Genomic DNA, 57671 nt, shown 5'->3' with positions numbered 1-57671 from the left:
GGCCTTCTGCCCGTCGGAGGTCACGCTGCACGTCGGTGACGTCGCGGACGTCGAGGCGACGCGTCGCCTGCTGCTCGACCTCTCCCCCGACGAGGTCTACAACCTGGCCGCGATCAGCTCGGTCGCCCAGTCGTGGGACGAGCCCGACCTGACCGCACGGGTCAACGGCCTCGCCGCGGTCGCGCTGATGGAGTCGGCGCGCCAGGCAGGCGACCGGGTGCGGTTCGTGCAGGCCTCGAGCGCGGAGATCTTCGGCGAGGTGGCGTCCTCACCCCAGTCCGAGGAGACCCCTGTCCGGCCGGTCAACCCCTACGGCGCCGCGAAGGCCTACGCCCACCTGGCCGCAGGCGTCGCGCGAGCGCGTGGACAGCGCGTCTCCAGCATGGTGCTCTACAACCACGAGTCGCCGCGTCGCCCGGAACGGTTCGTGACCCGCAAGATCACCTCGACGGTGGCAGCGATCGCGCGTGGCCAGGCCGATCACCTGGCGCTGGGCAACCTCGACGCGCGCCGTGACTGGGGCTGGGCGCCCGACTACGTCGACGCGCTGATGCGCGCCGCCCGCTCGGACGAGCCCGGCGACTTCGTGGTCGCCACGGGCCAGGCTCACTCGGTGCGCGACTTCGTGGCGGCGGCGTTCTCCGCGGCCGGGATCACCGACTGGGAGCCGCTGGTGCGGGTGGACGAGCGATTCGTGCGGCCGGCCGACCCGACCGAGCTGGTCGGCGACTCCTCGCGAGCCCGCGGGGTTCTCGGCTGGACCCCGACGGTCGACTTCAGCGAGGTCGTCGCCCGGATGGTCCGTGCGGACCTTCAGGCCTCCTGACGGCCGTAGTCGTCCTCGAGCCGGGTGATGTCGTCCTCGCCGGTGTAGGCACCGTGCTGCACCTCGACGATGACGAGCTCCTGGGAGTGCTCGTTGCTGATGCGGTGAGGCTGGCCCAGGTCGACGTCGACGGAGTGGCCGGGACCGCACACGACGGTCTCACCGTCGATGGTGCAGGTGGCGATGCCGAAGATGACGACCCAGTGCTCGGAGCGGTGCTCGTGGGTCTGGTACGACAACCGCTGGCCGGGCTTCACGTGGATGCGCTTGACCTTGTAGCCGGCGCCTTCGTCGATGATGTGCCAGGAGCCCCAGGGGCGCTCCTCGGACTTCTCGATCATTCTTCTCCTACCGTCGGAATCTCGGACGAACTTACCCTGCCGGGGTCTCCCACACGCGCGCCCAGTCGACCTCCATGGTCTGGGGCAGCTCCTCGGAGTGCTCGAGCTCGTAGTCGGAGGAGAGCAGCGACAGGATCAGGAACTCCGGCTGCGCAGAGGTCTTGCCCTTGAGCCGGTGGGTGACCTGCCCGTCGATGCGGAAGACGTACTCCTTGGGCGTCCACTCGACGGAGAACACGTGGAACTGCTCGGACCAGTCGTCGCCGTAGTCCTCGGCGTCCTCGATCCAGCCGCCCTGGGTGTTCTTCTTGCCCGATGGGTCGGACCAGTAGGTGAAGCTGGTGAGACCACCTTGGGGGTGGTCGTCGCCGAAGTACTCGATGACGTCGATCTCGGCGCCGGCCTCGGGTTGGGTCGGGCCTACCCCGCCGCCGGGGCTCTGGATCCAGAAGGAGCCGTGCTGCCCGCGGTCCTCGTGGAACTTCACACGCGCCGCGGCGTAGCCGTAGGTGAAGGAGTAGGAGTGCTCGGTGCCCACGTGGCCGTTGAGGCGGTAGTCGTACTGCTCGCCCTTGACGGTGCACTGCTCCTTGTCGGGGTCGTCGAGCACGCTGAGCTTCAGCACGCCGTCGCTCACCTCGGCCGCCGCGGGGTCAGCCTTGGAGCACTGGCGGACGCCGATGTAGCCCTGGTCGCGGGTCCCCCACGTCGGCTTCTCCCCGGAGAGGCTGTCCTCGTCGAAGTCGTCGACGAACGACTCCGCGGGGGCGTCCTGGGTCGTGACGGCGTCGCCGATGTCGCCGTCCTCGCCCTCGGTGACGACGTGCAGCTCGCCGTCGGCGGTCGTGGTCAGGGTGGCGCGGCCCCGCTTGTCGAGCTCGGCCTCGTCGACGGTCTCCCACTCGTCGTCCTGGAGCGCCAGCAGCCGCACCGCGGCCCCTGCCTCGGCGTCCTTGACCTTCGCCTCGACCACCCAGGCAGCCTCGTCAGCGGCGAGGGTCTCGTCGCTGGGCTCCGCGGCCAGCTGCGGAAGCACCCGCGCGGTGACACCCTCGGAGTCGTACGACGGCGCGCTCGCCGGCTCGCTGTCGGGCTCGGCGCCCGAGCAGCCTGCGAGCGTGAGTGCTCCGAGCAGGGCGGCGACCAGAAGTGGGCTCGACTTGTGACGTGGGCGCATTCGCAGAAGTCTGGCTGATGACGCGAGTCCCGGCGAATCCATCCCGAATTCGACGCGCGGTGCCGCGTGGCTACGATGAGGGTTGCTGTCCCGACGAGAGGCACCTCCAAACGCCATGACCCAAACGCACTCCGACTACCAGCTGAGTCAGCTCGACCAGCTCGAGGCAGAGTCGATCCACATCTTCCGTGAGGTCGCCTCCGAGTTCGAGAAGCCGGTTCTGATGTTCTCCGGCGGCAAGGACTCCATCGTCATGCTCCGGCTCGCGGAGAAGGCCTTCTTCCCCGCGAAGGTGCCCTTCCCGCTGCTGCAGGTCGACACCGGCCTCGACTTCCCCGAGGTGCTCGAGACGCGCGACTCGTGGGTCGACCGCCTGGGCGTCCGCATCGTCGTGGCGAGCGTCGAGGACGCCATCAAGGCCGGTCACGTGGTTGACGACGGCAAGACCAGCCGCAACCGCCAGCAGATCGGCGCACTCCTCAACGCGATCGAGGAGAACGGCTTCACCGCTGCCTTCGGCGGCGGCCGCCGCGACGAGGAGAAAGCCCGCGCCAAGGAGCGCGTCTACTCCCACCGCGACGAGTTCGGCCAGTGGGACCCCAAGATGCAGCGGCCCGAGCTGTGGAGCCTCTACAACGGGCGCATCCACCCTGGCGAGCACATGCGCATCTTCCCGCTCTCCAACTGGACCGAGCTCGACATCTGGCACTACATCCACCGCGAGCAGATCGAGATCCCCTCGATCTACTTCGCCCATGAGCGCGAGGTCGTCGAGCGCGACGGCATGCTGCTCTCGGTCGGCAACGAGATCAAGCCCCAGGGCAACGAGCAGGCGGTGACCAAGATGGTCCGCTTCCGCACCGTGGGTGACCGCACCCAGACCGGCTGCGTCGAGTCCGAGGCCACTGACACAGCCTCCATCATCGACGAGATCGCCATCGCCCGCGTCACCGAGCGCGGCGCCACCCGTGGAGACGACCGTTTCTCCGAGGCCGCCATGGAAGACCGCAAGAAGGAGGGCTACTTCTGATGGCCGCCCCAGACACCCAGACCGAAGCCCACGACCCCAACGAGATGGACCTGCTGCGCTTCGCGACCGCAGGTTCGGTCGACGACGGGAAGTCCACCCTCATTGGGCGGCTGCTGCTCGACTCCAAGTCGATCTTCGAGGACCAGCTCGAGGCCGTCGAGTCGACCAGCCAGTCCAAGGGCTACGACTACACCGACCTGGCGCTGCTGACCGACGGACTCCGCTCGGAGCGCGAGCAGGGCATCACCATCGACGTGGCCTACCGCTACTTCGCGACGCCCAACCGCAAGTTCATCATCGCCGACACCCCCGGCCACATCCAGTACACCCGCAACATGGTCACCGGCGCCTCCACCGCCGACCTGGGTCTCGTGCTGGTCGACGCCCGTCAGGGCCTCACGGAGCAGTCGCGCCGCCACGCCGTTCTCCTTTCGCTGCTGCGCGTCCCGCACCTCGTGCTCGCGGTCAACAAGATGGACCTCGTCGACTGGTCGGAGGAGGTCTACGAGAAGATCCACAAGGAGTTCACGACCTTCGCGACCAAGCTCAACATCCCTGACCTCGAGGTCATCCCGATCTCGGCTCTCCAGGGCGACAACGTCGTGAACCGCTCCGAGAACACCCCGTGGTACTCCGGCCCGACGCTGATGCACCACCTCGAGCACGTGCACGTCGCCTCTGACCGCGACCTGGTCGACACGCGTTTCCCCGTGCAATACGTCATCCGCCCCAAGTCCGACCAGTTCCATGACTACCGTGGCTACGCCGGCCAGGTCGCCGGCGGCGTGCTCAAGAAGGGTGACGACGTCGTCGTCCTTCCCTCGGGCATGCCCTCGAAGATCGCGAAGGTCGAGCTCTTCGACACCGAGGTCGCCGAGGCCTTCCCGCCGATGTCGGTGACGGTCCACCTCGAGGACGACGTCGACGTCTCGCGCGGCGACATGATCGCCCGCCCCAAGAACGCGCCCAAGCCCTCGCAGGACATCGACGCGATGATCTGCTGGATGACCACCGAGCCGCTGCGTCCGCGCCAGAAGCTCGCCATCAAGCACACCACCCGCACGGGCCGTGCAATGGTCAAGGACATCCAGTACCGCCTCGACATCAACACGCTGCACCGCGACCAGGAGACCAACGAGCTCGGTCTCAACGAGATCGGCCGCGTCCAGCTCCGCACCACCGTGCCGCTGCTGTGCGACCCCTACGCCAAGAACCGGACGACGGGGTCGTTCATCCTGATCGACGAGGCCACCGGGGTAACCGTCGGTGCAGGAATGATCAACAGCGGCAACTGACTGATCCATCACGCATGGCAGTGACATATTCTTGAGCGTCGTGGGGATACGGTGGCTGAAGGGTGCCGACTCATAAGCTCAGGTACCGCCCGGGGGCGTCGGCAATCGGTAAGGCACTGACCTTATGACGAGGACGCGCTACCGGGACGACCACATCCGGTGGCGCATCATGCGCACGAAGCCAAGACGGGACCATGAAGCCTCCGATCAAGCTCTACTACTGGTCTCCATTGCGCAGCCCCAATGACCTCCAGTGGTTAGTACGCAGCGAATGGCGTGCGTGGCGTCAGATGAGTCGCCATGGCTCACACGCCATCCGGAACTTTGGTGACGAGCTGTCGACAAGAGTGGTGGAGGTGGCCACTGGTCGCGGAACACGGTGGGCGGCCCCCAAACGCGCAGAGGTATTCGCTATTGGTTCCATCTTGGAGCACCATCACGCAGGGCATAGCCCTAGCGTCATCTGGGGGTCCGGGCTTCGTTACAACTCGCGTCCTGTGGGCCACGCACCCACTCTTCTCGCCGTCCGAGGCGCGCTGACGCGCGAGGTCTACGGGGAATCTGCTGATCTGCCCTTGGGGGACCCGGGACTGCTCGCACGCGCGTTGTACAAGAGCAGGTCGCCACGCAGCAAAGTGATCCTCCTGCCCCACTTCTCCGCGTTCGGCACTGTTTCTGGGCGGCAATCGATCCAGGCAGGGGCAGCCAAGGGCATGCACGTCCTGCCGCCGACTCTCGCCGTGGATGACGTCTGCCAAGCCATAGCGGACGCCAGGCTCGTGATCACCAGCTCGCTCCACGGCCTGATCGTCGGTCATGCCACGCGAACCCCCACGATCCTGTGCACGTTCGGCCATACCCAGGAACCCGACTTCAAGTATTTCGACTACATGAGTCCGTATCGTCGCTCACCGACGCTTGTTCCCTTCTCACACTTACTCGAACACGGTGTACGGAACTGGGAGGAAGCGGCAGCGGAGGAGGTCGAAGCGGTGTCGGACGAGATTGACGACCTGATCGAGGGATTGCTCGCTGCAGCTGGGCCACTTCGTTGAGGGGTGCGAGCATCCGAGGTGTGCGGGAGCAATTGGCCCGAGCGAGCATGCCAGTCATTCAGCTGGGGTCGGGGCTGGCTGGCTTCGTCGCCTGGTCGGTGGCATCCCAATTCACTGACTCGGACAGTTTCGGCCGCGCGTCGGCGGTGCTTGCATGGGCGATGGCCTCGTACCTTCCATTGACGCTGGGGCTGCCGTTCGTGCTCGGCAGCTTCGCCCGACTGGTGGAAGGCCAAAGACTCGATGCTCGGGCCCTGTGGACGATACGTCTTACCGTTTGCACAGCCGGTGTCGTTGCGCTAATCGGGCTGGTTGTGGCCTTGGCTGGCGTGGCATTCACAGCAGTGGGCAGTCGCTATTCTTTTCTGTCCGGGATCCTCGTCCTGACCGCGCTGGCATGCTCGTCCGTCACACTCCAGCAGCAGGCGCGGATCCACTCAAGGCCGCAATGGATGCTTTGCACTGTCACGCTCAATGTCGGCCTACCGCTGGCCTGGATTGCAGGCGACCTGGCGACGACTACCGACCCTCGGCGCGATCTCTTCGTCAGCATTCTGCTGACGGCGGCGTGTTGGGGCCAATGCGCCCTGCTCATCCGTTCTGAAGCAGGTGCCATGAGGCCGGCCCTGCCCATTCACGCCCTCCGGTCAGCGCTCGCCTTGGCACTCCCAATGGTTCCGCACCTCCTGTTTTTCGGTGCACTGATGCAGGGGGCCCGCTTAGCACTGACCTTGCAGGGAGCCGGCTCCAGCGACGTTGCCGCGGCCGCTTCGCAGATGCTGCTCGTGGGCGTCGGCCTTGCCGTGGTCGGGGGCGTGCACGGCCTCCTTTCCGTCGACCTCCTCCGTACTGCCGTCCACACCTTTCCTGATCGCTTCGATGGATTCGCCCTTCGTTATGGAGTCCTCGGACTGGCCGCATCATGCGGAGTTCTCCTGGCTCTTCTCACGGGAGCCAGCGCCGTGCTAGACGATATGCCGGACCTGACGGCGCTGGACGTCGCTGCAATGACCGCCATCCCAGCAGGTATGAGCTCGTACTACCTGCTGAGCACTTTGGTTGTTCGCGGCGAACGCACCAAGATGCTTGCGATCGTGTCCGGCACGGTAACGCTCGCCTTCTTCAGCGCGAGCTTGGTACAAGGTTGGTCATCGATACACGCCTTTCGGGCATTCGCGTGCGTCGTGTTGATCCTGCAGATCCTCGTGCTTCCGGTTGCCGCCCTGTCATCGCAGTTGCCCCAGAGCCAACTTCTCCGCGGCTTGATGGTGACGTGGCTCGGTTTGCTTCCCACGCTGGTGGCCCTTGCCGTCGGCTAGTCAGCTACGGACTGAGCCGCCGACCGACGTGGAACTTGCCGTCGCGGCGGAAACCGGGGGCACAACGGACAGATCGCCGAACTCTTCGTCATCATTCTGCCCCCTCGCCAAGGTGTATGCGAAGCCAGTAACCAGCATCCATGGCACCAGAGGCCGAGCCATCATGCCCCACCCTGTCCAGGTGATCAGCAGCAAGCCCGGTGCGGATGCGACGAGCACTCGGCCGTAGGCACCAGCGACACCCTGGCGACGCCTCGCCGCCCAGCCACGCACCCAGGCTTGGACGAAGGGCAAGAAGAAGATGGCCGCGCCGAGCACGCCCAACTCCACTGCAGCAAACAGGTACACGTTGTGCACGACCCATCCGATTGCCGCCATCTGGTCGGTCGGCCCCACGGCTGTGACATAGGTGTTCGCGCCGGTGCCTTGCCACGGTGGCGCGTCACTCAAGAAGTCAACGGCTGTTTGGAAGAAGCGAGCCCGAAACTCGCCGTTCTCGCCGGTGGCGAACCGCCTCACCCAAATGTTCCACGTCGAGAAGACGCCTGCTAGGACGAGTACAAAGAGCTGAAGGCGGTTGCTCCACCTGCGTCGTCCGGGGTCAAGTAATACAAACAGGAGCACCGTCGCAACACAGGCGACAGCGTTTGCCCGCCCGCCACTGAGACCCAAAGGAATGATAGCGAGGAGAACGATCCACAAGGCTACGCGACGCAAGCCTCGCTGGTCCGTAGCGAGCCACGGCAGGACTATTAAGAGGACCAAGAACATCATCTTGCCTATTGAACTGGGATGACCGAGCGTGGCGCCAGCGCGCCCTTCCAAGCTGTCGTCCTCCAGGATCACTGACGCAGCGGTGGGAAAAACTTCGACTCCCTGAGTTTGTGCGATGGCAACCGCCGCTTGGAGTGCGACGATGACGAGGAGCCATGTCAGCAGAATGCGCGGGCCACGGGGGTGGACCTGCATCTGTTTCGCCACATACGTCCCGGCCACCCAGGCAAGGCACGCAATGCCTAGGTGCAGCACTCCCGCGCGGACCTCACCCGTGTGAGGCCACACAAGCACCGACCACACAGCCATGAAGACCAGAAAGGGCATCACCGTCGCCCAATCAGGGCTGGGACCGCGTAGCAGGAGGGCCATCAGCAGCACGAGGAGGACGACCACCGTGTAAGTGGCAATTTGTGGCTCTGCGCCAGTGATGCCAACTCGGTAGCGGTCGATCACCGTGGAGCCGAACAAGGTCACGGGCAGGACGAAGACACTGAAGAACAACCCCCCGCAAGCCACTTGCAGGCGGCCAACGCCCGTGAGCATCACGCCGACCGTGAACGCGCTCAGCACGGACATCAGCTCCAGAGACACTGCAGGATCCTTTCGGCGCTGAGAGATGGCGCTCGTCGCCCAGTTGAACCCGCGCAAGAACGCGGCATCCGGAGGTCGCTAATGCACTTGGGCGGTCAGACTCAAGCGTAGCCCCGGATTCATCCCGCCTGTGAACAATGGTCGCAGCCGCACGCGATGGCGCAGCGTAGTGCAGCGCACCGTCCGCTGTAGTGCTACGGGAAGACCTGACTCATGGGTGGCAACCGTGCTGAAACCGTCGGCGTCGACACCCTCAAGCCCGGGGCCTTCCCAACCTCTCCCCTCCCTGCAGTTGGCCGCCAACTCTATGACTGAGTAGGGGACCCACGTCGCGGCAAGGTACTGGAAGTTGGCACCGGCCTGCTCCACCGCGTACTCGAAGCGAGCGCCGAGAGACCACCATTGAGGATCACCCACGACCCCCTCGATCCGCATGGTCCAAGACACCTCGTCGCCGTAGGCACCGAACTCCAGTCGGTTCGACGGTTGCACAAGATCGATTACCGTGCCCGCGGCGTCGACCACGCCTTGGCCCGGTGTCACCAGCAGATGTGTCTTCCCAGTCATGCAAGCACGTCCCCCTGCGTCAGGATCAGGTTGTCTGCGGTGAGCACGTTGCGCATGTACTGGGGATGTCGAGAGGATCGCCCGAGAGTGACACCCGCGTTCAGACCCCCCGCAAACGAAGCCTGTGCCGAGCCTGCCTGTGGTGCGTGGGACGGATCGACCCGCAAGCCACGCAGGTCGAACACCTTGTGGTTGCACTGTGCCTCAACGTAGCTACCCCGTCCCCCGTTGCCCGAAAGATCCACCGTCAGTCGGAGGTAGTTCCAGTTCCACTTGGCCTCATTCTCCCCAGCCACGGAGTGCAGGGAGTCCGGCAACACGACCGGGTCCCATCCATCATTGGGTATGAGTGCGAGCTCGGGTGAGCCGGACGGGTGACCTGTGTCGACAACGTAGAAGTGATAGAAGGCACGACTCGTTGAGTCCCATGCCTGGACGTCCAAGTCGAGGCCCCAAGCGGAGTAGGCCATACCTCCCGATCCCTCAACGTCGGCATCGCCGGCATGCGCGAACCAACCCGAGAACGAAAGAAGACCACTTTCTCGCACCATGCTCATGTTGCGATAGGTGCTTGTCGTGTTACTCAGCAAGCCCGGTTGGTACGGAACCGCGCCAGTGGACAATTGCAGAGAATGTGTCCCGCTATGTATGGGGTAACGCGTCAGCCCTACGGTGGGGGTTTGACTGTAGGAACCCTGATGGTCGCGCCAACCATCGAAGCTCGGGCCTGAGAAATCGCTGTGGAAGAGGATAGAACCTCGATGTAGCAGGAGGCCACTTTCACTAGACAGAACGTCAGGGGCGACCGCGAAGGGAAGTGAGATGGTGTAGGGCGTTTCCAACAACTTTCCGCGAAAGGAGAGCCTGACCTCGTCACCCCGCATGCTGCCCTTCACAAAGGTATTGCCCATGGCCTTCTCCGTGAGATGAGCGGCCAGACCGAGAGGACCGTTCTTTACCGCCGATGCGGGCACGTCGCGGGCGAATACAAGGAGCTGCTTGTTTCGGGTAAACCCCGCCCAATTGCTTCTCTCAATGAATGGTCTCATCTTCTGGCCCGGCTCGAGATCATCAATCATCAGCCTCAGCCGCTTGCCCTTGCCCCTTCCGGTGCCCTTGCGGATGTCAGCCACTCGCACAACAACTCCACCAGGCCCTAGCACGAGGTCTCCTATGCGGATATGTCGTACCCGGTACATCCGGGGGCCAGCACTCGATCTCTCGAGAGCCATGCCCAGCGCGCCAGCGACGGCTCCTGAGCCGATGATGGAACGCCCGAGGAGTCGACGGGTAACGGCACTCACATACATCAACTCCTATGGCGAGACGAGGCGCGGACGGCGGGCGCCACTCACTGGACCTGCATACCGGCGAGCAGGCCCGCCACTTCCGCCGAGAAGGCCTCTTGCGAGAAGCGGGTTGACAGGGCCTGCCGTGGCGTGGGGACCGGCCACTGTTCGTCGAAAAGGCGATCGATCGGAACGATGGCAGATCGGAACTCGGGTGCGAAACCGGCGCGGACGTGTTCGGTGCCGAAGACGGGTAGTCCGTACGCCAGCGCCTCGACAGCCTTCACCTTGATTCCGCTCCCGTGCTCGATGGGAACCACCACGGCGTCGATGTCATCGTAGAAATCACGCACGTCATCCACCGGGCCGAGCACTTCCAGCCCGTGCCCCCAGCTGCGAACCTTGTCCGAGCCGAAGCCAGCTACGACCAGGTCTACGTCCTGAGCCTCGAGACGGCGTCCGAACCGCTTGAGAAAGGCCCTGAGTGAGAGTTCGTTCGGTGGGTAGTCAAGGTTGGCAATGAACCCCAAACGACGACGTGGATGGTCGGGCCTGGGAGCACATGGAGCGGAATCCAGCGCGGCCACGGGAGTGGGAATCCACCTGCTCCCGAGCGAGGCATGGAGACCCATGTCGGCGAGGTCCGCGTAGCCCGCAAAGGCATTCCACCGGCTGGAACAGGCCCATCGACGCTCACGACGCGCCCAAAGCCTCGACTGCGCGCGCCCCCCGATGACAGACAACCGCCCCTCGTCACCCATGTTGCGGGCCGCGTCTGACCACAAGTCCATCCAGTCCAGGACCAGCTTCGAGCTCGGCACTCTGCTCAAGGCGTCGTCGAACACTGCAGGCACCGTGGCCACGATCAGGTCTGCGTCCAATGCCTCATCGGGCAGGGATCGTTTGAGGGGCATCGGGAGGAACGCGCGCTTGATGGACGACAGGCTCGCGCCCTTCTTCACACCCCCCCCGATGGTCCAGAGACCGACCACACGCGTGGCGTAGCCGAGCTCACCCAATGCCTGCTCCCATGCAGTGATCCGTAGGCCGCCGCCGTCGGGACGCATGTCTTCACCCGAGTACCAGTAGACGATCGACGCGGAACGCATCAGCCACGCGCCTCCGACGTCTCAATGTTGCGTACGACTCTGGCAGGTGATCCCGCCACCACGGTGTGGGGGGCGACGTCCGCGGTCACGACCGAGCCGGCGGCGACGACGACTCCTTCGCCGATCGTTACCCCGGCAACCACGATCGCTCCTGCACCGAGCCACGAGCCACGTCCGATCAGAACCGGCCCCGGCTGCTCGCCCTGCTCAATGACGGGGAGCTCCGGGTTCTCGAAGTTGTGGTTCTCGGAGAAGATCTGGACCCCTGGCCCCAGAAGCACATCTTCCTCGATCGTCACGCCCCCACCGCCATGAATGAAGTTCCGGGCCCCCACGGCTGCTCGACGACCGATGGTGATCCCCGCGCCCAGGCGCCGCACGCCGCCGGAGGCACGCAAGATCGCGCCCGTGTCAAGAGTCACGCGATCACCGAGGTGGATGCCCTCGTGCGATACGGCCATGATCTGCACGCCCTGGCCGATCGACACTGCTTCGCCGACGCTCAGGAACCTCTTGCCCTGCAAACTCACTCCGGGCGCGATGTATGCGTTCACGTATCCCCGACGCAGCGCGTTTGCGCGCCACGCGAGCTTGCGGGCCACGAAGGCGAGCAGAGCGCTGCTAGGGAGCGTCTCGTCGAATCCCCCGAGTCCGCGGTTTCGCGAGTACATGGTCTCGATGATGGCCCTCATCGGCGGGGGGTCCTTGACTCCGTGATTGCCTGTCGGATGCGCCGGACCACGCTCGACCACGGGTCCGGGTCCGAGCTCGACGTGGGATCGACGGCCACGATCCTGCCCATCGCCTCACGCATGCTCTCCGGACTCCGGGGATCGAAGTAGACGGCAGCCATTCCCAACTCACGAAACACCGGGATGTCACTGGCTGCGACGGGGAGGCCGAAGTGGCGGGCCTCGACAAGGGGCAGGCCGAAGCCCTCCTCCATGGACGGGAACAGCAGCGCGGCGGCGTTCTCGTAAAGCCAGCGCAGATTGGCGTCCGATGCGCTTGCCAGCACGACCACACCTGTGTGCGCACGAATCTCATCTGTACGGCCGTCCACCGCGCCGACGAGGACTAGATCGTGTGTCTCAGACGTGGATGACGCGGCGTAGGCCTCGACAAGGCGTCTCAGGTTCTTGCGTGCGTTGAAGCGGCCCACAGCCAGCATGAACGGGCGTCCCGGCCTGGGCAGCCCTGGGTCCTTGGCCACGGAAGTCGCGAGAGCCACCGGAACGGAGAGGCCCACGGTGCGGATCCGGTCTGCCGTCTCTGGCCAGAGGCGGCCGATCCGGCGCGCCTCTGAGTGAGACGAGGTGAGGACGATGTCGGCCGCGCGCACGCTCGGGCGGATCAGGGACAGGTAGAGCCTTTCGGGTCTGGTGAACCATTCGGGGTGCTCGACGAATATGGCGTCCTGGACAAACACGGCGCTCACGCCACGCGAGCGGCGCTGACTCGCGAAATTCTGCGTGAGAGTCGCGTCGAATGGGCCCCCTGACCTACCACTGGCCATGGCCCCCACGCCGTGGAACTTCGCCGCCCAGCGTGGCACGGGGGCTAGCTCCACGCCAGGAGGCAGGGGCAGGACTGCTTCGAGCTCGCCTCGGGTCGCATCCGGATGGACGGACATCACCAAGTCGTCATCAGGGAACTCGCTCGCCCACGCCGTGACCAAGGACTGGACGACGTTACGACCCGAAGGTGGGCCGTCGATCCACCAGTACGCGTCGATCAGGATGCGCACGCGGTACTACCCCAGTACTGCTCGACGAGCTGAACGGTCGACTCGATGTTGGTCCGACTGGACGCTCCGAAGACGATCGATTCCAAGTTGGGGAGACCCGCCACCCACTCGATCGCCTCCTCGGGACGAATGGCACCCGACGCGTAGACCGACATGGCGATCGCGCGGAACTTGCGGTTCTGCATGGCATCGACGTAGGCGTCGACACCGCCGGACATCCGGAAACCAATCTTGTTGATGTTGGCGCAGACGATCGGGTTATCGATCCCCACTTCGTCGAGTGCGTCGAGGAGCCTCGGAAGGTTCATCGTGATGAATCCGGGCTCGGCGCCGTACTTGGTCCGAACGTGGTCGGAGAAGATGCGGAACGCCTCGTTGAAGCCCAAACCGAGAAGCAGATCCACCACGACGTTCTGCAGGAATATGACTGGCGTTCGGAGGCCCTCGAACATCCTCATCTCGGCGTCGATGAGGAGCGTCGTCACGCCCTCGATGTCCTTCTTCGCGAGCGACTTCCCACCCCGCAGCGCCGCATCGAAGAGCCCGCCGTCCGGCAGGAACTGGCGGACCGCGCTCACCATGCCGACCTCCGCCATAGCGTTGGCGTACTTGTGGGCGTAGGGCATGCACGGGAAGAAGACCTGGTCGGCGTACCGCTCAGGCTGCTGCCGCATTCGACTGGTCACCTCGGCAATGCGGTCGTGGGTCGTGCACATGAAGGTGGTGACACCGGCGTCGTAGGCGGAGTCCAGGACCGACATCACGTTGTCGATGGACTGGAAGCGCATCGCCTGGGCGCGCGCCTTCTCCTCAGACATGTGGTTGACACCGAAGAACTGGTTGTCTCCAAAGAGCAGGCGATCCATGTCAGCCCCTTCCAACGTTGCGAACCGAGCGACGCGCACGCAGGCGATTCCGCAGCCGCGACAGGAAGCCAGGAAACGCATCCGTTTGCCCAACCCGCGGGGTTAGGATCCCCACCTCTTCCGGCACGCCGCCCTTGCTCCGCGCGATAGCGGCGAGGACCTCGTCGGTGCCTGCGGCGTCGACGAAGTCGCCGACTCCCCGCACCTCGCCACTCTCGATCCGCTTGACCCAGGCATTGAGCTGAGCGGAGTACTCCTCGCCGCGGACATAGAAGTCCACCTCCTCAGTCAGCTCGGTGGTGTAGCGCACATTCCATCCCGGGCCATAACCCGGAGGTGCTTTCGAGGCGTCGCGTAAATAGACTTGGCACTCCTGCCGGTCGACGTTGATCCGCCCGTTGGTACCCCAGATGGTCACCTTGGTAGTCATCTTCCGCTGGGACTCATCCGACCAGCTGACCGAGAGCTGCCCGCTCGGCCCATTAGCCCACGTGAGGCTGGTGAAGACCTCGTCCTCGGTTTCGGCGGAAAAGACATGGCCGAGCACGGTCCCACTGATGTGGTCGGGCTGCCCGAAGTACCAAGTGAGCAGATCGAGCGGGTGCGCCGCGTAGTCGTAAAGAGCCCCACCACCCTCGTCCTTCTTGCTGCGCCATGTGCCGCCCTTGGGCTTGAGCACGACCGGGCCATAGGCCTCCGCGAGCGCGTGAGACACCTTGCCGATTGCCCCCGACTCCAGGAGCCGCTTGACCTCGCCGAAGGCCCCGACGAATCGATTGTGGTAGCCAACCTGGGTGACGAGCCCGCGCTGGACGGCGAACTCCGCCAGCGCCCTCGAGTCGACCGGGTCCAAGCAAAACGGCTTCTCGCAGAACACGTGCAGCCCGCGCTCGAGACAAGTGCGCACCATGGGCGCGTGGAGCCGCGATGGAGTAGAGATCACCACCGCCTCCACAGCGGTTGAGTCGAGCATCTTCTCGAAGTCGGTGAACGTCGCGGCACCGGTGTACTTGTGGAGGACGTCGAGGACGTAGCCGCTCGAGTCACAAACCCCCGTGACCTTGACGGAGTCATGGGCATTGATGATCGAGTAATGGGACATCCCCATCTTCCCGAGTCCGATGATCCCTACGTTGACCACGTCATACCTTCCTGGTGCCACGACGGCGATTTATTGTGTGCAGGAGCAGGGTTTCGTACTCACCCGCGACCTTCTCCCAGGTGAATTCATCCTCGAAGCGATCCCGAGCGGTCAAGCCTAGTTCCGTCTGTAGTCCTGGCTCCGTGAGCAGCCGCTCGGTGGCGTCCGACACGTCCTGGACGCTGCGGAAGTACAAGGCCGACCCATCAGCGACCCACCGGTTGTACTTGTTGTCGTGTGCGATCACCGGATTGCCCGCGGCCAATGCTTCGACGAGCGAAGGATTGGTCCCACCGACGGTGTGTCCGTGGAGGTAGCCGCGCGCGTGATACCTCAGCGACTGGACGACGTTGGGGTCGTAGATGGCCCCGAGGAACATCACCTCGTCGCTGGCAGCCTCGACGACTGCCCGATGATACTCGTCGTTCGCAGCGTCGTAGGCACCGAGGATGGCCAGCTTCACGCCGCGCGGCCGCGCAGAGAACCCCTGCACGAGTTCGAGGATGGAGTTCTCGGGAATGGGGCGCGCGATGATAGTGAGGTACTCCCCCGACTCTAGGCCCAGTTCATTCACCGGCCCTGTGGGCGCGTCCAGCAACGGGTAGGCGCCATATGTGATGGTCGTGATCTTGCGCGCGGGCGCACGTGTCCGGAGATACGTGTTGAGCTCAGGGTGATCTGCGATCAGTTGATTTCCCACCCAGCATCCGATGCGCTCATTGACGTACAGGATCGCTTGGCGGAGTCTCCCCCACCGGCTTCGGGACCACTCGATTCCATCCATATTGATCACATTTGGCACGCGTCGAAGCCGTTGCCAGACGTTGAAGATCGCGGTGTTGTAACCGAACGTCAGGCAGAGGTCGCGGTGCTTGACTGCGTGACGGATCGAGAGAAAGTCGAAGCGGGCCGTACCTAGCCAACCCTTGTCGGGGACAGAGATGTTGACGCGTTCGATCCCACGCCACAGATCCTCGTAGATTGGTCCTTCGTGGTCTGTCTGGCAGTAGACCACCACTCGCCACCCTCGCTTGACGAGGAAGAGAGCCACGTTCTCGGCGGCGGTCTCGAATCCGCCGTAGTTGGCTGGCACGCCGTGTGTGCCGAGGATGCGGACTGTCGGCCGTTCGTCCTTGGTGAGGTGTGAAGACAAGAGAGCTTCCTAGTTGAGCGCGGGCAGTACAGGCTTCGGCGCGGGTCGTCGGCGCGAAGCATTCGCGACCAATCAGTAGGCCCCCTGGCCCCTCGCGACGGCACGGATTGTGCGCAACATGATCATGAGGTCTCCCGTGATGGACCAGTTGTCCACGTAGGCCAGGTCCAGGCGCTCGGCCTCTTCGAAGGACAGGTCGCTGCGCCCCGAGACCTGCCAGAGCCCGGTCATTCCGGGGCGGACGTACATGCGACGACGCATCCGGTCAGAGTACTTGGCCACTTCGGACGCCAGCGGCGGCCGGGGTCCGACGAGACTCATGCTGCCGCGCACGACGTCGAAGAGCTGGGGCAGTTCGTCGAGCGAGTAGCGGCGAATGAACCGTCCCACTGGGGTCACCCGAGGGTCCTGGCGGATCTTGAAGAGGACAACCGTCTCGTTGTGCTCGCGGAGCGCCTCGAGCTGCGCATCAGCGTCCGTCACCATCGATCGGAACTTCGTCATCCGGAAGGGCTGCTCGTGGCGGCCGATGCGCTCCTGGCGGTAGAAGACCGGCCCGCGGCTGGTCAGCTTGATGGCCACGGCGGTCACCAACAGGACCGGTGAGAGCAGCACCAGCAGGAGCAAGGCAGTGATGGTGTCGAAGAGCCTCTTGCCGACGCGCCCCGCGCCGGCGTACTGCGGCTCCTCGACGTGCAGCATCGGCATACCCGACACGTCGCGCAGGTGCAGCCTGGACGAGGAGACGTCGAGGACGTTCGGCGAGAGGAACAGGTCGATGCCGGTTCCCTCGAGTTCCCAGGTCAGGTGACGCAGCGACTCGTGGCCCAAGTGCTCGGTGTCCGTGACGACGACCGCGCGGGCGCCCGATGTCTCCAGCGCCTCGGCGAGGTCGACGTTCGACGACATGATCGGCACGTTGCGCAACCCGCCCTCGAGCATGGCGTTCAGCGGCATCTCCTCGTCCGGCACCCAGACCCCACGGACCTCGTAGCCGGCAGACGGATGCTTGGCGAACCATCCCGCCAGCTGGGCAGCCGAGCGCTCCCCGCCGACTACGAGGACCTGCGACAGCGCCCGGCCCTGGGCGCGCGCCCTGTGCAGTCGGACGCGGGCGACCTTGCGCTCGGCCAGCAGGCCCAGCAGTCCCAGCGGGAAAGCAGTGGCGAGGTAGACGCGGGACGCGTCAACCTTGAACAGGAGGGAGAAGATGGCGAGAGTCGCGAAGGCGCGGAAGGTCGCCACGATGACCCGGCGGTATTCCTCCGCGCCGTGCCCGATGATCTTCGGGCTCCTCGCCTGGTGCACGTGCAGGCTGAGCCACCACAGCACTGCGAGTCCGGCTCCGAGGACTGGGTAGCTGAAGTTGAGGCCTCCGACGCGAGCCTCGCCCAACCCGAAGCGGAAGACCTGCGCCGCGGCCAGTGCGACGAGCAGGACGCAGAAGTCGCCGATGACGAGCGTTCGGACATACTTTGCGCGCCAGTGGCCCACCAGCGCCTCGTCGGGAAGCAGGGCCACATCCGAGTCAGGGCGTTCTTCGGTCGCTGGGTCCACGGCACGCTTGATGCTGCGGTGCGTGCGTGCCTCCGACATATGTCCCTGCCCCCGTTGATGTTCGAATCGTCCGGGCTGTGGTGACGTCCCGCCGCCAACCCAACGCTCACGACCGTAAACGCATTCCTCGCGCTGTTCGGCCGGTTCCACGAAATTTGGAGTAGGACTCTCACCACAGGCTAGTTGCACGAGCGATCTGACTGAAGGCTTAACCGGATACCTCTTGACCGCATACCCTGAGGGGTGAAAGGGAGGCGCCGTGAGAGTGCGACGGGGGGATCTGCGGCAGGTCCACGTCAGGGAGGGCCGTGCGACGATCCTGCGGGATCATCGGTCCATCGTCCTGTCCGACGTCGCGACCACGATCCTGATGGCCTCTTCGCCCACGTCGCTCACGTCGCTCGACGAGATCACCGAGTCCGTCGTGACGAAGCTCGGTCACCCCGAGCCACCGCTCGAGGCCGAGGAGCTCGTCCGCGGCCTGGTCCTCGAGCTCGCCGACCACGACCTGCTGCTCATCGAGGACGACGGCGACGACCCCACCGCGAGGTTCGCCGAGAGTGACGACGCACTGCGAGACGCGCTGCGCCATGTCGTCTCCGAGGACATGCAGGGCTGGGTCCCGCCGGCCCAGGTGACTGGTGCCGACCTGCTCGCGGCCGCCCAGCGCCACCGAGTCACCTCGGTCCTGGCCACCAAGCGCTCCCACCTCGCGCTCCCGTCGGCCAGTGAAGAGAAGCTCGAGACGACCTACCGCCAGGAGTCCGCCGCGATCCGTCTCCTCGAGAAGGAGCTCATCGAGGCCGTCGACACGCTCCCCCGGGCAGGCATCCGCGTGCTCGCCCTCGAGGGACTGGCCCTGGCGGTCCAGGCACACGGCCACGTCACCGCCCGCGGCACCGATGACCACGACCTCCTCGTCGCGCCGGGAGACCTCGAGGGGGCCCTGGAGGTGCTGACCGCACTCGGCTGGCAGCCTGGCCTGGGATTCCCAGCGCCCGACCGCACCGGCCAGTGGAACTCCTTCGTCCGTGACTACTCCGAGATGCCACTCACCCGACGCGGCAGCGTGATCGACCTCCGCTGGCGAATCGCCCGACGCGGCAGGGCCAGTGTCGGATTCGACGAGCTGTGGGAGCGCCGCAGCTCGGTCATGGTCGGGCTTGTCGAGGTCCCGACCCTGTCGTCGTACGACGCCCTGGTCCACGCCTTGGACCGCGCGACCAGCAACCATCCGAGCAGGATGCGCGACCTCCTCGACGTCTGGCTGCTCGCCGCCAGGGCGAGCACGTGGCAGGAGGCCGATCCCCTCCTGAGCACGGCGCACCTGTCGGTGGTCGGTGAGGCGGTGCGCGCCTTCGGCATGCCCAAGGACGCCTCCGCCGCGGTCCACGAGGCAGCACGGCTTGCCGGCATTCAGGTGACAACCGGCGAGTAACTTCGGCAAATCTTGGCAAGGACGCGGTTCCTCGGCAACAATCGATCGCGTGGACCCTCGTCACGCCGAGCTTCTGGCCGACACCGACCCCGCTGATCTGGGGCGTCGCGTGCGAACGATCCGCAGCGCCCAAGGCCTGACCCTTGCGGCTGCGGCGGGCTCGGGCATGTCGGTCGCACACCTGTCCCGCATCGAGACCGGCCAGCGCCGAGCCACGACCAAGGCGCTCCACCACCTCGCCTCGACGCTCGACGTGCCCGTCGAGCAGCTGCTCGGCGATGTGACGCCGCGCGAGGCCGACGAGATCAGGCTGATGCTCGACTACGCCGAGCTGTCCCTCGAGTCGGGCCAGTTCCAGGACGCGGCGACCCATGTCGAGTCAGCGCTCGAGCGCCTCGAGTCGGTCCAGCTGGACCTGCTCCACGAGCGCGCCCGCTTCCTCAGCGCCCGGGTGGCAGAGACCCTCGGCGACGCCGACACCGCCATCCTCGGGCTCGAGCGGATGGTCGACGACCCCAAGGTCACCGGCCTCATGCGCATCAGGGGCGGCATCGCCCTGAGCCGGATCTACCGAGAGAGCGGCGACCTCGGCCGAGCGATCGACTCCGGCGAGCGGATCCTCAACCAGCTCTCCGACTGGGGCCTCGACGCCTGCGACGAGGCGGTCCAGCTCAGCGTCACCATCGCGGCCGCCTACGCCGAGCGAGGGGATGCCGGTCACGCCGTCCGCGTCTGTCGCGCTGCCATCGAGCGCGCCGAGACCCTCGGATCCCCCACGGCCCGGGCCTCCGCCTACTGGAACACCAGTGCCCTGCAGGCCGACCGCGGAGACATCAGCGCTGCAGTGCAGCTCGCCGAGCGTGCCCTGGCCCTGCTCGGCGAGGGGCGCGACGCCCGCAACCTGGCGCGCCTGCGCACCGAGCTCGGCAGGCTCCAGCTCGCGCTCGACCCGCCGGCCGTGGAGGACGCACGCCACAACCTGGAACAGGCCGCCGAGGAGCTCGCCTGGAGCAGTGCATCACCGGTCGATCGCAGCTACACGCAGATCGGCCTCGCGCGGGCGTTCCTGCTGTCCGGCGACCTGGCCGGGTGCCGTGAGCTGGTCGAGGGCGTGCTCGCACTCTCCGACGGCGGAGCCCCGCTCGCCGAGGCCGAGGCGTTGGCCCTGCAGGGTCAGCTCAACGTCGCCGAGGGCGCCATGGCCGAGGCCGCAGAGTCCTACCAGCAGGCAGTCCTGCGTCTCTCCGCCGCTGGGGTCGACCAAGGCGCCGCACAGCTGTGGTTCGACCTGGCAGGCCTGCTCGACGGTGTCGGGCTCAGCGATGCCGCGCGCGACGCCTACCGCCGCGCGGCCGCGTCCACCGGGCTGAGGGCGCGGATGCGCGCCCCCAGCCGGGTTCTTGTCTGACCCGAGCCTCAGACAGTCCGGGGGATCAGCAGCACCAGACGTGACGCGTCTGCTGCGGCGCGGCGTCGGCCGAGCCGGCCACGCCGATCGTGCCGAGAACGGCGACGGCAATCGTGGCAACGACCTTCTTGGTGATGCTGCTGGTCATGGTGATCTCCCTGCGGATTGGCCAACTGAGAACGGACTGGCGCAACGCCCCGAGGGCTGCGTGGGGGCAATCTTGCCAATTCCAAGACGATCTTGCCAGTCCTGTGTCAAACTTTGACAACTTCGGTTGACAACCCCACAGATCGCCAACCAGAGTGTTCAACAGTCCCGCGAGTGCCCCCGCCCGCGAGACATCTGCGACTGCCCCCCGCGTCGCACGTGATAGCCCCCCGCCGCCCCCGCGGGGGGCTTTTCACGTCCCGGCCGGTTCGCCCCCGGAGGGGCCCTCCTTCGACCTAGGCTCGGGCCATGACGGCGCGCGAGGTGACATGCCTGCGCGTGGCGGCCCTCGGGGTCGTCGTACCCCTCGAGGTCCACGGCGCCGACCTGGGCCGGGCCGTCGCCGCCGCCTGGCGTGACGCCCTGACCGACTTGGCGCCCTCGACGGAGACGGTCTCAGCGGCCCTGGGGCGTGACGTCGGCGCCCGTGTCACCGGCGACAACGTCGAGGAGGTCCTCCACCACCTCTCCCCCGCCGTCACCACGGTCGCGATCGGTGCCCGTGCGGGCGCGCTCGTGATGCTGCACGCCGCCGCCCTCGCCGACCCGGAGTCGGGGCGTACGGCGGTGCTCGTCGCCCCCTCGGGCACGGGGAAGACCACCGCCTCCCGAGCCCTGGGCGGCCGGTTCGCCTATCTCTCCGACGAGACCGCGGCGATCGAGTCGGACGGACGGGTGCTGCCCTATCGCAAGCCACTGTCGATCATCGAGGGCAGCCACCTCAAGGCGCAGGTGGCGCCCTCGGACCTGGGGCTGGTGACGACCGAGCGCGACTGCCGGCTGGCGACGCTCGTCCTGCTCGACCGGGCGCCCGAACACGCCGGCCCACCGGCCGTCGAGCAGCTCGACACCGTCGACGCCGTCGCCGAGATCGCACGGCAGGCGTCGTACCTGCCCAGTCTGGACCGACCGCTCCACCGGCTCGCCGACCTGATCCACCTCGCGGGGGGAGTTCGGCGGGTGACCTATGCCGAGGCGACCGACCTCGAGGACGTGCTGGCCGACCTGCTGGCGCTGGAGCCACGGGACCTCGTCTCGTGAGGGTCTCCCGAGGCGTGATCGCCGACCTCTACGTCGAGGACGGGCGTGGCGTGGTGATGGTGGGCGAGAGCGTGCTCGTGCTCACCGAGGTCGCCACAGCGATCGTGGAAGCCGTGCCCGACGCGTCGACCCTCACCGTCGCCGAGGTCGCCGCCAGTGTCGTGGAGGTCTTCGGCGAGCCAGACGCCCCGCACACCGCGGAGGGGCTCACGCTCCAGCACGTGCACGACCTCGTGGCGCACGGGGTGCTGGAGATTGTGGAGGGGTCTCGTGACGGGACTGCGTCCCTCCTCGACCAGCGGACTCGGCGCGATGCTGTGGAGGCGGTGCGGTCGGCGCTGCGGCACGTGCTGTCCGGCGGCACGGACCGGTGGTCCTTGCCCCCGTCGGTCGAGTCCGACGCCTTCGTCAAGGCCGCTCACCAGCACCACGTGGTCGCGTTCCTCGCCCTGCACCTCGACCGTCTCACCCTTCCCCCACGCGCCCGGTCCGTGCTGCTGGCGGACGCCGCACACCTCCAGGCCGGGGCGCGCATTCTGGCCACGGACCTGGCTCGGGCCCTGGAGGTGCTGGACGCGGCTGGAGTCCGCGCGCTCGCCTTCAAGGGCGTGGCGCTGGCCGTCCAGGCTCACGGCGACCTCACTGCCCGAGGTGCCGGCGACCTCGACCTGCTCGTCGCCCCGGCCGACCTGGAGCGCGCCCACGCGGCACTCACCAGGGCCGGGTGGTCACCAGCTCCCGAGTATCCCGTTCCCGGCCCCTCCTGGGCGTGGCGGCACTTCGTCCGCACCCACAACGAGCTGACCCTGGAGAGCGCGACCAGCTCGATCGACCTGCACTGGCACCTCGCACCGACTCGCAGCACGTTCCCACCGTTCGACGACCTGTGGCTGCGCCGAGACCTCGTGGAGGTCGCCGGGCGTGCGGTGCCGACCCTGTCGCCGTACGACGCCCTGGCGCACTCGGCCGGTCACGCCGCGCGCGACCGTTGGCGGTGGCTGCGCAGCCTCGTCGACGTGCACCTGCTCGCATCGCGCTCGGATGTCTGGTCGGAGGCCAACCGCCCACTGCGCAGTGATCAGCTGCTCACCCTGGGTGTGGCCGTCCGAATGCTCGGAGATCTGCCCGGGGCCCCCGCCGTCGTGGTCAGGGCCGTGTCCGAGTCGTCGGACGTCTGGAAGCAGGCGCTCGCCGACCAGCTGAGCACGGAGGTCGATCACCGCGCGCTGGCCACTCCCGGGCAGCAGTTCACACGCAACCTGCGCACGTTGGCCCGCACCCGGGGCACGCCCACAGAGGCAGCGCGCCTGCTGAGCAGGAGCGCACTGCCTCCGTGGCTGACGTCCCAGGAGACATCACCCCATGCCCTGGTCGCCGCGCCCAAGGTGCTGGCGCGACGACTCGCTGAGCTCGAGCAGAAGGCCCGCGCCCGGCTCAGGTGATCGGAGCCTCGCAGCCGCCGAGGTTCACCACATGTGCTCCGGTGCCGGTGACGAAGCTCGCGACGACCGACGCGTCCCTGCCGTTGGACGACCGCTGGAAGACGGCAGTCAGGGCGAGTCGGTCGCCTGCCTGCAGTGGAGCGCTGAAGACGCGCGTCGAGTTGCCGTTGCCGGTCCACTCGCCCTGGGGACACGACACCGTCAGCCCTGTCACGGCGCTGACGCCGCTGAAGGTGACGGAGAGGCCCTGTATCGGCGCTCCGACAGTGACGTCCAGCGACCAGGTGACGAGCTGCTGGTTGCGGTCGCCGCTGCTGCGCATTGCGGCCCCGGGGACGGCAGTCACCGTCGGCTCGGGCCCTGTGTGAGACGTCGCCGCGACGTTCGGTGAGGCCACGGCGATCGTGATGGCTGGTGCCGTCCACGCTGCTCCCCGGAGCGCGGTGCGACGAGTCATGCGTCTGCTTTCGGGCAGACGCGGTTGTACGTAGAGCTTCTCGCTCATCCTTGCCCCCAAGGTGGTCTGTTGTCCCCGAGACCACTTTCCCAATGCCCGGCAGGAGCTGCCAGGTGGGCCATTGTGCACCGGCATCGTCAAGCAATGTGGACAACATCCCCTTTTCTTTACCGTGGCGCGCTCACGGAAGGGCGCAAAGCGGTCTAGATCACCCCCGCCGGCCGGGGTCAGAACCTCGATTCCCCTCCGCCGGGTCGCGACGTCGGGTTTGATCTTCCCTGGGGCGGCAGTCGGTTCACACACAGCGAGGGGTCACGTGGAGCTCACCTTCTACACGCGTGTCCTGCGCAACCACTGGATCGCGATCACCGCCATGGTGCTCGTCGCCGCCGCTGCCGCCTTCGGGTGGAGCAGCGCGCAGCCCAAGGTCTATGCAGCCAACGCGTCCGGTTTCGTCACCTCCGGCGGGGGCGGCGACGTCGGCCTGGAGAACCTCGACGACATGCTGTCGAAGTCGCGCGCGGCGTCGTACGTCGAGCTGGCCAAGGACCGCGCCACCGCCTCGCTGGTCATCGACGAGCTCGGTCTCGACACCACCGCATCCACGCTGGTCGGCAACATCGAGGTCGCCCAGAAGCCGGAGACCGTGATCATCGCCATCACCGCTCGGGCCGGGACACCGCAGGCCGCCCAGGACCTGGCCGACGCCTGGATCGCGGCGCTCGCCACCCGCGTCAGCTCGGTCGAGGCCGAGGGGTCAGGCAAGTCGGCCCAGCGCGGCGGGATGCGCATCGAGGTCTCCGAGGCTGCCGAGCTCCCCACGTCGCCGGTCGCGCCGCAGGTCGAGCGCAACGTGCTCCTCGGCGCAGTCCTCGGCGCGCTCCTCGGGATGGGCTACGCCGTCGCCCGGAGCCTGCTCGACCGCCGGATCCGGTCCGTCGAGGACGTCGAGCGGCACAAGCGGGCGCCCGTCGCGGGCACGGTGCTCGACGTCGGCTCCCACACCGGGCTCTTCGTCACCACTCCCAACGGAGCGGGCCAGGCGTCGCTCGCCGCCGAGGGCATGCGCAGGCTGCGCACCAACCTGTCCTACATGGACGTCGACAACCCGCCGCGGGCGCTGGTGATCACCAGCCCCAAGCAGGGCGACGGCAAGTCGACCATCGCCGCCAACCTGGCCGCGACGATCGCCCAGTCCGGCCAGCCGGTCACCCTGGTCGACGCCGACCTCCGTCGCCCTCGGGTGGCGGGCCTGCTCGGCCTCGACGACGCGGTCGGTCTCACCGACGTGCTCACCGGCCGCCTGGACCTCGCCGACGCGCTGCAACCTCACCCGGACCTGCCCGGCTTCCGCATCCTCACCTCCGGCCCCCGCCCGCCCAACCCGACCGAGATCCTCGACTCCAACGCCATGCGCCGGGTCATCGAGGAGCTCCGCTCGGAGGGCATGGTCATCATCGACGCGCCACCCCTACTCCCGGTGACCGACGCCGCCGTGCTCGCGCTCGAGACCGACGGCGCGCTCGTCACCGTCTCCGCCGGACGCACCCTCGACACCGACCTCACCGGCGCCCTCGGCCACCTCGATGCCGTGCATGCACGCGCGCTCGGCGTCGTGCTCAACAAGGTCTCCAAGCGCACCGTCGGAGCCGGCAACTACGCCTACTACGGCTACGACGCCTATCGCGAGACCCGTAAACCGAAGTCTGAACGAGTGAAGACAGTGCAGTCCGCTGACCTCTAGCATGCCCGGCATGCCATCTAGCCACCGCGTACGTCGGACTCGACGACGCCTGTGGCCTGCCCTGCTCCTGCTGGCTGGGGTGGCCGTGGTGGTTGCCTTGGGGGTCCTCGCACTGCCCTTCCGCCATGCACCCGCCCACGCGGAGGCCGCGAAGGCCGACCTCCAGGTGGCGAAGGAGGCGTTGACCTCCGGCAAGGACAAGAAGGCCGAGGAGGCCATCGCCGCCGCCCGTGTCGACGCCGACGCACTGCAGTCGAGCGTCCAAGGGTTCGGCGGTGACGTGTGGAGCATGTTGCCGGTCCTCGGCGGCCCCGTCAGCGACGTACGACACCTCGGCAACGCCCTCGACGACCTCACCGCCGCAGCCGAGGCAGGTGCGCAGGCATGGCCCGAGGTGGCCGGTCCCAAGGCCGAGCTCATGCAGGGCGGCAGCGTCGACGTGCCCACGCTCGAGAAGGTGTCCGAGCACGCGTCGGAGGCGATGGACCGGCTGGCCTCGGCCCAGGCCGAGCTCGACCTGGTCGCCGACGATCGCCTCGTCATCGGCGACCGCCTCGGAGCCGCCCGCGACGAGGCGCGCGAGCAGGTCACCCCGCTGGCCGAGAGGGCCGAGCGGTTCGGGCCGCTGCTCGACGTGCTGCCCGACGTGGTCGGCGCCAACGGCAAGCGCACCTACGTCCTGGCGATCCTCAACCCCGCCGAGCTCCTCTACTCCGGCGGGACGCCGCAGACCTTCACCCAGATGACCTACGACAACGGCAAGCTGCAGTGGGAGGACACCATCGGTCCCCCCACCGCCCCCTGGCTGACAAAGGAGGTCGAGTGGCCCGCCACGTCGGGCAACCCGTTCCACCGGGATCCCAGCAAAGCCATCAGCGCGACCACCTCACCGGACTGGCCGGTCGCCGGCGAGGAACTGCTCTCCGCGTGGAAGGCAAACACCGGCCAGGACATCGACGGCGTCATCGCGCTCGACGTGGTGGCCTTTGCCGACCTGCTCGAGCTGACAGGGCCGGTGGAGCTGATCCATGCCGGCCAGGTCACATCAGAGACCGTCGTGGAGACCATCAGCGGGAGGTACGACGACCAGCTCGTCGAGATCCAGCGCCACTGGACCAACTTCAGCCTGGCCAAGAACTTCGGAATCTTCCTGCTAGGCGCTGATTCCCAAGCCCTCGGGCAGACCCTCGGGAATTCGGCGGAGGGCAGGCACTTCGCCATGTACTTCGACGACGCCGAGGAGCAGGAGGCCTTCGACGCCCTGGACGTGACCGGCCGCCTGGGCGACCCGGATCGTGACTACCTCGGCGTGTTCTCCCAGAACACCCAGGGCACCCGAGCCGATTACTGGCAGCGGCGGGCGGTCAGCTCGGACGTGAAGCTGCGCGACGACGGCAGCGCCCGCGTGTCTCTCGAGGTGGAGATTCACAACGACTCACCTCCCTACCTCCAGCCCGGGAACGACCCCGGCAACGGTGTCTACACGCGATGGAACCACCTCAACCTCCTCACGCTGCTCCCCGACGGCGCCCGTCTCCGGGGCGGCACGATCGACGGTTCACCGCTCCAGGGGCAGGAGGGCAGCTACGACGGCCGCACCTTCCACGAGGAGCCGATCGAGTTCGCCCCGCAGGCGACGCACACCCTCACCCTCGAGTACGACGTCCCTGCCGCCGCGACCCGCGGTGCCGACGGAGAGCTCCGATACGGCCTGTCTCTCGACCCCCAGGGGATGGTCGTGCCCCAAGCATTGTCGGTGCGCCTGCGCTTCCCGAAGGGTTACGTGGTCACGTCCGTGCCTCCAGGCTGGAACACAGCCGGTCCCAGCGGGGCGTCGTACACCTCGGCCTGGCTGCAGACCTCCGAGTCGTTCGAGGTCATCGCGCGTTGACCGTCAGCTCAGCGAACTGGCAGCAGGGGCGGTCAGTAGCGGTAGGACAGGGCCGCGAAGTAGGCGTTGACCTGCTCGACCCACAGGACCGACCCGTCGTGCTCCCCGGTCGGGTCATGGAGCGGATGGATGCCGTCTGCCATGACCCAAGCCCGCCCCCCAGCCGGCTTGGCGGCGAAGGTCTCGTAGACCGGTATGTAGCCGTAACCCACCGTGAGCGCCGAAGCACGTAGCGCCGCGAGGCGGGCAGCGTGCGCAGTGACGTTCGCTGCTGGCCAGGACCCGTCGGAGAACGACGGGTTCTGACTGGAGACGACGACCTCGACGTCCGGGTAGAGGGCGCGCACGTCGGCGACGAAGGCGTGGATCTCGGCGAGGTAGGGCTCGGCGGTCTGAGATCTGTAGTTGTGACCCGTGCTCACGATCAATAGGTCGAGGTGCTCGGGGAACAGGGCTCGCACCCGGCCTCGGTGATAGGACAGGGCCGAGCCCGGCATGGACCCGTTGTAGACCTTCAGCGAAGACACACCGTCTCCTGCCTGGAGCAAGGTGGTCGAGGGGTAGTTCTGCGTGGCGTCGCTCCAGAGGGCGTACTCGACCCGCCGCTCCGGATAGCGAGAGGCGAAGGTGGAGGCCATCCTCGCCACCCACTCGTTGTTGTCGTTCCCCGTGGAATCGCCTGCCACGCCGATGACGACGTCGGCGAGACCGTAGTCGAGGTTGGTCGACAGGCCCGACCCCTGAGGCAGCGCCCCAGGCCCCACAGGTCCAGGTGGACCGGTTGGACCGGCTGGACCGGGAGAGCCCAGTGGCCCGGCAGGCCCCACGGCACCTGCTGGCCCAGCGGGTCCCGGAGGCCCTGCTGGTCCGACCGACCCAGCAGGACCGCTTGGCCCAGCGGTTCCATCGAGACCCGAGGGCCCCGGTCGTCCGGTGGGCCCTGCCTCACCCGCGCCCCCCGGACGGCCCGGCGGACCGTGCTCACCTGCAGGTCCCGGTTTTCCACGCCGCCCGATCCGAAGAGCATCTGTCCCTTCAGGGCAGCGACCGCTCCGGTTGGCAGACACCACCGTGCCTCGCTCACCTACGCACACCCGGACCGAGCCCGTCTCGTTGCGCCCGTCCGAACTCCCCGCTACCAACTGTGTGCCACCAGCCACGAGCCCCGTCGACAAAGCAGCAAGTGCGGCGACAGTCAGCAGCGTGACACCTCCCCCGCGACTCATGAAGCAGAGCATGGCTCACATCAGCACGGGCGCATGCTGGGTTCCGCGCTGTGAACATCAAGTTGAACGTTCGTCTCACTGACTGTCTGCACGCGTGACGCTCTGCTTCTCACTGACTAGGGTCCTGGGACGAGCGTGGGAGGCGAGGCATACATGCGGTGCACAAGACGCACACGACTTGGCACTCCGCGATGGATGAGTGCGACAGCGATCAGCCTGATGGCCCTGACATGGGTCGTCCCGCTCATGGCGGAGGCGGACGACGCCGGGAAGACCACAGAACTGCCGAAGCACGCAGTCGGAGCGCCGACGAAGGGCACATTGTCGCTCTCTCCAACGGTGGGGACACCCGGAACTCGTGTGACGCTCCAGGGCTGGATCCCTCCGCGGCGCAAGCACCAAGTGCACCTTCAGCTGAAGACGGGGGCGCAATGGCAGACGCTCAAGAAGTCGCGGACCAGTCGACGAGGTAAGTTCCGATTCCGGACCCGTCTGAGCGAGGGCATCTCCGCCACCTATCGAGTCCGCTCGCGCACTGCCGCCATGGGATCCAACCCGAGGAGCCGGCCGTTCGTCACGCCCTCGCGCACGGTCAGGATTCTCACAACTGCACCTCCGCCCACGCTCACGGCGACTCCCACACCGACGACGTCCCCCACGCCCCCACCGACGACGTCCCCCACGCCCACGGCGACTTCCACGCCTACGGCGACCCCGACGGCGACGCCCACTGAGCCCACCGATCCTCCCGCGACCTGGACGATGCTCACTGCCGGGCGTGAGCACACCTGCGGGGTCACCGTTGACGGCACCGGCGCTTGCTGGGGCAGCAACGCTTCCGGCAGGTTGGGCGACGGAACCACGAGCGCACGGACCGTCCCGACCGAGCTCCCCGGGACGTGGCTCACCCTCACTGCGGGGTTCGCTCACACCTGCGGCATCCGGACAGATCGCTCCGCGGCCTGCTGGGGTTACAACAGCACCGGTCAGGTCGGGGATTCGACGACCCTGAACAAGCTGGTTCCCACCGACTTGCCCGGACTGTGGAACTCGATGTCCGCCGGACCCGCTCACACGTGCGGAGTACGCGTCGACGGAACTGCTGCATGCTGGGGCTCCAACTCCGCAGGCCAGCTGGGCGACGGCACGACGAGCCCCCGGGTCACACCCACTGACCTGGAGGGTTCTTGGAGGTCGTTGACCACCGGTGCCGGATACACATGCGGGGTTCGTACAAGCGGGGCCGCAGCCTGTTGGGGAAGCAACAGTCACGGACAGCTCGGTGACGGCACCAGGACCGCCCAACTCAAGCCCACCGCTCTTCCGGGGACCTGGGTGAGCGTGACGGCCAGCGCCTCCGGTCTTCCGCAGACATGCGGAGTCCACAGCGACGGCACAGCCGAGTGTTGGGGTTCCAACGAGAACGGCCAGTTGGGTGACGGAACGACAACGGACCGACTCGTCCCGCAGCCCGTTCCCGGATCGTGGGCCACGATCAGCGTCGGCGGGTCTGACTCACGCAGCCACACGTGCGGAGTGCATTCCGACGGTCGAGCTTCTTGTTGGGGTGCCGGCACCTCGGGAGAACTTGGCAACGGCTCACAGGCTTCGCATCAGTCGCCAAGCGAAATTGAAGGGGCTTGGGTCAGCGTCACAGCGGGCGGGAGCCACTCATGCGGCGTGACGTCTGAAGGCAGAGCCATGTGTTGGGGTCGCAATGTCGATGGACAACTCGGCGACGGCCGTCCAACAGTCCAGGCCACCCCCGTCGACCTACCGAAGTCATGGACCACGATCATGGCCGGCGCAGAGCACACCTGCGGGCTGCACACTGATGCGACTGCCTCCTGTTGGGGTAGCGGTGTGGGAGGCCAGTTGGGAAGCGGGACATGGGCCGGTTACTCCGTACCCACACCTCTACCCCCGACACTGGACGGCGACTGGACCGGTTTCGCCATGGGCACAAGGCACACCTGCGCAATAAAGAGCGACTCAAGCGCCGGTTGCTGGGGCGACAATGCCTCCGGTCAGCTCGGCGACGGGACCAGGATCAGTCGAGAAACCCCCACGACTTTGGCCGGGACATGGTCGGCGCTCTCGGCCGGCAGGTACCACTCATGTGGCATCAAGGTCGGTGGAACTGGGGCGTGCTGGGGCTTCAACGCATCCGGTCAGCTGGGTGATGGCACCCTGCAGGACAAGTTGACCCCCACCATCATCCAGGGTTCCTGGGCCAACCTGAGCGTGGGGCGCTCGCACACCTGTGGTGTACGAACCGACGGAACCGCATGGTGTTGGGGCGACAACTCGTTCGGCCAACTGGGCGACGACACCCATACGGACCGTCGAACCCCCAGCGCGCTGCCGGGATCTTGGAGGGAGGTGACGGCGGGTTCGCTCCATACGTGCGGGATTCGAGCGAACGGTGCCGCCGCATGCTGGGGGCTCAACAATGACGGCCAGCTGGGTGACGGGACGATCTCGAACAAGAGTGCACCCACTCCGCTGCCCGGAACCTGGACGACTCTGGCAGCGGGGTGGAACCACACCTGCGGAATCGAGACCGATGGGCTGGCTGCATGCTGGGGCGGCAATGCGGACGGCCAGCTTGGCGACGGCACCGTCACAGACCGACGCTTGCCCACAACGCTCTCCGGGGCATGGCGCGTCATCACAACCGGTGAGCGGCACACCTGCGGACTGAAGACAGATGGCACCGCTGCTTGTTGGGGGCGACGCAACATGACCGGTAGGAATCCATGGTTGCCCGAAATGGTCCTTGATCCCGTAGACCCTCAACCAATCTCTTGACCACCCGCACAGTGCTCTCTGACGTGAGATCATCCGTCGAACGTGTGCGGGGACGACGGACAGCGCGGAAATGGAGTGGAGCCGGGTGTTGAGCTTGGGCATGACTTCGCTTCAGCTCGTGGCTGGTGTCACCGCGATGCTGCTTGCGCCTTGGCTCATCATTAAGGCTGTCGGTGCCTTCCGCGGCCATCAGTACCTACCTATTGCAGTTGTCCTGGCCACGGTGGTCCCAGCACTGCTCGTGGTGGCCGCGCGCGAGGGCATGTTCGCCGAGGAGGGCGTACCCACGCTCGTCGGGTATTCAACTGTCGCGGCTTTGCTCTTCGTGGGTCTCCATCAGCTCGCCGAACGACACAGAGGGACCGCCTTGGGCTTCGCTCTGCTGGGCTTCGGACTGATCGAGGTCTGGGCGGCTCTGACCAATGCCCAACTGGGTGACGGCAGCAAGGCCATCGGTCAGATTGCGATCATCTTGATCGGACCAGCGCTCATGGCGAGCTTCTACTCCGCCGATCTGAGCCGCAGGAACAAGGCGGGGCTGGTCGCCTACACCGGAGCGCTTGTCTGCGGCATCTCGCTCGCCGCATGGTTCTTCAATCCCGAGCCCTACATGGTTGGGACTTCCGCGCGGGCCGGAGGGGGACTGTTACAGGAGCGATTCGTCGGTGTCGCGAACAACCCCAACACCTTCGGCATGATCGCGGCCGTGACGCTCATCGCGGCGACCCTTCGACGCGGCTGGTCGATGTGGGTCGTAGCCCTGGTGGCACTCCCCGCTCTCCTCCTCACAGGCCAGCGGGCCGGAATGATGAGTGCGCTGGTGCTCGCAGCGGGACTTGGTGTCACAAGAACGCGTCACACGGCAGGGCGTGTCCTGATCGCGTTCGCTTTCTTGGCGCTGATGGTTCCACTCTTCCAATCGGTCTACACCTCAGACGAGGTTGATTCCGACCAGAGCTTCGCTGACCGGCAAGACGCCTGGGCGTTCGTGCTCGGCCATGTGTCTGAGCTCTGGTTGAGCGGTTGGGGGCCTGCTGGACTGCTCGAGCGCACACGCTTGGACGGCATCGGCACTGGTCTTCATCACGCGCACAACGAGGCCATGACTGCACTGGCCGTTGGCGGGCTCCCGATGTTGTTCCTCCTGGTCCTTGTCCTGGTCCTCGGCGCCAGAGCCGCAGTTGCCAACCGGGCGCCAGCCGACCGGAACATCGTGGGGCTTCTCGCAGTCGTACCGTTCCTGATCTTCGAGTCGCCACTACACACCGGGATGAATCCGATGAACGTCCCACAAGTCGCCAGCATCTACTTGGTGGCCGCCGCTCTGACGTCAGTCGCCATAGGCACGGGAGACCCGTCCCAGGGCGGCTCGCACCCACCCCCACCCACCGCACGTCATCGTCAACGCCCGATAGGTGCCGCGGCGCGTCGCAGTCGCAATCGCCAGGTGCAGTAGCCCAGCCGAGACTCGGAGAAGCCCGCCGGCGAGAATCACCAGGCGGCCCTTCTCGCGCAGACGAAGCCGCGCCAGGGTTTCGCCGTTGCGCACGTACTTCCCACGGAGCGCGGCTCTGGTCACACGTGCGGCGGGGACGACCTCCTCCACCGTCGCCCCTGCGCACCATCGAATCTCCACCCCCTCGCGGCGAGCGCGCCACATGTACTCGGTGTCTTCTCCCCCGGACCGGGCAAAAGCAGCATCAACACTGCTCAAGCCCGGCACGGAAAGGGCAGACAGCGGCAGGACGCAGTTACCAAAACCTGTTGCCTCCAGCTGGGCGCCGTCCTCGTGCTCCGGACGTACGAAGTGTCCCGTCCTTGCCCACGAGGGAGCGTCAACTGGCAGGACGTAGTTCACGGGCCCGGCAAGGATGGCTTCTGGGTGGCGTGCATGACCATCCAACATGGATTGGTACCAGTTCGACGACGGCACTTGGTCGTCATCCAAGAACCAGAGATTGCGCCGCAGCCGCAACGCCTCTGCCATCAAGCGAGTACGGACCAGGGCCACGCCCGGGCTTGGCTCTGCGAGGTAGTGCATCTCCAGGTCGCCAGCAGCGAGGACGACTGCACGAGCACTGAGCCCGGGATCGTTGTCCGCCACCACGACGGGAACATCGGGTGGAACCTGATCGCCCAGGACCGCAAGCAGCCGTGCCAAAGCCTCAGGACGGCGATAAGTGGGTATCCCGATCAGATGGTTGACCACGAGTACCACCCCTTGTGATGGCGCAGTACCGCGGCGCCGACAGACTGACAGGTCATGGCGACGAACAGGCCCGCAGCTGCTCCCGTAGCACCGTGCGTCGACGCTGCGAGCAGTACGCCCACGATCAGCAAGACCGTCACGACGGCATCCAACTGAGCAACCTGTCGTTCAAGTCCGCGGCCAATGAGCACCCCGGACAGGTAGATGCCAGGGACGTTCACGACCTGCGCCGCCGCCACCCAGAGGAGCGGCATGAAGGCGCCTTCATAGGCAGCGCCGACCAAGGTCAGGAATGGATCATTGCCGAAGAAGAGCAGCAGGAGCCATGCCAAGACTCCGCAGAAGCAGGTCGCAGCAGTTGCAAGGTCCAGGCGTCTCAACCGAGGCGCGTCCTCACGCACGGCTGCAGGCTGACCCAAGGAGCTCAGGACCGAAGGGACCACGCGAACCGCCTGTCCCAATCGGTTCGGGAGTGCATAGTGGGCCACTGTGGTCGGGCTGGCGACCAGACCGACGAGAAAGGCGTCCAAGCCGCGCAGCTGAGTCCACAGATTCGACCACCAGAAAGGGCGTGCTGACTTCATCAGCTGTCCCCACGAAGGGAGTTCTGCCTCCTTCTGCTGGGGAAACGCGAGCATGGCCACAACCAGGCTCGTGCCAAGTCCAGCGATGGAGCCAAGGAGATAGTTCGCGATCTCATCCGACCAGCCAAGAAGATGTCCGGCGACCATCACGACCGCTGCCGTCACGCGAGCCACGACAAGAAGCGCAGATGTCGGCACGGACCGCCCGACGGCGATGGCAAGCGAGAGCCTCCCCAGGAACTGTCTCTCGAGCCAGACCATGGCCGCCACACCAGCCGCGTGCCAGACGGATAGTCCCGGAACAGCAAGGGGCAACACGGCGACGATTCCCGCAGCGACAACTGCGGTCAGCCGTGACGCATGCGTGAAAGCGGTGGTTCCGGCTTGTGGACGCTCGGTCCTGTCTGACGCGCGCTCTCGGATCGCGAAAGGCTGCAGGCCACCATCGCCCAAGGCGACCACGACATACGCCGCCGAGAGCCCTGCCATGAGACCACCGAAGTCGGCCGGCGAAGACTGTCGGGCCACCCAGAGCAGCAGAGCAGCTTGGATGACGACAGACATCAGCCGAGCTGAGAGCAGGCTGACGAGTTCGGATCGCACCTGCTCAGCCCCGCCCCAACCCCAGGGCCTCGACGACGCGGTCGCGCGTTGACTCTGCGGTCCAGCGGGCCAACAGCTCCTCGTGGCAATTGCTTGCGATCACGCCATCGCCCACTTCTGATCGCCAGTCCACCGTCTGCTCAAGGGCATCAGCCAAGCTTGCGGCGTCGCCCTGCGCGAAGTGGAGGCCCGTCCCACCCGGACGCACTGCCGCCGCCTCGGGCATCTGCGCATCGAGATCACCGTGAGTCACCACTGGCACTCCGAAGCGGAGGCTCTGGATCACGGTCAGTCCCGCGGCGTCCGGCACGACGGTGGCGGTCAATCCCTCGTAGAACGACGCGAGCTCACTGTCGGCATAGATCGGTCCGGGCATGCGGAGCACGACGCCCAGTTCTGCGGCCAGCGTCTCGAGATCTTCGCTGACCTCGCCCTCGCCCGCCAGCCAGACTTCCGCCACTGTTCCGCGCCTCGCCAGCTCAGCCACCGCGCGGATGAGGAGATCGAATCGCTTGCGCTCGTTCAGACGTGCCACTGCGCCGAAGACGACGCGACCGTGAGCTCGGTTCGGAAGGTCGACGGGTCCACCACCCACACTGTTTCCGATCACGAACATGCGGCCTTCGGGGTACCCGTGAGCTACGCCCAGCCTCTTGCCGTGATCGGCGTACAGCAGCAGCACGTGCGCCAACCGGTAGAAGGTCAGGCGGACCCGCCTCTTGAGGCCTGACTCGGGGCGGTGCCAGCCGATGGTCCAGAAGGCGACCTTCCTGCCCAGCAGCCGGGCATAGATTGCAGCGACCCAATAGGCGGCAGAGTTGGCGCCTCCCAGGAACACGGCCCATTCCGCGCGGGATCTGCGTATGCCACGAAGAAGGCCGGCTTGCCGAAGGTGCAGGTTCCCCCGCCAGTGGTTCTTCAGGACCACCGCGTCGAGCGCAGCGGCATCGCCCAAGGGGATCGGGTCGAGCGGCGGGCTGGAGTCACCGAAGGTGAATCGATCGACAACACCGGCGTCCCTGAGTGCGTGGAACACCTCGGCGCGGTAGTGCGGATAGAAGGGATAGACGAGGTGGATGGTGCCGCGATCCTTCCGCTTCACGGGTTTCTCCGCTCGCCGATCACCCGCGCTGGCACGCCTCCAACGATCGACCGCGGCGCGACGTCACCCGTCACCACTGCGCCGGCCGCGATCACGGCTCCTGTCCCCACGTTGGCGGGGCCGATGACGATCGCACCCGCACCGATCAGGACGTCGTCCCCGACCACCACCTCGCGCGGGAATCTGCTGGGCGCCTCGTTCAGACGGCCCGCCACGTGGATGGGGTGGTCGTCGCCGACGAAACGGACGTCCGCGGAGATCAGGCAGTCGTCGCCGATCGTGACGGAGGCCATGCACCGGCAGCCGGGCCCCAACCCCGTGCGCTCGCCGACACGCAGCGTCGCACCGCGCATGATCCGCGGCGTTCCCCCGATCACGGTGCTTGACGCAACCCTGAGCCGTCCCCCCGACCTGATTCGTGCGACCCATCGACGGCGCGTTCGATCGACCGATCTGAGCAAGCCGACACCGTTGCTCATCTGAGGCCCGCCCACTGACCGTGTCGCCCAGCGGTCGAGGCGATGAACCGCACGACGCGGTTGCTGGTGTCATTTACCTCGTAGCCCGCTGGATGCGACGAGGTCACCGGGCCGTCCACCATCGCGATCCCCACGGCGCGCACGACGTCGTCCACGGCCAGGCCGGTCATCATGATCGAGCCGGAGTCGAGGGCCTCGGGGCGTTCGATGGAGTCGCGCAGGGTGATCGCCGGGAAGCCGAGGATCGACGACTCCTCAGAGATCGTGCCGGAGTCGGAGAGCACGCAGGCGGCCTCGAGCTGCAGCTTGTTGTAGTCGTGGAACCCGAAGGGTTCCATGAAGTCGATGCCCGAGAGGTCCGGGGCGTCATCGAGAGCCTCCAGCCGCTTGCGCGTGCGCGGGTGGGTCGAGACCACGATCCGCTTGCCGAACTTCTCCCGCACCGCGACGAGGCAGTCCAGCAGCATGCGCAGCCGGTCCGGAGAGTCGACGTTCTCCTCCCTGTGGGCACTCACCAGGAAGTACTCCCCCGCGGTCAGCCCAAGCCTGCCCAAAGCGTCGGACGATTCGATCTGGTCGCGGAACGTCTCGAGCACCTCGCGCATGGGCGAACCGGAGACCATCACGCGGCGGGGGTGCAGCCCCTCGGCGAGCAGGTTGCGACGGGCGTGCTCGGTGTAGGCGAGGTTGAAGTCGGCGACGTGGTCGACGAGTCGACGATTGGTCTCCTCCGGAACGTTCTCGTCGAAGCAGCGGTTGCCGGCCTCCATGTGATAGCTCGGCACCTTCAGGCGCTTGGCCATCACCGTGGCGATGCACGAGTTGGTGTCGCCCAGCACGAGCATGGCGTCAGGACGCTCCTCCAGGAGGACCCGCTCCGTCTCGATGAGCACGCCCCCCAGGACCGCTCCGAGGCTGCTCGTGTCCACGCCGAGGTAGTGGTCGGGCGCCCGCAGGCCCAGGTCGTCGAAGAAGACTTGGTTGAGCGAGTGATCGTAGTTCTGCCCGGTGTGCACGAGGACGTGCTCGATGCCTTCCGTGGCGTCGAGGCGCGCGATCACCCGTGCCAGCCGGATGATCTCGGGTCGCGTCCCGACAACGGTCATGACCTTCATGCGGGTTCCTTGTCGACCTCGGAGGTGATGGAGTCTGCGAGTCCCGTGAGAAAGGCCGCCAGGCATTCACCCCAACGACCACGCGCGTCCTGGCGAGCATCGACGGTGTCGATCCCGGCCCGCCAGGCATGAGCAGGAGCCTCGTCCAGCTCCTTGAGGTTGTGGGTCAGGCTCGCGAGGTCGTGGGGACGGAAGTAGGCCGGTTCCCCGGCACCATCCAGGCTCCCCACGATCCCCCGGTGCCCCACGATGTCGCTGAGCAGCACGCGCGGTGAGAGCGCCGCTGCCTCGAGCACTCCCACAGGCGAGGCCTCGACCCGTGCCGGGCACACGGCCGCGTAGGCCGAGCGCAGCGCGCTCAGGCATTCGGCCCGCGTCGACTCGGGACGTCGTACGACACTGTCGTCGGAGCTGTGGAGCTCCGCCTGGAGCCTCTTCTCCGCGGCGTGCGAACCCACCGGCCCCATGAGGACGAGCCGTCGCTCACCGCCTCCGGCCCGGTAGGCGCGGTGGGCGCGCACGAGCAGGGCCAGGTCCCGAAATGAGTAGTTGGACCCGACGCAGACGAACGCTCCTTCACAAAGGAGCCCTGTCCGCTCGTCGTACCGGTCGGCGGCGATCTCGAAGCCGCGGTCCAGGACGTTGTGGAGGACCTCCGACGTCGGTACGGACTGGCCGGGCGGAACGGCCTCGGAGATGCGGATGACTGCGCTGGCACGGTTGTAGGTGACGCGGGTGCCAACGCGCAGCCCGGTCACGAGCGTGCGCTCCTTGGTTCCCCTGGCGACCGGTGTCCACACCCACGCATTCTGGGGCGCGACGACGAACGGCGCCGGGGGGAACTTCCCCATCGGCGGCACGTTGCGAGCCATGATCGGCACCGCGTGCTCGTCGCCCTGCAGCACAGGGTGCTGCTCACGCGCCTCGCGGGCGTTCTCGAGGAGAACGCTGCCGCCACCGCTCCAGCGTCCGTCCTCGAGGAGCCGGAAGCGGACCGGACGACTCATCTCGGCGGGTCGATCGTCTCGGGGAGCTGGTCAGGGTTGTCCGGGTCGAGGAGCTGGTCGGCCCAGAACATGGTGACCAGCTCGGTGTCTCCGACGTTGCGGATGTTGTGGACCCACAGCGCCGGCATGTCCACGAACGACGGCTTGTCGCCGCTGAGCCGGAAGGTCACGACGTCGTCGTGGAGGAGGCGGCGCAGCTGGATCTCGGCCTCGCCCTTGACGACGAAGAAGCGCTCGACCTTGTGGAGGTGGTAGTGCTCGCCGCGCTTCTGGCCGGGCCGCGTCGTCGACATGAACGCCATGCCGGTGCCACCGCCTGCGCGCACAGTCTCGAAGAGGTCGCCGCGGTCGTCGGAGTGGACCTGCGGCGAGAGTGGCCACATCTCGGGGAAGGCCGCCGCGCGATAGGTGTTGAAGAGGTTGCGCATCATCGCGGTACCCAGGTCGGGGATCTCGCCGCGCGTGGAGTAGTTGGCCCGCATCTCCTCGAAGGCCGCGAGGACGCTGCTGATCAGCACCGGCTCGCCCGGCACGACCTCGGCGGGCCGGTCCTGGCCGACCGCCGCGATGAGGGCTGCCGCGGCGTCCTGGGCGTGGAGCAGCTCGATCTCGCGGTCTCCCGTCACCTGGGGCGTCCGACCTGCGACGACCTCGTGGGCGAAGGTCGCGACGAAGGAGTTGTAGCCGGGACGACCGTGCTCGCCGAAGAGGTTGGGCAGCAGCAGGTCGGCGAAGCGCCCCCCGATCGCCTGCACCGTCTCGGACAGGATGGCCGCGGCCGCCGCCTTGCCCCTGCCGTAGGGGTTGTCGAGCTGGGCCTGCACCGAGTTGGCGTAGACCACGTGCAGCGGCCGACCCTGGGCCTTCAACGCGGCAGCCAGCGTCTCGGCCAGCCGGACGTTGCCCTGCTCGACCTCGGCGTCGGAGTCGGCGCGGTTGACGCCGGCGACGTGCAGGACGACATCGACGTCGGCGAGCGCCTGGCCGAGGACCTCGGCGGAGGCCATCTCGGCCCGTCCGAGGCGGACCGCCCGGGTCCCGTGGAGGGCACGCAGACGACACGCGGTGTGCCATCCCAAGAATCCGTGACCGCCGGTGATCGCGACTCTCACACCGGTACCCTCCTGCCTGTCGTGTGAGGCAGGTCTCCCTGCCCGAGCGAAACCCTACCCAGTAGTAGCGTGAGGGAACCGGAACCGATGAAACCTGAGAACGTCCTCGTGGTCGTCGCCCATCCGGACGACGACATCCTGGGTTTCGGAGGCACCGCCCACCACCTCACCCAGCACGGTCACCACGTGCGAGCGGCCATCCTCTGCGGCGAGGTCACCGCCCGCAACCGCCGCCCCGGCGACGACGACCTGGCCGCCGACATGCGCCGCGCCACCGAGCTGGTCGGGATGCAGCAGCCGATCCTCGGCGGCTTCCCCAACATCCGGATGAACACCGTCGACCACCTCGAGCTCGTCCAGTTCGTGGAGGCCGCCATCGTGGAGACGCAGGCCTCGCGCATCTTCACCCTCCACCCGGCCGACCTCAACGACGACCACCGCCAGGTCTCGCTTGCTGCGCAGGCCGCCGCCCGCCTCGCGCAGCGACGCGACGACGTGCCGCCGCTCAAGAGCCTCCACTTCATGGAGGTCCCCTCCTCCACCGACTGGTCCTTCCGCGGCTCCGGGACCGACGCGTTCGTCCCGGACGCGTTCTTCGAGATCGGCGAGGAGGGCGTCTCGCGCAAGCTCGAGGCGCTCGAGTGCTACCGCGACGTCATGCGCGACTTCCCCCACCCGCGCAGCCCCGAGGCGATCCGTGGGCTCGCAGCGGTGCGCGGCGGCCAGAGCGGTCTCCGCCACGCGGAGGCGTTCCAGACCGCCCACCTCGACCTCGGCTTCCTGATCGCGTGAGGGGGACGTGATGTACGAACGGTTCGGCAAGCGCGCCCTCGACATCGTCCTCGCCGGCGCGGCCACGGTGGTGCTGAGCCCCCTCCTCGCGCTGATCGGCCTGGCCATCCGCCTCGAGGACGGCTCCCCGGTGATCTACCGCCAGCCCCGCACCGGCCGGTCCGGTGAGCCTTTCGTGATCATGAAGTTCCGCAGCATGCCGACCAGCACCCAGGTCGCCCCCTCCGCCGGCATGGGCACCGCCACGGTGACCCGCGTCGGCCGCATCACCCGACGCACCAACGCCGACGAGCTCCCCCAGCTCTTCAACATCCTGCGCGGGGACATGTCGATCGTCGGCCCGCGACCCCCGCTGGACTCCCAGCAGGTCCTCATCGAGCGGCGTCGCGAAGGGCCCGCCTGGCACGCCCGCCCCGGCCTGACCGGGCTGGCCCAGGTCAACGCCTTCGACGGGATGACCGAGGAGCAGAAGGCCGTCTTCGACAACCGGTACGCCGAGCGCGTCACCCTCCTCGGCGACCTCACCATCATCGCCCGGACGGTGCGCTACCTCTTCTCGCCGCCACCCACCTACTGATCTCGACCGAGGACTCCCATGCGATTCGGCTTCATCACCTGTGTCCAGCTGGGACTGTCATGCATCGAGGAGCTCGAGGCACTGGGCCGTGAGGGAACCGCGGGCGACCTCGTCTACCTCGGCACCCTCCACGACGACCAGTCGGTGAAGAAGTCCGGTCGCATCTACCTCGACGACGTCGGCGCCCGCACGGGCGTGCCGGTGACGAAGTTCCGCCACGTCAACGACGCCGACGCAGTGGGCTCCATCAAGGCCGCCGACCTCGACTGGCTCTACATCATCGGCTGGAGCCAGATCGCCGGCCCCGACGTGCTCACCGCGACCAGGAACGGCGTGATCGGGATGCACCCGACACTCCTGCCGGTGGGACGCGGCCGCGCGTCCGTCCCGTGGGCGATCATCAAGGGCCTCGACGAGACCGGGGTGTCGATGTTCCAGCTCGACGAGGGCGTCGACACCGGCCCGCTGCTGGGCCAGGTGCGGATCCCGATCACACCCACCGAGACGTCCACCACGCTCTACGACAAGGTCGCCGCCGCCCACCGGACGTTGATCCGTGAGGTCCATCCACCACTGGCACGCGGCGAGATCACGCCGGCACCCCAGGACCACTCGCTCGCCACGGAGTGGCCCGGCCGCACCCCCGCAGACGGGGAGCTCCACCCCGACACGATGACCGTGGCCAAGATCGAGCGCATGGTGCGCGCGCTGACCCGGCCCTACCCCGGTGCCTTCGTCACCCAGGATGAGCAGACCGTGCGGATCTGGGCCGGCAGTGCAGCCGCGCCCTCGGTGGGCCAGCCGTCGTACCCGGTGCACGCGGTCGACGGGACCTACTGGGCCACGGACTACGAGGTCGAGGTCGTCGGCGCCGAGGCCTGAGCGGACAGGCGACGTCCGAGGTCAGCCCAGTCGTCGGGGGTCGCAGAGCCGGTCCACCCCGCCGCGCTGAGCCACGACTCGTCCTGCGCCTGTCCGAACCACAGCATCTCCAGTCGCCGAGCCAGGCCCTGCGCACCGGGACGCAGCGTCGCCGCCCTCGCGAGCGTGCTCACCGCTGCCCTGGCCAGCGGTGACGGAATGTGGCGCGGACGGCGACCTGCACCCAGCGCCTCGAGCAGCGAGCGCGTGGTCATCCCCTCCCAGGGATGCATGACGATGCGTGGCACGGTCGGCTGCTCGACCAGGAAGCGCACCGCAGACCCGACCGAGGAGTCGAGGATCTGTGGCGTGGGCAGCGAGCCGTCACCGGCGTACGACGAGATCGGTCCCCGCGCCAGGCCGGCGAGCCTCTCGGTGACAGGCCGGGTGGGCCCGTGCACCGACGTCGGCCGGTAGACCACGGCCCGATGCGACGCGAGTGCGGCCTGCTCACCGAGGATCTTGGACTCCGCGTAGGGGCTGAACGGATCGTAGGCCTCGGACTCGTCGAGCCGGGCGCGACGACCCTGCACGGCCGCCGAGCTCACGTGGACCAGACGTCCGCAGCCTGCGGCGTCACAGGCCGCGCCGAGCAGTCGCGGGACGAGGGCGTTGGCCCCGAACAACGCGGCACGGTCGCCCGAGAGGGCGTCGGCCAGCCCTGCTGCATTGACGACGACGTCGGACCCGGCGAGCTGGTCGGCCGTGCGCGCCACCTCGTCGTGGAGCCCAGCGAGCTCGGCCTCGAGGTCGTCGCTGCTCGTGGCGTTGCTGAACACTCGTGGCGCGCTCACAGCGATCACCTCGTGCCCGCCCGACTCGCACGCCCGCGTCACCGCGGAGCCGACGAACCCGCTGGCTCCGACCACCGCGACCCTCATCCGGTCGCCGCCTCCAGGGCCTGCTCCAGCGCCATCGCCCCGGAGCGCTCGCTCAGGTTGCCGACGTAGAAGTCGCGACCCTTCTGCCCCATCGCGGCGCGCTCCTGGGGCCCCAGGTCACGCAGGGCCACCATCGCCGCCGCCAGCTCGTCGGGCGACTCGGGCGGGACCGCCAACCCGCACCCGGCCCCGGTCACCAGCCTCGCCGCATCTCCCGGAGCACTCACCAGCACAGGCGAGCCCACCGCGAGCGAAGCCTGCACCTTGCTGGGGATCGTGCCGTGGAAGAGCGGACGGTCCAGGAGGCTGACGAGCTGGACGTCGGCGGCCGCGATGGTGGCGGGCATGTCGGCCAGCGACCGGCCGGGATGGAACGAGACGCGGTCGCCCAGGCCGAGCTCGCGCACGCGGTCGACGAGCCCCTGCTTGGCCACACCCTCCCCGAGGACTGCGAGGTGGATGCCGGAGTCGGAGGGGAGCGACTCCACTGCCTGCACGGCGTGGTGCAGCCCCTGCAGCTCGCCGATGCCGCCGGCGTACATCACCGTCAGGGCGTGGCCCGAGAACTGACGAGCCAGCTCGGGGTCCGGCGCGGCGGGGGCGAAGACCGACTCGTCGACCCAGTTGGGTACGACGACGAGCTTCTCCTCGGGGACTCCCCGCTCCGCGAGGATGCTCCTGATCCCTTCACTGATGACCACGATCCGCTCAGCTGAACGGTAGGTGCGCGCGCAGGCGCGCTCGAGGACCCGTTCGACACGCTGACGAGCGCCCGGGCTGCCCGCGAGCATCCCGCTCTCCATCACGGTGTCTGGCCAGAGGTCCTGGATGTAGAGGACGTAGGGGACTCGGCCGACCGCCCGCAGGGCCATGGCGGGGATGGTGGTGGTCGCGGGGCTTGCATAGACGAGCAGGACGTCGGCGTCGCGCAGTGAGCCCGTCTGCAATGTCGCAGAGGCCCCGAAGGTCAGCATGCTCAGCGCACGCCTGGCCCCGGACTGGTCGTGGCTGAGGTAGTAGGGCACTCGTAGCACCGAGAGCCCGTCCACTTCGTCCCGCATGCGCGACTGCTGTCGGTAGCCGTCGTAGACCACCCCGTGGGGGTAGCTCGGGAACCCTGTCAGGACCTGGACGTCGTGGCCGCGACGAGCGAGCGCGCTCGCCACGACTCCGGGATGCGCCGCGGCTCCGGGCTCTGGCGGGAAGTACTGGCTGACGAAGCCGACGCGCACGCGCTCAGCCGATCAGTGCACGGAACTGTGGCAGCGCGTTCAGCACGTCGACCACACCGTCGATGTCGAGACGCTCGGTGTTGTGGGAGTGGTAGTCGTCGACCTCGGACTCCTGCCGCTCGCCCTCGTCGAAGTACTCGCCGTAGTTGAGGTCGCGCGCGTCGACGGCGACCCGGAAGTAGTCGCCCTGGTCGGTGCTGCGGACCAGCTCCTCGCGCGTCGCGAGGGTCTCGTAGAGCTTCTCGCCGTGACGGGTGCCGATGACTCGAATGTCGGCGGCGGTCCCCATGGCCTTGGCGACGGCCTGGGCCAGCACCTCGATCGTGCACGCCGGGGCCTTGCGGATGAAGAGGTCGCCCGGCGCAGCGTTGACGAAGGCGTGCTCGACGAGCAGCACCGCCTCCTCCAGCGACATCAGGAACCTGGTCATGCCGGGGTCGGTGACGGTCAGCGGCCGACCGGCCTTGAGCTGGTCGACGAAGAGCGGGATCACGGACCCGCGCGACATCATCACGTTGCCGTAGCGCACCGTCGAGACCACGGTGTTGGCGGTGGGGTTGTTGCGGGCGAAGGCCTGGGCGACCTTCTCCATCATCGCCTTGGACATGCCCATGGCGTTGACGGGATAGGCGGCCTTGTCGGTGCCGAGGCAGACGACCGAGCGGACGCCGTTGGCGTTGCTCGCCTCGATCACGTTGGCACTGCCCATCACGTTGGTGCGCACCGCCTCGAGCGGGAAGAACTCGCAGCTCGGCACCTGCTTGAGCGCGGCGGCGTGGAAGACGTGGTCCACCCCGCGGGTGGCACGGTCGACGCTGTCGTAGTCACGCACGTCGCCGATGTAGAACCGCACCCGGTCGTCGTCGAGGGCGCGGCGCATGTCGTGCTGCTTGAGCTCGTCGCGGCTGAAGACGCGGACCTCGCGGATGCCGGCGTGGAGAAGCCTCCGCACCATTGTGTGACCGAAGGAGCCGGTGCCCCCGGTCACAAGGACGGTGGCCTCCGGGCTGACGGTGGTCGTCACGTCGTGGTGTCTCCGTTCATCGGGCGCGAGGTGCGGGCAGGTCTGGGTCGAACGATCCCACGCGGACCTTGACCCCCGCAGTCGTCTCAGCAACGTCGCTCGGGTCGGGGAGCCGCACCCAGTCCTCGAAAGCCTGGAGCATCCCCGCACAGCTCACGCGCACGTCGTAGGCGCGCACGACGTCTGGCGAGAGGGCGGGCACCGACGCGTGGGAGATCATCGGGTGCCTGGAGCGCTCGTCGCCCTCTGCGCCACCGAAGAGCTGCTCGTGGAGCTTCTCGCCCTCGCGCAGACCGGTGTAGACGATCTCGATCTTCTTGCCGGACTGGGCGATCAGCTGCCTCGCGACGTCGTCGATCTTGACGGGGGTGCCCATGTCGAGGATGAGCACCTCGCCGTCCTTGCCCAGCGCACCGGCCTGGATCACCAGCTGCACGGCCTCCTCGACGGTCATGAAGTAGCGGGTGATGTCGGGGTGGGTGACCGTGACCGGTCCGCCGGCAGCGATCTGGGCGGTGAACGCGTGCAGGACCGACCCCCGGCTGCCGAGCACGTTGCCGAAGCGGACGCTGAGGTAGGAGCCGTCGGTCTGCTGGGCCATCGCGGCGGTGAGCCGCTCGGCGACCCGCTTGGAGTAGCCGAGCACGCTCGTCGGGTCGGCCGCCTTGTCGGTGGAGATGTTGACGAAGTGCTGGACGCCGACCTCGGCCGAGGCCTGCAGGACGTTGGCCGTGCCGAGCACGTTGGTCTTCATCGCCTCGTGGGGATACTGCTCGAGCATCGGCAGGTGCTTGAGGGCGGCCGCGTGGAAGACGACCTCGGGGCGACGGTCGTGGAAGATCTCGCGCAGCGCCGCCTCGTCACGGATGTCGTTGAGCACGACCTCCTTGCTGTCGAGGAGGGCCTGCCCGCGCAGCGACAGCTGCACGGAGTGGAGCGCGGACTCGTCGCGGTCGAGCATGATCAGCTCGGCCGGCCCGAACTTGTCGAGCTGGCGGCACAGCTCGGAGCCGATCGACCCGCCCGCGCCCGTGACGAGCACCCGCTTGCCGGTGACGTAGTGGGCGATGGACTCGAGGTCGGTCTCGACCGCGGCACGCCCGAGGATGTCGCACATGTTGACGTCGCGGACGTCGCGGACGTCGGCCTGAGAGGCGAACGTCTCGGCGAAGGGCGGCAGGACCTTCAAGGTGACGCCGACCCGGTTGGCGGCCTCGGCCAGGGACTTGATCAGCCCCTTGGAGGCGCTCGGGATGGCGACCACGACGACGTCGGCCTCGGTCTGCTCCACCACCCGCTCGAGGTGTCGGACCCGCCCCATCACGGGCACTCCGAAGTGGCGGCGCTGACGCTTCCACCCGTCGTCGTCGAGGAACGCCACGGGGACCATGCCGGCCTCCGGCGACATGAGCATCGACCGGGCGAGCCTGGTGCCGGTGAACCCGGCACCGACCACGACGGCACGCTTCGCGGCGGCGTCGTCGACCGTCTGGACCTGGTCGGCGTAGTAGCGCCAGGCGGCTCGCGCCGTCAGCATCATGAAGAGGCCGAGGAACGTCGCCGACGGCGGGATGCTGCGCGCGATCCAGTGGGGGTGGGTCAGTGCGTTGGCGACGAAGACGATGAAGCCGGCACCGGCGGCCGCCAGGCCCAGCGACATCGTCTCCTCGATGGTGGCCACACCCACACGGCCGAGGTAGGAGCCCCGCAGCAGACCGATGGTCCACTGCAGCAGCACCGCCCCCACGGTCACTGCCGCGGCGTAGGCCCAGACGGTCGCGGTGGCCGCCTCGTCGTAGCGGAGCACCACGCTGATCGCGTAGGCCACCACGAGCGCGCCGGCGTCGAACGCCATCAGTGTGACTGGTCGGCGTGCCCGGACACGCCGTTGCAGATCCTCCCTGGTCATAGCTCTCCCCAAGCCGTGAAGCTCCCGCTGGGCGAACCCGTCGGGAAGGCCGATCACCCTCTGCCCTCCACAGAAGATTCACCGACCTGACACAGGATCAGAGCAGATTTTGCCTAGCATGGATAGAGGAGGGTCACCATGTGAACGCACAGTTGCAATTCCGTTGAAACAGAGTTACACGTCACATCGGCGGGCGAGATTCCTCGCTGTCCGCGGTCCGGCGCAGCACCACCAGCGCCAGGATGACGCCGAGGAGCACACCGGTCGTGTTGGCGACCACGTCGACGAACTGGGCCGAGCGCAGCGGCCTGAAGAGCCCCTGGAACCCCTCGACGAGGCCGGCGGCCACGAACCCGTAGACCACCCAGTTGGCCCACGGGTGGCGTGGGAAGAGCATCGCCACCAGGAACGCGGCCGGCACGATCATCGCCACATTGAGGAGGAACTCCACGCGGACCGGGGTGCCCAGCCAGTCAGGCCCTAGCAGTCGGACCACCCGGCCGGTCTGGCGGATCACCCAGGCGGCAAGGCTCGCGTCACGCTGGCCGAGCACGAACGCCAGGAACAGCAGGTAGGCGCCCAGCGCGGCCGCGTGACGGCTGCGAAGACGGTCGGGCACGGCGGAAGTGTGACAGACCCACCCCCAGCCGAGACCCGGTGGTGGGGGCTGCGATCTCCCCTATGCTGCCCGCGTGCCAGGCGCCCCCGTCACCCTCCTGCACGTCGAGACACTCGGCGTGGTGGTGCCGCTCGCCGTGGCCGGGGAAGACCTCGCGAGCGCGGTCCGCGATGCCTGGCGCGACGCGCTGACGGGTGAGGCCAGCGCGTCCGGGCCGCTCCCCGTGGCGCCGGTCCTGACCGTCGCCGTCGGCGAGCGCGGCCAGGCCGACGTCGTCGCCCTGACCGTCCGCCAGGCTGTCCATGCCCTGTCGACGACGGTGATGAGGACCGCGATGGCCGCGCGTTCGGGCGAGCTGGTGATGCTCGACGCCGTCGCCGTCGTGGATCCCGCGACCCGCGCCGCGGCGGTGCTCGTCGAGCTCCGCGGCAACCGCACCGTGTCCGCGACGGCGTTCGGCGACGGCCTCGCACACCTGGCCTCCGCCACGACCGGCATCACCGCCGACGGCCTCGTCCTGCCCGCCCTCGACCCGGTCCCTGCGAGCACCGGGCGCGCCGAGGACCTGGCCGCACCCAGCGCGCTCGGCCTCCAGCCGGCCAGTGACAGCGCCTGCCCGCTCGCGGCCCTGCTCGTCCTGCAGCACGACCCTGGCCACTGCGGCGAGCCACGGCTCGAGCCCCTCGAGACCATCGACGCCCTGGCCGCGCTGGCCGATGCGGCCTCGGGACTCCACTACCTCGCCGAGCCGCTCCAACGTCTCGCCGATGTCGTACGACGAGCCGGTGGCGCGCGGCTCGTCACGTTCGGCGATCCCGCCACCCTCGCCGGCGTCGTGCGGGAGTGCCTCGCCGGAGCAGCCACATGAGGGTGCGCCGCGGGTTCGTCCGGGACGTGTTCTCCGAGGGCGGCCGAACGGCTGTCTTCGTCAACGACCAGGTGCTCGTGCTCTCCGAGATGGCCACCGTCATCTTCGACGCGACGCCTGCCGAGGCGACGACCACCCTCGAGGACATCACGAGTGCCGTGGTCGCAGAGTTCGGCGAGCCGGCCCCGCCGACGGACGCGACGGAGGCGACGCGCCTCCAGGTGCTCGACCTCGTCGCCCACCGGGTCCTCCAGGACGGCAGCGGCGTCGCCCACGAGGCATTCACCGCGGCGAGCGTCGAGACCCTCCGCCAGGCGATGAGGCACCTCGTGTCCGACGACCCGACCCCGTGGCGACTGCCCGACGCGATGAGCGGCCAGTTCGTCGGTGCCATGCGGCGACACCGCCTCACGGAGACCGTTGCGCGCTCCCTCGACCGGTTCGACCTCCCGCCGGCGGTGGCGGCGCAGGTCAGCGCCGACTGCGCCTCCGAGCGAGTGGCCATCGAGGACCAGGCCGAGGAGCTCCACGAGATCCTCTCCGCCCTGCACGAGGTCGGGGTCCGGGCGCTGACGTTCAAGGGGCTGGCCCTCGCGGCGCAGGCCCACGGCGACTTCCGGGCGCGGGGGCGTGGTGACCACGACCTGCTGGTCGACCCGGAGGACCTGTCCCGTGCCCACGACACCCTCATCTCCCTCGGGTGGGTGCCCGTCGAGGGATTCGCCCGGCCCGGCGACTCGTGGGCATGGCGCCACCTCGTCCGCCACTACTACGAAGTGCCGCTGGCGCGCGGGACGAGCAGCGTCGACCTGCACTGGCACCTCGGCCCCGTGCGGTCGGCCTTCCCGTCCTTCGACACCCTCTGGGGCCGGCGCGCCATGGTCCCGGTCGGCGGTCGCGACGTCCCGACGTTCTCGTCGTACGACGCCCTCACCCACTCGGCCACCCACGCCGCCAAGGACCACTGGTCCTCCTTGCGCAGCGTCCTCGACATCCGCCGGCTCATGTCCGACCCCGACGCCTGGCGCAGCGCCGACCGGCCACTGCGCCAGGACCAGCTCCTCAGCATCGGCATCGCGGCCCACCTGCTGGGCACTCCCACGGGGGCGCCCGAGGTGGTCGCCCGTGCCGCCGACCTCGCCCGCGCCCTGGTGCCGGCGGTGGAGGCCCGCCAGTCGCGCATGGCCGGCTTCGACCTGACGCGGCGGCTCCCGGGGGCCGCGCTCGCCGCCACCCTGCAAGCCATCGCGCGTGCCGGAGGGCGGCCGGGCGACTTCTGGCGTGAGCTGTGGCTCCTGGCCATTCCGGTCAGCGACGTCAGCGCCGATCCCACGCCCCGTGCGGCCGTCGCGGTGCCGCGGGCGCTGGGCAGGCGCTCTGCGGAGGTGGGTCGTCTGTGGGGACGCGCAGCGGTCGAGCGACTGAGACACACTTCACGGACACGTGGGTCAGGATCGCGTCGAGCGACCTAGACTCCACACCGCTGACATCCAGTTACACGCCGAGGGGACCCACATGCAGCTCGCCGACTACCTGCGCATCCTGCGCAACCACTGGCGCGTGGTCGCAGCGTGCGTGGTGGCGATGGCCGTGCTGGCATTCGTGTGGAGCGCGCTGCAGACCAAGGTCTACTCCGCCAGCTCCTCCGGCTTCGTGACCGCCGGTGAGACCGACCAACCCGGCCTGGGGACGATGAACGACTCGCTCTCCAAGTCGCGTGCCGCGTCCTACGTCGTCCTCGCCAAGGACCGCAAGACCGCCTCGCTGGTGATCGACGACCTCGGCCTCGAGACCACCCCGGAGTCCCTGGTCTCCAACATCTCCGCCTCGCAGACCCCCGACACCGTCATCATCTCGATCACGGCGAGGGCCGCCACCGCCAAGGGCGCCCAGGCGCTCGCGGACGCCTGGGTCCGTGCCCTGGCCGAGCGGGTGGCAGAGATCGAGCCGCCCGGCGAGGGTGCGATGCGGATCGAGGTCTCCGAGTCGGCCCAGCTCCCGACCCGGCCCATCGCGCCGAACGTCCCCCGCAACATCCTGTTCGGCGCGATCCTCGGCGCCCTCCTCGGCGCGGGCTACGCCATGGCTCGCAACGTCCTGGACCGCAAGGTCCGCACGGCCGAGGACGTCGAGCGCTGGTCCGACGTCGCCGTGGTCGGCACCATCCCGGAGATCCCCGAGGCAGGGATCTTCGTGACCGAGACCGGCGTCAGCATCGAGGCGATCGCGGCCGAGGCGCTGCGCAGGGTCCGCACCAACCTGTCGTTCATGGACGTCGACAACCCGCCGCGCGCCATCGTCGTCACCAGCCCCAAGCAGGGTGACGGCAAGTCCACCATGGCCGCCAACCTCGCCGCCGCCATCGCGCTGTCGGGCCAGCACGTCACGCTCATCGACGCCGACCTGCGCCGCCCCAACGTGGCGCCGCTCCTCAAGCTCGACGACGCCGTCGGGCTCACCGACGTGCTGACGCACCGTCTCAACCTGGCCGACGCGATCCAGCTGCACCCGACGATCGACCGCCTGATGATCCTCACCTCGGGCAGCCGGCCGCCCAACCCGAGCGAGATCCTGGGCTCCAAGACGATGAAGGCTGTCGTGAACGAGCTGTCCAAGCACGGCATGGTCATCCTCGACGCGCCCCCGCTCCTGCCCGTCACCGACGCGGCCATCCTGGCCCACAGCACCGACGGCGCGCTGGTCACGGTCTCGGCCGGCCGGACCCTCGACACCGACCTGATGACGGCGATCGACTCGCTCCTCGCCGTCCACGCGCGGCCGCTCGGCGTGATCCTCAACCGCGTCTCTCGCCGCAACGTCGGCTCCGGCAACTTCGCCGCCTACGGCTACGCGCCCGACGCCTACGTCCAGGAAGCCGCCGCCGCAGGGTCCGGCGACCACGCCCCCCGCGGCGGCCGACGCAAGCGCTGACCGACGCGGAGCCGGTCCACCCACGACGCAGAAACGCCACAGCGCCGGGTCAACGACCCGGCGCTGTGGCGTTGTTGTCCTGGGCTCAGACCGCGATCTGGACCTCGGCCACCGAGCCCACCGACGCCACCACGGCGATGTCGATGGGGTCGGACTTGGGCGCCAGGGTCCGCAGCGTCCACTCGCCGTCGCCGGCGAAGAAGCGGAAGTGGCCGGTGGCCGAGGTGGGCACCTCGGCGGTGAACTCACCCGACCGGTCGAGCAGACGGACGTAGGCCGACGCGACCGGCTCGCCGCCGCGCAGGACCTGGCCCTGGATCACGGCCTCCTTCGCGACGTTGACGCCGTCGAGCGGGAGCCCGCCCTCGGTTGCTCCGCACATGTCAGGCCTCCCCGGGCTCGTCGCCGAGCGCGACGGGGACGCCGACGAGGGAGCCGTACTCGGTCCAGGAGCCGTCGTAGTTCTTGACGTTGTCGTGGCCGAGGAGCTCCTTGAGCACGAACCAGGTGTGCGAGGAGCGCTCACCGATGCGGCACAGGGCGATGGTGTCCTTGCCGTCCTGCAGGCCGGCGTCGCCGTAGATCTGGCGCAGCTCGTCGTCGGAGCGGAAGGTGCCGTCGTCGTTGGCCGCCTTGCTCCACGGGACGTTGATCGAGGTCGGGACGTGCCCGGCGCGCTGGGCCTGCTCCTGCGGGAGGTGGGCCGGGGCGAGGAGGCGGCCGGCGTACTCGTCGGGGCTGCGGACGTCGACGAGGTTCTGCGCGCCGATCGCCTCCACGACCTCGTCGCGGAAGGCACGGATCGAGTGGTCCTGCTCCTGCGCGGTGTACGACGTCGCGGCACGCGTCGGCAGCTCGTCGGTCAGCTCGCGCGAGTCGAGCTCCCACTTCTTGCGGCCGCCGTCGAGGAGCTTGACGTCGGAGTGGCCGTAGAGCTTGAAGTACCAGTAGGCGTAGGCGGCGAACCAGTTGTTGTTGCCGCCGTAGAGGACGACGGTGTCGTCGTTGCTGACACCGCGCTCGGAGAGCAGCTGCTCGAACTGCTGCTTGTTGACGAAGTCGCGGCGGACCTGGTCCTGGAGGTCGGTGGTCCAGTCGAGCTTGATGGCGCCCCGGATGTGGCCCTTGTCGTAGGCGGTGGTGTCCTCGTCGACCTCGATGAGGACGATGCCGTCGGTGTCGAGGTTGTCCTCGACCCACTGGGCGGTGACGAGCGAGTTCTCGCGGCTCATGGTGGTTTCTCCTTGGTGTGGGTGGTCTGTGGTGATCAGTGGAAGGCGTACTGGCGGGCGAGGAGGTAGACCTCGCACCCGAGGCAGAAGCGGAAGAGCGCGTTGAGCAGGGCGGCCGTGAGTGCGGCACCGACGGCGACCTGGGCGAGCAGGGGCGCACCCAGGACAAAGCCGACGAGGCCGACCAGCGCGAAGCCCAGCCCGACACCCTGCGCGAAGCGGGGCGGCTCGGGCGCCTCCCACTCGCTGGTGGGTGCGAGGCGGGGCCTCACCAGCGTGCGGAACAGCCACGCGTAGGGCGTCGCCTGGACACCCAGGCCGGCGCCGAGGCCGAAGATGGCCGCCTGCACCGCGAGCAGGCCGGTGGCCCACGGCGTGGGGAGCAGCAGCACACCGGCCAGGACGACGACGGTCAGGGCGGCGGCGAACTGCGGAGCCCGCGGGTCGAGCGCGCCGTCAGGGCGGGCGCCCCAGGTGGAAGCCGGTGCCTGGGAGGCGGGCGAACCGGTGGTGGTCGTGGACATGTCTCTCCTGCGATGGATGGGGGTGATCGGCCGGTGAGGGCACGGGCCACCGCGCAGGACAGCGTGCCGCCGACTAGGCGAGCACGACTGAGGACCTGACCGGGCGGTGACCCGTCAGGACATTCGACACAGCGCCGAGCGCGTGCGGCAGTGATCCACTGCGCGGCGCTTGGTCAGCATGGTCGAGGACATGCCCAGAACTGTAGGGCGGGCTGAGGCGCCCTTCTGGCCAGATCTCACCATGTGAACAGTATGACCGAATGGTGAGACGCAGATCATGCCTGGGTTCCGACCCGGGCGATCGCGGCCAGCACCTGGTCCCGCGTCGGCGCCCCGCCGGCGCGGGTGACCTCCATGCCCGAGGCGTCGAGCACGAGGGTCGTGGGCGTGCGCAGGATGCCCAGGGCTCGAGTCGCAGCCAGGTGCTCCTCGGCATCGACCTCGACGTGCGTGACTCCCTCGACGAGCCCGGACACGTCGGTGAGCACGGTGCGCGTGGCGCGGCACGGGGCGCAGAACGCGCTGGAGAACTGCAGGAGGGTGGCCCGCTCGCCCAGGCTCGCGCCGAGCTGGTCGACAAGCTCGGCGGCGGGCGACGTGGCAGCCGCCGCGCTCGCGGTCGTCGTACTCGCTGCGGTGGCGCTGGTTGCTCCGTGACGCTTGCGGAACCGTCCGTCCGTGGCGGCGCGCCACAGGCCGACGCCCAGCGCCAGGCTGACGGCGAGGGCGAGCACGACGACTCCGGTGGACATGGTGGGTCCAACATCGGCACGGGTCGAGTTTGTTCCGGACGAGAACGGGGCCCCGGCGAGATGCCGGGGCCCCGTCCGCGATCAGGCGGTGCTGGATCAGATCAAGCGCTCAGCGCTTGGTCTTGACCGTCTTGGTCAGCTCGCTCGAGCCCACCTTGCCCTTGCCCTGGAAGAAGAAGACGATCTTGTGCTTCCCCTTCTTGAGCTTCTTGAGCGAGACGGTGCCCTTGCCCTTCTTGATCTTGGTCTTGCCGATCTTCTTGTACTTGATCGTGCCGTCGTCCTTGACCCGGACGATCTCCTTGACCGTGAGCTTGCCCTTGACCTTCTTGCCCTTGATCCTCTGGGCCTTGATCGTGATCGAGGCGCGGTCGCCGCGGATCTTGGCCTTGATCTTGGACTTGTAGCCGATCTTCTCGGACTTGGCGGTGGTCGCCGTGCCGACGAGCTTGCCGTTCTCGGCGAGGACCCGGACCGAGAGCTTGTCGCCGATCTGCTTCTTGGTCGGCTCGAAGGACTTGCCCGTGCCGACGACAGTGCTGCCGATCAGCCACTCGTAGGTGAACTGCGTGCTGCTCTGGTAGTTCCACTCACCGGGGTCGACCTCGATGGACTTGCCGACCCAGGGATAGCCGTCGATGAACGGCCGCTCCGTGGCTGACAGGGCTGCCTCGAGGACAGCGTCGAGGCCGGTCACGTTCTGGCCGGACTTGACGGTGATCGTCTTGGCGTCGTCGAACGTGGAGTTCTTCCACCACTCGGGGGCGTGGTTGCCGGTCCAGTCGGAGAACCGCACCTTGTAGGTGCCGGGGTAGACCCAGCGTGCGTCGAAGGTGTCATCCATCTCGGTCGAGGCGCTGGTCACGATCTCGCCGTCCTTGGAGAGCAGGGAGACCGTGCCCTGGATGCCCTTGCCCGCAGCTCCCTTGATGGAGCCCGAGATGCCGCCCGCGCGAGGCAGCGAGATGTCGGCCCGAGCCGGAGCGGCCGAGATGCCCACCGGCGTGGCCTGCTCGTAGGAGGTGTGCTGACCGAACCACTGGCCGAAGAGGCGGTACTCCACGTCCTCGTCACCAGGGGTCGGGACGCTCGCGCGGACCTTCACCGTCTTGCCCAACAGCGAGTCGAGCTCGTCGAAGGCGTAGATGCCAGCGCGGTTGGTGTAGATCTTCGACCAGCTCGCCTGGCCCTCGGTGTTGGTCTTCTTGAACGGAGCGGCCGGGTTCGTCCAGACCTCCATGGGAGCACCCACGACCGGTGCGCCGGTGTCGTCGGTGACCACACCGCTCAGCTCGAGAGATCCCAGCGGCTTGGCCGGGCGCGGCGTCAGGTTGGCGTTGATGCCGGGCACGTAGGCGCCGGGCGCGACGGGGACCATTGTGGCGTCGGAGTAGTTGGTGGCGTTGTTCCAGTACTCGGAGACGTACTCGTCGATCCGGTCGTCGGAGAACTGGACCCGGTAGTTGCCGGCGTCGAGACCCTTGAGGACGTAGACACCGTTCTTGTCGGTGAAGTCAGTGGCGCTGTCGCTGTCGCTGTAGGCCGTGACCTCGACCTGCTCCAGCGGCGCGCCCGCGTCGCTGAGGACCTGGCCGGTCATCGCTGCGCCACCGCCGAGGGCGATGGGAACCGGGGTGCCCGTGGGGGTGCCGGTGACGGGGTCCGCGCTGGCGAAGTCGGCCTTGTCGCTGAACCACTCGGCAGCGAGCCTGTCGGCGTCCGCCGAGCTGTAGGGGGGCGTCGTGTGGAGCTTCACCGGGGCCGAACGGACGGGGAGGACGACCTTGCCGTCCGCGTCGCTGACGTCGGAGGTGATCAGGTCGTCGACGTTCGTCGCGTCGTAGGCCTCGACGACAGCGCCGGAGAGCGGGCGACCCGCTGCGTCCGTGACGGTCGCCGTCACGTAGGGCTGCTCGATGACCCAGGGGGCGAGGCCGACAGGCGCCCCGTCGGCCACGGTCACCACGTCGGCAGACGCGAGGTCGGCCTTGTCCACGTAGAACTCGGAGAAGCCACCGTCGCCGACGACCTCCAGCTTGTAGGTGCCGTCGAACAGCGTGCCGCTGATGACGCCGTTGTCGAGGTCGAAGGTGGTCCACTTCTCGTAGACGCCGTCATAGGAGTCGTAGCGGTGGACGACGACCTCGCCGGTCATCGGGTTGCCGGCGCCGTCGACGACGACGCCCCCGACAGCGGACTCGGCTGCGTGCGCCGGAGCGGCCATGCCGACTGCGGCTGCCGCTACTGCGGTGCCCGCGAGCGCAGCGGTGAAGCGACGCACGTGGCGCCGCGATGATCCTCGGATCATTCGTTCCCCCTTGTTGGGATGTGGGTGGTCCTCGGCAGGATGACCCAAACCGACACAGCCCAAACCAGCTGCAGACTCGACCCCGTGTCACCCCGTGAGGCCACATCATCACATAGGTAAAATCAGCCCCCGGCGAAGGGGGGAAGGAACTCGATGCTGTCCCCCGGGCGCACCGTCACCGCCTCGCGGTCCTTGCCCCCGACCGGACGGTCCCCCACCAGCACCGAGCAGACCCCGAGCACGTCGGCGAGCCGCGGGCTCGGGCGCGCCTCGAGCACACGTCGTACGACATCGGCGAGGGAGGTCGGTCCGTCCACCGCGAGGTGGTCCTCGTCCACCCCTGCCGCGGCACGGGCAGAGGCCCAGTAGCGCACGGTCACAGTCTCACTCTCGGGAGTTCCACCCGGATCGCGGCTCATGCCCGATATCCTTCCTCATCCCCCGCCAGGAGAGGAGGGCACACACATGAGCGCTCTGCTGCTGCTCACCAGCGCCCTCCAGCCGTCCGCCGAGGTCCTTCCCGGCCTCGCGCTGCTCCCCCACACGGTCCGCATCCTGCCGGCCACCGGGAGCGCGCTGCTCGAGGCTCCCCCGTCCGACGCGATCATCGTCGACGGGCGGCAGGAGCTCGCCCAGGTGCGCGACCTCTGCCGGCTGCTGCGCACCACCGGCACCGACGTGCCGGTGCTGCTGATCGTGACCGAGGGCGGTCTCGCCGTCGTCGCCCACGACTGGGGGATGGACGACGTCCTGCTCCACACCTGCGGGCCCGCCGAGCTCGACGCGCGTCTCCGCCTCGCCATCGGCCGCAACGCCGCCTCCCAGGACGACGACACGAGCGCCCACGTCATCCAGCGGGGCGAGGTGGTCGTCGACGACGCCACCTACACCGCCAAGATCGGCGGACGACCGCTCGACCTCACCTACAAGGAGTTCGAGCTCCTGAAGTACCTCGCCCAGCACCCCGGCCGAGTCTTCAGCCGCGAGCAGCTGCTGCAGGAGGTGTGGGGCTACGACTACTTCGGAGGCACCCGCACCGTCGACGTCCACGTGCGCCGGCTGCGGGCCAAGCTCGGCACCGACCACGAGCACCACATCGGCACCGTCCGCAACGTCGGCTACCGGTTCGTCGTACCCACCCGCGAACCCGCCGGGTCCGAGGAGGCCTCCCCCGCTCCTGCGGGTGGTTAAGGTCGGGTCCATGGACACGGCCGTCGACCAGATCGTCCACGCCGCCACCAGCGCCGACGGCACGTCCCCGCTGGACGAGGCCACGCTGATCGCGCTCCACGACGGGCTCGGTGACCTCGAGCTGACGGACACCGCCCTGCGGTTCATCCACGACGGCGAGCTGTCGCTGGTGGTGCACCCCGCGCACCGCGGCC

At 67.9% G+C, this 57671-nt stretch carries 52 protein-coding genes and 1 pseudogene (2 of these 53 running past the window's edge); 21 read left to right on the top strand and 32 right to left on the bottom strand.

The window, feature by feature from the left end; translation table 11 throughout:
- A protein-coding gene (locus EXE58_RS10685) for a GDP-mannose 4,6-dehydratase (RefSeq protein ID WP_135267870.1) crosses the window boundary here: on the top strand, positions 1–826 show its 3' portion. The gene continues 116 nt to the left of window position 1, outside the view; 826 of the gene's 942 nt are visible here — the last part of the coding sequence; its start codon lies off the left edge, out of view; the stop codon is at positions 824–826.
- Here the strand turns inward: EXE58_RS10685 and EXE58_RS10680 are convergent.
- Both EXE58_RS10680 and EXE58_RS10675 read right to left on the bottom strand, forming a co-directional pair.
- Positions 814–1167: a phosphomannose isomerase type II C-terminal cupin domain gene (locus tag EXE58_RS10680; protein ID WP_135267869.1), complete on the bottom strand. Its 354-nt coding sequence runs from the start codon at positions 1165–1167 to the stop codon at positions 814–816. The genes EXE58_RS10685 and EXE58_RS10680 overlap by 13 nt on opposite strands.
- Positions 1168–1198: 31 nt before the next feature.
- Positions 1199–2344: a glycoside hydrolase family 16 protein gene (locus tag EXE58_RS10675; protein WP_167288808.1), complete on the bottom strand. Its 1146-nt coding sequence runs from the start codon at positions 2342–2344 to the stop codon at positions 1199–1201.
- A 115-nt stretch (positions 2345–2459) separates the two neighbouring features.
- Here EXE58_RS10675 and cysD point away from each other — a divergent pair, with 115 nt between their 5' ends.
- From cysD to EXE58_RS10655, 4 genes are all read left to right on the top strand, one after another.
- Positions 2460–3374 carry a sulfate adenylyltransferase subunit CysD gene (cysD, locus tag EXE58_RS10670; protein WP_135267867.1) on the top strand — a complete coding sequence of 305 codons (915 nt, stop codon included), beginning with the start codon at positions 2460–2462 and terminating at the stop codon, positions 3372–3374.
- Complete coding sequence (gene cysN, locus EXE58_RS10665; protein ID WP_135267866.1) at positions 3374–4669, top strand: sulfate adenylyltransferase subunit CysN; 1296 nt, start codon at positions 3374–3376, stop codon at positions 4667–4669. Before cysD ends, cysN begins: the two co-directional genes overlap by 1 nt.
- Positions 4670–5166: 497 nt before the next feature.
- A complete protein-coding gene (locus EXE58_RS19515) occupies positions 5167–5724 on the top strand; it encodes a polysaccharide pyruvyl transferase family protein (protein ID WP_167288806.1) in 558 nt (185 codons plus the stop codon).
- Between the two features lie 47 nt (positions 5725–5771).
- Complete coding sequence (locus EXE58_RS10655) at positions 5772–7043, top strand: hypothetical protein (protein WP_135267864.1); 1272 nt, start codon at positions 5772–5774, stop codon at positions 7041–7043.
- Here EXE58_RS10655 and EXE58_RS10650 read toward each other — a convergent pair whose 3' ends face one another.
- The 9 genes from EXE58_RS10650 to EXE58_RS10610 form a co-directional block, all read right to left on the bottom strand.
- Positions 7044–8411, bottom strand: coding sequence for an O-antigen ligase family protein (locus EXE58_RS10650; protein WP_135267863.1), 1368 nt, complete (start codon positions 8409–8411; stop codon positions 7044–7046).
- 563 nt (positions 8412–8974) lie between these two features.
- Positions 8975–10111 (bottom strand): DUF6772 family protein, encoded by a 1137-nt coding sequence (locus EXE58_RS10645; protein ID WP_135267862.1) that lies wholly within the window; start codon positions 10109–10111, stop codon positions 8975–8977.
- A 218-nt stretch (positions 10112–10329) separates the two neighbouring features.
- The gene (locus tag EXE58_RS10640; RefSeq protein ID WP_135267861.1) at positions 10330–11376 is read right to left on the bottom strand and encodes a glycosyltransferase; all 1047 of its coding nucleotides are present in this window, start codon (positions 11374–11376) and stop codon (positions 10330–10332) included.
- A complete protein-coding gene (locus tag EXE58_RS10635) occupies positions 11376–12068 on the bottom strand; it encodes an acyltransferase (RefSeq protein WP_135267860.1) in 693 nt (230 codons plus the stop codon). The genes EXE58_RS10640 and EXE58_RS10635 overlap by 1 nt, the downstream gene beginning before the upstream one ends.
- Complete coding sequence (locus EXE58_RS10630) at positions 12065–13123, bottom strand: glycosyltransferase family 4 protein (protein ID WP_208543976.1); 1059 nt, start codon at positions 13121–13123, stop codon at positions 12065–12067. The genes EXE58_RS10635 and EXE58_RS10630 overlap by 4 nt, the downstream gene beginning before the upstream one ends.
- Positions 13111–13989 (bottom strand): hypothetical protein, encoded by an 879-nt coding sequence (locus EXE58_RS10625; RefSeq protein WP_135267859.1) that lies wholly within the window; start codon positions 13987–13989, stop codon positions 13111–13113. Before EXE58_RS10625 ends, EXE58_RS10630 begins: the two co-directional genes overlap by 13 nt.
- Before the next feature lies 1 nt (position 13990).
- A complete protein-coding gene (locus tag EXE58_RS10620) occupies positions 13991–15130 on the bottom strand; it encodes a Gfo/Idh/MocA family protein (protein ID WP_135267858.1) in 1140 nt (379 codons plus the stop codon).
- A gap of 1 nt (position 15131) precedes the next feature.
- Positions 15132–16283, bottom strand: coding sequence for a DUF1972 domain-containing protein (locus EXE58_RS10615; RefSeq protein WP_135267857.1), 1152 nt, complete (start codon positions 16281–16283; stop codon positions 15132–15134).
- Positions 16284–16355: 72 nt separating this feature from the next.
- On the bottom strand, positions 16356–17990 hold the full coding sequence (locus EXE58_RS10610) for a sugar transferase (protein WP_208543975.1): 1635 nt from the start codon (positions 17988–17990) through the stop codon (positions 16356–16358).
- Between the two features lie 220 nt (positions 17991–18210).
- Here EXE58_RS10610 and EXE58_RS10605 point away from each other — a divergent pair, with 220 nt between their 5' ends.
- Both EXE58_RS10605 and EXE58_RS10600 read left to right on the top strand, forming a co-directional pair.
- Entirely contained in the window at positions 18211–19278 is a 1068-nt protein-coding gene (locus tag EXE58_RS10605; RefSeq protein ID WP_135267856.1) for a nucleotidyltransferase family protein, read from the top strand.
- A 49-nt stretch (positions 19279–19327) separates the two neighbouring features.
- Entirely contained in the window at positions 19328–20686 is a 1359-nt protein-coding gene (locus EXE58_RS10600) for a helix-turn-helix domain-containing protein (protein ID WP_167288804.1), read from the top strand.
- Between the two features lie 25 nt (positions 20687–20711).
- On the opposite strand, the gene EXE58_RS20325 is transcribed toward EXE58_RS10600, so the two are convergent.
- Positions 20712–20834: a hypothetical protein gene (locus EXE58_RS20325; RefSeq protein WP_279638244.1), complete on the bottom strand. Its 123-nt coding sequence runs from the start codon at positions 20832–20834 to the stop codon at positions 20712–20714.
- Positions 20835–21142: 308 nt separating this feature from the next.
- Here EXE58_RS20325 and EXE58_RS10595 point away from each other — a divergent pair, with 308 nt between their 5' ends.
- Positions 21143–21934 (top strand): hypothetical protein, encoded by a 792-nt coding sequence (locus tag EXE58_RS10595; RefSeq protein WP_135267854.1) that lies wholly within the window; start codon positions 21143–21145, stop codon positions 21932–21934.
- 14 nt (positions 21935–21948) lie between these two features.
- The gene (locus EXE58_RS10590) at positions 21949–23376 is read left to right on the top strand and encodes a nucleotidyltransferase domain-containing protein (protein WP_167288802.1); all 1428 of its coding nucleotides are present in this window, start codon (positions 21949–21951) and stop codon (positions 23374–23376) included.
- Here the strand turns inward: EXE58_RS10590 and EXE58_RS10585 are convergent.
- Complete coding sequence (locus tag EXE58_RS10585; protein ID WP_135267852.1) at positions 23369–23833, bottom strand: hypothetical protein; 465 nt, start codon at positions 23831–23833, stop codon at positions 23369–23371. The genes EXE58_RS10590 and EXE58_RS10585 overlap by 8 nt on opposite strands.
- A 316-nt stretch (positions 23834–24149) precedes the next feature.
- Here EXE58_RS10585 and EXE58_RS10580 point away from each other — a divergent pair, with 316 nt between their 5' ends.
- Positions 24150–25577, top strand: a complete 1428-nt coding sequence (locus EXE58_RS10580; protein ID WP_135267851.1) for a tyrosine-protein kinase domain-containing protein — start codon at positions 24150–24152, stop codon at positions 25575–25577.
- A gap of 10 nt (positions 25578–25587) precedes the next feature.
- Positions 25588–27468, top strand: coding sequence for a DUF4012 domain-containing protein (locus tag EXE58_RS10575; protein ID WP_135267850.1), 1881 nt, complete (start codon positions 25588–25590; stop codon positions 27466–27468).
- Between the two features lie 32 nt (positions 27469–27500).
- Here EXE58_RS10575 and EXE58_RS10570 read toward each other — a convergent pair whose 3' ends face one another.
- On the bottom strand, positions 27501–28232 hold the full coding sequence (locus tag EXE58_RS10570; RefSeq protein ID WP_244242175.1) for an SGNH/GDSL hydrolase family protein: 732 nt from the start codon (positions 28230–28232) through the stop codon (positions 27501–27503).
- A 615-nt stretch (positions 28233–28847) separates the two neighbouring features.
- Between EXE58_RS10570 and EXE58_RS20480 the strand changes: the two genes are divergently transcribed.
- Both EXE58_RS20480 and EXE58_RS20050 read left to right on the top strand, forming a co-directional pair.
- A complete protein-coding gene (locus EXE58_RS20480) occupies positions 28848–31505 on the top strand; it encodes an RCC1 domain-containing protein (protein ID WP_425271677.1) in 2658 nt (885 codons plus the stop codon).
- Positions 31506–31605: 100 nt separating this feature from the next.
- A complete protein-coding gene (locus tag EXE58_RS20050) occupies positions 31606–32961 on the top strand; it encodes an O-antigen ligase family protein (RefSeq protein WP_244242174.1) in 1356 nt (451 codons plus the stop codon).
- Positions 32962–33291: 330 nt separating this feature from the next.
- Here EXE58_RS20050 and EXE58_RS20475 read toward each other — a convergent pair.
- The 7 genes and pseudogenes from EXE58_RS20475 to EXE58_RS10525 all read right to left on the bottom strand — a co-directional run.
- Positions 33292–33714: pseudogene (locus tag EXE58_RS20475) on the bottom strand (glycosyltransferase family 2 protein); the annotation flags it as partial.
- Positions 33699–34862, bottom strand: coding sequence for a lipopolysaccharide biosynthesis protein (locus EXE58_RS10550; RefSeq protein WP_135267846.1), 1164 nt, complete (start codon positions 34860–34862; stop codon positions 33699–33701). The gene EXE58_RS10550 and the pseudogene EXE58_RS20475, both read right to left, overlap by 16 nt.
- 43 nt (positions 34863–34905) lie before the next feature.
- Positions 34906–36003 carry a glycosyltransferase gene (locus tag EXE58_RS10545; RefSeq protein ID WP_135267845.1) on the bottom strand — a complete coding sequence of 366 codons (1098 nt, stop codon included), beginning with the start codon at positions 36001–36003 and terminating at the stop codon, positions 34906–34908.
- On the bottom strand, positions 36000–36356 hold the full coding sequence (locus tag EXE58_RS10540) for an acyltransferase (RefSeq protein ID WP_167288796.1): 357 nt from the start codon (positions 36354–36356) through the stop codon (positions 36000–36002). The genes EXE58_RS10545 and EXE58_RS10540 overlap by 4 nt, the downstream gene beginning before the upstream one ends.
- Before the next feature lie 122 nt (positions 36357–36478).
- A complete protein-coding gene (gene wecB / locus EXE58_RS10535; protein ID WP_135267843.1) occupies positions 36479–37597 on the bottom strand; it encodes a non-hydrolyzing UDP-N-acetylglucosamine 2-epimerase in 1119 nt (372 codons plus the stop codon).
- Positions 37594–38604, bottom strand: coding sequence for a glycosyltransferase family 1 protein (locus EXE58_RS10530; RefSeq protein WP_135267842.1), 1011 nt, complete (start codon positions 38602–38604; stop codon positions 37594–37596). The genes wecB and EXE58_RS10530 overlap by 4 nt, the downstream gene beginning before the upstream one ends.
- Positions 38601–39716 (bottom strand): polysaccharide biosynthesis C-terminal domain-containing protein, encoded by a 1116-nt coding sequence (locus EXE58_RS10525; RefSeq protein ID WP_135267841.1) that lies wholly within the window; start codon positions 39714–39716, stop codon positions 38601–38603. The genes EXE58_RS10530 and EXE58_RS10525 overlap by 4 nt, the downstream gene beginning before the upstream one ends.
- Positions 39717–39803: 87 nt before the next feature.
- Between EXE58_RS10525 and EXE58_RS10520 the strand changes: the two genes are divergently transcribed.
- Genes EXE58_RS10520 through EXE58_RS10510 form a run of 3 tightly spaced genes read left to right on the top strand, consistent with a single transcriptional unit; the run spans position 39804 to position 41967 of the window.
- Positions 39804–40508, top strand: coding sequence for a PIG-L deacetylase family protein (locus EXE58_RS10520; RefSeq protein ID WP_135267840.1), 705 nt, complete (start codon positions 39804–39806; stop codon positions 40506–40508).
- Between the two features lie 10 nt (positions 40509–40518).
- Complete coding sequence (locus EXE58_RS10515) at positions 40519–41085, top strand: sugar transferase (RefSeq protein ID WP_135267839.1); 567 nt, start codon at positions 40519–40521, stop codon at positions 41083–41085.
- Positions 41086–41103: 18 nt separating this feature from the next.
- Entirely contained in the window at positions 41104–41967 is an 864-nt protein-coding gene (locus tag EXE58_RS10510; protein WP_135267838.1) for a formyltransferase family protein, read from the top strand.
- On the opposite strand, the gene EXE58_RS10505 is transcribed toward EXE58_RS10510, so the two are convergent.
- The 5 genes from EXE58_RS10505 to EXE58_RS10485 form a co-directional block, all read right to left on the bottom strand.
- On the bottom strand, positions 41934–42887 hold the full coding sequence (locus tag EXE58_RS10505) for an NAD-dependent epimerase/dehydratase family protein (RefSeq protein WP_135267837.1): 954 nt from the start codon (positions 42885–42887) through the stop codon (positions 41934–41936). The genes EXE58_RS10510 and EXE58_RS10505 overlap by 34 nt on opposite strands.
- Positions 42884–44119 carry a glycosyltransferase family 4 protein gene (locus EXE58_RS10500; protein ID WP_135267836.1) on the bottom strand — a complete coding sequence of 412 codons (1236 nt, stop codon included), beginning with the start codon at positions 44117–44119 and terminating at the stop codon, positions 42884–42886. The genes EXE58_RS10505 and EXE58_RS10500 overlap by 4 nt, the downstream gene beginning before the upstream one ends.
- Positions 44120–44123: 4 nt before the next feature.
- Complete coding sequence (locus EXE58_RS10495) at positions 44124–45143, bottom strand: SDR family NAD(P)-dependent oxidoreductase (RefSeq protein WP_279638243.1); 1020 nt, start codon at positions 45141–45143, stop codon at positions 44124–44126.
- A gap of 16 nt (positions 45144–45159) precedes the next feature.
- Complete coding sequence (locus EXE58_RS10490; protein ID WP_208543972.1) at positions 45160–46998, bottom strand: polysaccharide biosynthesis protein; 1839 nt, start codon at positions 46996–46998, stop codon at positions 45160–45162.
- A gap of 235 nt (positions 46999–47233) precedes the next feature.
- Positions 47234–47671 carry a VanZ family protein gene (locus EXE58_RS10485; RefSeq protein ID WP_135267834.1) on the bottom strand — a complete coding sequence of 146 codons (438 nt, stop codon included), beginning with the start codon at positions 47669–47671 and terminating at the stop codon, positions 47234–47236.
- Positions 47672–47744: 73 nt separating this feature from the next.
- Between EXE58_RS10485 and EXE58_RS10480 the strand changes: the two genes are divergently transcribed.
- Genes EXE58_RS10480 through EXE58_RS10470 form a run of 3 tightly spaced genes read left to right on the top strand, consistent with a single transcriptional unit; the run spans position 47745 to position 51470 of the window.
- Positions 47745–48539, top strand: a complete 795-nt coding sequence (locus EXE58_RS10480) for a hypothetical protein (protein WP_135267833.1) — start codon at positions 47745–47747, stop codon at positions 48537–48539.
- Positions 48536–50011 carry a nucleotidyltransferase domain-containing protein gene (locus EXE58_RS10475; protein ID WP_135267832.1) on the top strand — a complete coding sequence of 492 codons (1476 nt, stop codon included), beginning with the start codon at positions 48536–48538 and terminating at the stop codon, positions 50009–50011. Before EXE58_RS10480 ends, EXE58_RS10475 begins: the two co-directional genes overlap by 4 nt.
- A 43-nt stretch (positions 50012–50054) precedes the next feature.
- Positions 50055–51470 (top strand): tyrosine-protein kinase domain-containing protein, encoded by a 1416-nt coding sequence (locus EXE58_RS10470; RefSeq protein ID WP_135267831.1) that lies wholly within the window; start codon positions 50055–50057, stop codon positions 51468–51470.
- Between the two features lie 85 nt (positions 51471–51555).
- Here the strand turns inward: EXE58_RS10470 and EXE58_RS10465 are convergent, their stop codons facing one another.
- The 6 genes from EXE58_RS10465 to EXE58_RS10440 all read right to left on the bottom strand — a co-directional run bounded on the left by EXE58_RS10465 (position 51556) and on the right by EXE58_RS10440 (position 56705).
- Positions 51556–51852: a DUF1416 domain-containing protein gene (locus EXE58_RS10465; RefSeq protein ID WP_135267830.1), complete on the bottom strand. Its 297-nt coding sequence runs from the start codon at positions 51850–51852 to the stop codon at positions 51556–51558.
- 1 nt (position 51853) lies between these two features.
- A complete protein-coding gene (locus tag EXE58_RS10460) occupies positions 51854–52702 on the bottom strand; it encodes a sulfurtransferase (RefSeq protein WP_135267829.1) in 849 nt (282 codons plus the stop codon).
- Positions 52703–52737: 35 nt separating this feature from the next.
- A complete protein-coding gene (locus EXE58_RS10455; protein WP_135267828.1) occupies positions 52738–53226 on the bottom strand; it encodes a DUF4395 domain-containing protein in 489 nt (162 codons plus the stop codon).
- Positions 53227–53501: 275 nt separating this feature from the next.
- Positions 53502–53978, bottom strand: a complete 477-nt coding sequence (locus EXE58_RS10450; RefSeq protein ID WP_135267827.1) for a TlpA family protein disulfide reductase — start codon at positions 53976–53978, stop codon at positions 53502–53504.
- A 109-nt stretch (positions 53979–54087) separates the two neighbouring features.
- Complete coding sequence (locus tag EXE58_RS10445) at positions 54088–56259, bottom strand: carboxypeptidase regulatory-like domain-containing protein (protein ID WP_135267826.1); 2172 nt, start codon at positions 56257–56259, stop codon at positions 54088–54090.
- Positions 56260–56408: 149 nt separating this feature from the next.
- Complete coding sequence (locus EXE58_RS10440; protein WP_135267825.1) at positions 56409–56705, bottom strand: MoaD/ThiS family protein; 297 nt, start codon at positions 56703–56705, stop codon at positions 56409–56411.
- A 46-nt stretch (positions 56706–56751) separates the two neighbouring features.
- Between EXE58_RS10440 and EXE58_RS10435 the strand changes: the two genes are divergently transcribed.
- Together EXE58_RS10435 and mshD are read left to right on the top strand one after the other, a co-directional pair.
- Positions 56752–57477, top strand: coding sequence for a winged helix-turn-helix transcriptional regulator (locus EXE58_RS10435; protein ID WP_135267824.1), 726 nt, complete (start codon positions 56752–56754; stop codon positions 57475–57477).
- Positions 57478–57487: 10 nt separating this feature from the next.
- Positions 57488–57671: the 5' end (the start) of a mycothiol synthase gene (mshD, locus tag EXE58_RS10430; RefSeq protein WP_135267823.1), read on the top strand. 611 nt of this gene lie beyond the right edge of the window; the window shows 184 of its 795 coding nt (coding positions 1–184); it begins with the start codon at positions 57488–57490; its stop codon lies off the right edge, out of view.

The organism is Nocardioides seonyuensis (genome assembly GCF_004683965.1).
Lineage (GTDB): Bacteria > Actinomycetota > Actinomycetes > Propionibacteriales > Nocardioidaceae > Nocardioides > Nocardioides seonyuensis.
Note: the sequence above shows the minus strand (reverse complement) of the source record. Positions and strands in the feature narration are given on the sequence as shown.

Bases quoted from the DNA above. Each gene is read 5' to 3' on its own strand.
- EXE58_RS10680 (WP_135267869.1), bottom strand. From the start codon at position 1,167: ATGATCGAGAAGTCCGAGGAGCGCCCCTGGGGCTCCTGGCACATCATC.
- EXE58_RS10675 (WP_167288808.1), bottom strand. From the start codon at position 2,344: ATGCGCCCACGTCACAAGTCGAGCCCACTTCTGGTCGCCGCCCTGCTC.
- cysD (WP_135267867.1), top strand. From the start codon at position 2,460: ATGACCCAAACGCACTCCGACTACCAGCTGAGTCAGCTCGACCAGCTC.
- cysN (WP_135267866.1), top strand. From the start codon at position 3,374: ATGGCCGCCCCAGACACCCAGACCGAAGCCCACGACCCCAACGAGATG.
- EXE58_RS10655 (WP_135267864.1), top strand. From the start codon at position 5,772: ATGCCAGTCATTCAGCTGGGGTCGGGGCTGGCTGGCTTCGTCGCCTGG.
- EXE58_RS10640 (WP_135267861.1), bottom strand. From the start codon at position 11,376: ATGCGTTCCGCGTCGATCGTCTACTGGTACTCGGGTGAAGACATGCGT.
- EXE58_RS10635 (WP_135267860.1), bottom strand. From the start codon at position 12,068: ATGAGGGCCATCATCGAGACCATGTACTCGCGAAACCGCGGACTCGGG.
- EXE58_RS10625 (WP_135267859.1), bottom strand. From the start codon at position 13,989: ATGGATCGCCTGCTCTTTGGAGACAACCAGTTCTTCGGTGTCAACCAC.
- EXE58_RS10605 (WP_135267856.1), top strand. From the start codon at position 18,211: ATGGCCTCTTCGCCCACGTCGCTCACGTCGCTCGACGAGATCACCGAG.
- EXE58_RS20325 (WP_279638244.1), bottom strand. From the start codon at position 20,834: ATGACCAGCAGCATCACCAAGAAGGTCGTTGCCACGATTGCCGTCGCC.
- EXE58_RS10595 (WP_135267854.1), top strand. From the start codon at position 21,143: ATGACGGCGCGCGAGGTGACATGCCTGCGCGTGGCGGCCCTCGGGGTC.
- EXE58_RS10585 (WP_135267852.1), bottom strand. From the start codon at position 23,833: ATGACTCGTCGCACCGCGCTCCGGGGAGCAGCGTGGACGGCACCAGCC.
- EXE58_RS10575 (WP_135267850.1), top strand. From the start codon at position 25,588: ATGCCATCTAGCCACCGCGTACGTCGGACTCGACGACGCCTGTGGCCT.
- EXE58_RS20480 (WP_425271677.1), top strand. From the start codon at position 28,848: ATGCGGTGCACAAGACGCACACGACTTGGCACTCCGCGATGGATGAGT.
- EXE58_RS20050 (WP_244242174.1), top strand. From the start codon at position 31,606: ATGACTTCGCTTCAGCTCGTGGCTGGTGTCACCGCGATGCTGCTTGCG.
- EXE58_RS10550 (WP_135267846.1), bottom strand. From the start codon at position 34,862: ATGTCTGTCGTCATCCAAGCTGCTCTGCTGCTCTGGGTGGCCCGACAG.
- EXE58_RS10540 (WP_167288796.1), bottom strand. From the start codon at position 36,356: ATGCGCGGTGCGACGCTGCGTGTCGGCGAGCGCACGGGGTTGGGGCCC.
- wecB (WP_135267843.1), bottom strand. From the start codon at position 37,597: ATGAAGGTCATGACCGTTGTCGGGACGCGACCCGAGATCATCCGGCTG.
- EXE58_RS10530 (WP_135267842.1), bottom strand. From the start codon at position 38,604: ATGAGTCGTCCGGTCCGCTTCCGGCTCCTCGAGGACGGACGCTGGAGC.
- EXE58_RS10520 (WP_135267840.1), top strand. From the start codon at position 39,804: ATGAAACCTGAGAACGTCCTCGTGGTCGTCGCCCATCCGGACGACGAC.
- EXE58_RS10515 (WP_135267839.1), top strand. From the start codon at position 40,519: ATGTACGAACGGTTCGGCAAGCGCGCCCTCGACATCGTCCTCGCCGGC.
- EXE58_RS10510 (WP_135267838.1), top strand. From the start codon at position 41,104: ATGCGATTCGGCTTCATCACCTGTGTCCAGCTGGGACTGTCATGCATC.
- EXE58_RS10505 (WP_135267837.1), bottom strand. From the start codon at position 42,887: ATGAGGGTCGCGGTGGTCGGAGCCAGCGGGTTCGTCGGCTCCGCGGTG.
- EXE58_RS10490 (WP_208543972.1), bottom strand. From the start codon at position 46,998: ATGGCGTTCGACGCCGGCGCGCTCGTGGTGGCCTACGCGATCAGCGTG.
- EXE58_RS10475 (WP_135267832.1), top strand. From the start codon at position 48,536: ATGAGGGTGCGCCGCGGGTTCGTCCGGGACGTGTTCTCCGAGGGCGGC.
- EXE58_RS10470 (WP_135267831.1), top strand. From the start codon at position 50,055: ATGCAGCTCGCCGACTACCTGCGCATCCTGCGCAACCACTGGCGCGTG.
- EXE58_RS10465 (WP_135267830.1), bottom strand. From the start codon at position 51,852: ATGTGCGGAGCAACCGAGGGCGGGCTCCCGCTCGACGGCGTCAACGTC.
- EXE58_RS10460 (WP_135267829.1), bottom strand. From the start codon at position 52,702: ATGAGCCGCGAGAACTCGCTCGTCACCGCCCAGTGGGTCGAGGACAAC.
- EXE58_RS10455 (WP_135267828.1), bottom strand. From the start codon at position 53,226: ATGTCCACGACCACCACCGGTTCGCCCGCCTCCCAGGCACCGGCTTCC.
- EXE58_RS10450 (WP_135267827.1), bottom strand. From the start codon at position 53,978: ATGTCCACCGGAGTCGTCGTGCTCGCCCTCGCCGTCAGCCTGGCGCTG.
- EXE58_RS10440 (WP_135267825.1), bottom strand. From the start codon at position 56,705: ATGAGCCGCGATCCGGGTGGAACTCCCGAGAGTGAGACTGTGACCGTG.
- EXE58_RS10435 (WP_135267824.1), top strand. From the start codon at position 56,752: ATGAGCGCTCTGCTGCTGCTCACCAGCGCCCTCCAGCCGTCCGCCGAG.